Source organism: Rhodococcus ruber, assembly GCF_027270735.1.
Lineage (GTDB): Bacteria > Actinomycetota > Actinomycetes > Mycobacteriales > Mycobacteriaceae > Rhodococcoides > Rhodococcoides rubrum_A.
This window is the reverse complement of record NZ_JAPWIJ010000006.1, coordinates 170,011-227,116: the sequence shown is the minus strand read 5'-3', so window position 1 is coordinate 227,116 and position 57,106 is coordinate 170,011. Positions and strand designations below refer to the sequence as shown.

The 57,106-nt window shown below is 64.2% G+C and carries 55 protein-coding genes (1 of these 55 cut by a window edge); 32 read left to right on the top strand and 23 right to left on the bottom strand.

What is annotated here, in order from left to right:
- Positions 1–1,426, bottom strand: partial view of an FAD-binding oxidoreductase gene (locus O4220_RS15910; protein ID WP_269605839.1) — the 5' portion only. The gene continues 20 nt to the left of window position 1, outside the view; only the first 1,426 of its 1,446 coding nucleotides appear in the window; the start codon lies at positions 1,424–1,426; its stop codon lies off the left edge, out of view.
- A gap of 258 nt (positions 1,427–1,684) precedes the next feature.
- Here O4220_RS15910 and O4220_RS15905 point away from each other — a divergent pair, with 258 nt between their 5' ends.
- Positions 1,685–2,119, top strand: a complete 435-nt coding sequence (locus O4220_RS15905) for an SRPBCC family protein (RefSeq protein ID WP_269605838.1) — start codon at positions 1,685–1,687, stop codon at positions 2,117–2,119.
- Here O4220_RS15905 and O4220_RS15900 read toward each other — a convergent pair.
- The gene (locus tag O4220_RS15900) at positions 2,116–2,766 is read right to left on the bottom strand and encodes a hypothetical protein (RefSeq protein ID WP_269605836.1); all 651 of its coding nucleotides are present in this window, start codon (positions 2,764–2,766) and stop codon (positions 2,116–2,118) included. The genes O4220_RS15905 and O4220_RS15900 overlap by 4 nt on opposite strands.
- Before the next feature lie 57 nt (positions 2,767–2,823).
- Here O4220_RS15900 and O4220_RS15895 point away from each other — a divergent pair, with 57 nt between their 5' ends.
- From O4220_RS15895 to recR, 3 genes are all read left to right on the top strand, one after another.
- Positions 2,824–3,189 (top strand): hypothetical protein, encoded by a 366-nt coding sequence (locus O4220_RS15895; RefSeq protein ID WP_269605833.1) that lies wholly within the window; start codon positions 2,824–2,826, stop codon positions 3,187–3,189.
- A 155-nt stretch (positions 3,190–3,344) separates the two neighbouring features.
- Complete coding sequence (locus O4220_RS15890) at positions 3,345–3,683, top strand: YbaB/EbfC family nucleoid-associated protein (protein WP_317564856.1); 339 nt, start codon at positions 3,345–3,347, stop codon at positions 3,681–3,683.
- A 9-nt stretch (positions 3,684–3,692) separates the two neighbouring features.
- The gene (recR, locus tag O4220_RS15885) at positions 3,693–4,301 is read left to right on the top strand and encodes a recombination mediator RecR (protein ID WP_037175939.1); all 609 of its coding nucleotides are present in this window, start codon (positions 3,693–3,695) and stop codon (positions 4,299–4,301) included.
- A gap of 65 nt (positions 4,302–4,366) precedes the next feature.
- Here the strand turns inward: recR and O4220_RS15880 are convergent, their stop codons facing one another.
- The 3 genes from O4220_RS15880 to O4220_RS15870 all read right to left on the bottom strand — a co-directional run bounded on the left by O4220_RS15880 (position 4,367) and on the right by O4220_RS15870 (position 7,342).
- Positions 4,367–5,071: a type 1 glutamine amidotransferase gene (locus tag O4220_RS15880; RefSeq protein ID WP_269605827.1), complete on the bottom strand. Its 705-nt coding sequence runs from the start codon at positions 5,069–5,071 to the stop codon at positions 4,367–4,369.
- Positions 5,064–6,326, bottom strand: a complete 1,263-nt coding sequence (locus O4220_RS15875; RefSeq protein ID WP_269605824.1) for a Mur ligase family protein — start codon at positions 6,324–6,326, stop codon at positions 5,064–5,066. The genes O4220_RS15880 and O4220_RS15875 overlap by 8 nt, the downstream gene beginning before the upstream one ends.
- A gap of 119 nt (positions 6,327–6,445) precedes the next feature.
- Entirely contained in the window at positions 6,446–7,342 is an 897-nt protein-coding gene (locus O4220_RS15870) for an EamA family transporter (protein WP_269605822.1), read from the bottom strand.
- Positions 7,343–7,414: 72 nt separating this feature from the next.
- On the opposite strand from O4220_RS15870, the gene O4220_RS15865 reads away from it, so the two are divergent.
- Positions 7,415–8,326: a LysR family transcriptional regulator gene (locus tag O4220_RS15865; RefSeq protein WP_269605820.1), complete on the top strand. Its 912-nt coding sequence runs from the start codon at positions 7,415–7,417 to the stop codon at positions 8,324–8,326.
- Here the strand turns inward: O4220_RS15865 and O4220_RS15860 are convergent.
- The 6 genes from O4220_RS15860 to O4220_RS15835 all read right to left on the bottom strand — a co-directional run bounded on the left by O4220_RS15860 (position 8,295) and on the right by O4220_RS15835 (position 14,184).
- Positions 8,295–8,480 carry an SHOCT domain-containing protein gene (locus O4220_RS15860; protein WP_269605818.1) on the bottom strand — a complete coding sequence of 62 codons (186 nt, stop codon included), beginning with the start codon at positions 8,478–8,480 and terminating at the stop codon, positions 8,295–8,297. The genes O4220_RS15865 and O4220_RS15860 overlap by 32 nt on opposite strands.
- Before the next feature lie 134 nt (positions 8,481–8,614).
- Complete coding sequence (locus O4220_RS15855) at positions 8,615–9,616, bottom strand: ABC transporter ATP-binding protein (RefSeq protein ID WP_269605816.1); 1,002 nt, start codon at positions 9,614–9,616, stop codon at positions 8,615–8,617.
- Complete coding sequence (locus O4220_RS15850) at positions 9,613–10,719, bottom strand: ABC transporter ATP-binding protein (RefSeq protein WP_269605815.1); 1,107 nt, start codon at positions 10,717–10,719, stop codon at positions 9,613–9,615. The genes O4220_RS15855 and O4220_RS15850 overlap by 4 nt, the downstream gene beginning before the upstream one ends.
- Positions 10,716–11,654 (bottom strand): ABC transporter permease, encoded by a 939-nt coding sequence (locus tag O4220_RS15845; protein ID WP_269605814.1) that lies wholly within the window; start codon positions 11,652–11,654, stop codon positions 10,716–10,718. The genes O4220_RS15850 and O4220_RS15845 overlap by 4 nt, the downstream gene beginning before the upstream one ends.
- Positions 11,651–12,595, bottom strand: a complete 945-nt coding sequence (locus O4220_RS15840; protein WP_269605813.1) for an ABC transporter permease — start codon at positions 12,593–12,595, stop codon at positions 11,651–11,653. The genes O4220_RS15845 and O4220_RS15840 overlap by 4 nt, the downstream gene beginning before the upstream one ends.
- 35 nt (positions 12,596–12,630) lie before the next feature.
- A complete protein-coding gene (locus tag O4220_RS15835) occupies positions 12,631–14,184 on the bottom strand; it encodes an ABC transporter substrate-binding protein (RefSeq protein ID WP_269605811.1) in 1,554 nt (517 codons plus the stop codon).
- Positions 14,185–14,492: 308 nt separating this feature from the next.
- Here O4220_RS15835 and O4220_RS15830 point away from each other — a divergent pair, with 308 nt between their 5' ends.
- The 10 genes from O4220_RS15830 (at position 14,493) to O4220_RS15785 (ending at position 25,280) form a co-directional block, all read left to right on the top strand.
- On the top strand, positions 14,493–15,665 hold the full coding sequence (locus tag O4220_RS15830; RefSeq protein ID WP_269605809.1) for an acyl-CoA dehydrogenase family protein: 1,173 nt from the start codon (positions 14,493–14,495) through the stop codon (positions 15,663–15,665).
- Between the two features lie 51 nt (positions 15,666–15,716).
- Entirely contained in the window at positions 15,717–17,879 is a 2,163-nt protein-coding gene (locus O4220_RS15825) for an acetate--CoA ligase family protein (RefSeq protein ID WP_269605807.1), read from the top strand.
- A complete protein-coding gene (locus O4220_RS15820) occupies positions 17,876–18,805 on the top strand; it encodes an SDR family oxidoreductase (protein WP_269605805.1) in 930 nt (309 codons plus the stop codon). The genes O4220_RS15825 and O4220_RS15820 overlap by 4 nt, the downstream gene beginning before the upstream one ends.
- Positions 18,805–19,650: a MaoC/PaaZ C-terminal domain-containing protein gene (locus O4220_RS15815; protein ID WP_269605803.1), complete on the top strand. Its 846-nt coding sequence runs from the start codon at positions 18,805–18,807 to the stop codon at positions 19,648–19,650. Before O4220_RS15820 ends, O4220_RS15815 begins: the two co-directional genes overlap by 1 nt.
- Positions 19,647–20,456: an acyl-CoA thioesterase domain-containing protein gene (locus O4220_RS15810; RefSeq protein WP_269605802.1), complete on the top strand. Its 810-nt coding sequence runs from the start codon at positions 19,647–19,649 to the stop codon at positions 20,454–20,456. Before O4220_RS15815 ends, O4220_RS15810 begins: the two co-directional genes overlap by 4 nt.
- Before the next feature lie 52 nt (positions 20,457–20,508).
- Complete coding sequence (locus O4220_RS15805) at positions 20,509–20,973, top strand: Zn-ribbon domain-containing OB-fold protein (RefSeq protein WP_269605801.1); 465 nt, start codon at positions 20,509–20,511, stop codon at positions 20,971–20,973.
- On the top strand, positions 20,970–22,109 hold the full coding sequence (locus O4220_RS15800) for a thiolase C-terminal domain-containing protein (RefSeq protein ID WP_269605799.1): 1,140 nt from the start codon (positions 20,970–20,972) through the stop codon (positions 22,107–22,109). Before O4220_RS15805 ends, O4220_RS15800 begins: the two co-directional genes overlap by 4 nt.
- A gap of 93 nt (positions 22,110–22,202) precedes the next feature.
- Positions 22,203–22,808 (top strand): TetR/AcrR family transcriptional regulator, encoded by a 606-nt coding sequence (locus O4220_RS15795; RefSeq protein ID WP_094609279.1) that lies wholly within the window; start codon positions 22,203–22,205, stop codon positions 22,806–22,808.
- Between the two features lie 142 nt (positions 22,809–22,950).
- Positions 22,951–23,784 carry an MBL fold metallo-hydrolase gene (locus O4220_RS15790; RefSeq protein WP_269605795.1) on the top strand — a complete coding sequence of 278 codons (834 nt, stop codon included), beginning with the start codon at positions 22,951–22,953 and terminating at the stop codon, positions 23,782–23,784.
- Between the two features lie 68 nt (positions 23,785–23,852).
- Entirely contained in the window at positions 23,853–25,280 is a 1,428-nt protein-coding gene (locus O4220_RS15785; RefSeq protein ID WP_269605793.1) for an MFS transporter, read from the top strand.
- Positions 25,281–25,364: 84 nt separating this feature from the next.
- On the opposite strand, the gene leuA is transcribed toward O4220_RS15785, so the two are convergent.
- Both leuA and O4220_RS15775 read right to left on the bottom strand, forming a co-directional pair.
- Positions 25,365–27,176: a 2-isopropylmalate synthase gene (leuA, locus tag O4220_RS15780; protein ID WP_269605791.1), complete on the bottom strand. Its 1,812-nt coding sequence runs from the start codon at positions 27,174–27,176 to the stop codon at positions 25,365–25,367.
- A gap of 151 nt (positions 27,177–27,327) precedes the next feature.
- Positions 27,328–29,016, bottom strand: a complete 1,689-nt coding sequence (locus O4220_RS15775) for an FUSC family protein (RefSeq protein WP_269605789.1) — start codon at positions 29,014–29,016, stop codon at positions 27,328–27,330.
- A gap of 136 nt (positions 29,017–29,152) precedes the next feature.
- On the opposite strand from O4220_RS15775, the gene O4220_RS15770 reads away from it, so the two are divergent.
- Together O4220_RS15770 and O4220_RS15765 are read left to right on the top strand one after the other, a co-directional pair.
- On the top strand, positions 29,153–30,418 hold the full coding sequence (locus O4220_RS15770; protein WP_269605787.1) for an aspartate kinase: 1,266 nt from the start codon (positions 29,153–29,155) through the stop codon (positions 30,416–30,418).
- Between the two features lie 3 nt (positions 30,419–30,421).
- Positions 30,422–31,444 carry an aspartate-semialdehyde dehydrogenase gene (locus tag O4220_RS15765; RefSeq protein WP_269605785.1) on the top strand — a complete coding sequence of 341 codons (1,023 nt, stop codon included), beginning with the start codon at positions 30,422–30,424 and terminating at the stop codon, positions 31,442–31,444.
- 55 nt (positions 31,445–31,499) lie between these two features.
- Here the strand turns inward: O4220_RS15765 and O4220_RS15760 are convergent, their stop codons facing one another.
- On the bottom strand, positions 31,500–32,570 hold the full coding sequence (locus tag O4220_RS15760; RefSeq protein WP_269605783.1) for an ABC transporter ATP-binding protein: 1,071 nt from the start codon (positions 32,568–32,570) through the stop codon (positions 31,500–31,502).
- Positions 32,571–32,687: 117 nt separating this feature from the next.
- On the opposite strand from O4220_RS15760, the gene O4220_RS15755 reads away from it, so the two are divergent.
- The 3 genes from O4220_RS15755 to O4220_RS15745 all read left to right on the top strand — a co-directional run bounded on the left by O4220_RS15755 (position 32,688) and on the right by O4220_RS15745 (position 36,793).
- Positions 32,688–34,514 (top strand): multicopper oxidase family protein, encoded by a 1,827-nt coding sequence (locus O4220_RS15755; RefSeq protein ID WP_269605781.1) that lies wholly within the window; start codon positions 32,688–32,690, stop codon positions 34,512–34,514.
- Between the two features lie 149 nt (positions 34,515–34,663).
- A complete protein-coding gene (locus O4220_RS15750) occupies positions 34,664–35,065 on the top strand; it encodes a DUF6855 family protein (protein ID WP_269605779.1) in 402 nt (133 codons plus the stop codon).
- Between the two features lie 48 nt (positions 35,066–35,113).
- Positions 35,114–36,793 (top strand): HNH endonuclease signature motif containing protein, encoded by a 1,680-nt coding sequence (locus O4220_RS15745; RefSeq protein WP_269605777.1) that lies wholly within the window; start codon positions 35,114–35,116, stop codon positions 36,791–36,793.
- Between the two features lie 354 nt (positions 36,794–37,147).
- Here the strand turns inward: O4220_RS15745 and O4220_RS15740 are convergent, their stop codons facing one another.
- From O4220_RS15740 to O4220_RS15730, 3 genes are read right to left on the bottom strand one after another with little or no spacing between them, the layout of a single operon-like run.
- Positions 37,148–38,032 (bottom strand): polysaccharide deacetylase family protein, encoded by an 885-nt coding sequence (locus tag O4220_RS15740; protein WP_269605775.1) that lies wholly within the window; start codon positions 38,030–38,032, stop codon positions 37,148–37,150.
- Positions 38,033–38,081: 49 nt separating this feature from the next.
- On the bottom strand, positions 38,082–38,360 hold the full coding sequence (locus O4220_RS15735) for a hypothetical protein (protein ID WP_269605773.1): 279 nt from the start codon (positions 38,358–38,360) through the stop codon (positions 38,082–38,084).
- Positions 38,357–38,938 (bottom strand): CGNR zinc finger domain-containing protein, encoded by a 582-nt coding sequence (locus tag O4220_RS15730; RefSeq protein ID WP_269605771.1) that lies wholly within the window; start codon positions 38,936–38,938, stop codon positions 38,357–38,359. Before O4220_RS15730 ends, O4220_RS15735 begins: the two co-directional genes overlap by 4 nt.
- Before the next feature lie 79 nt (positions 38,939–39,017).
- Between O4220_RS15730 and O4220_RS15725 the strand changes: the two genes are divergently transcribed.
- On the top strand, positions 39,018–40,190 hold the full coding sequence (locus tag O4220_RS15725; protein ID WP_269605769.1) for an epoxide hydrolase family protein: 1,173 nt from the start codon (positions 39,018–39,020) through the stop codon (positions 40,188–40,190).
- Between the two features lie 42 nt (positions 40,191–40,232).
- Here O4220_RS15725 and O4220_RS15720 read toward each other — a convergent pair whose 3' ends face one another.
- Together O4220_RS15720 and O4220_RS15715 are read right to left on the bottom strand one after the other, a co-directional pair.
- Positions 40,233–40,544, bottom strand: coding sequence for a hypothetical protein (locus tag O4220_RS15720; protein ID WP_269605767.1), 312 nt, complete (start codon positions 40,542–40,544; stop codon positions 40,233–40,235).
- A 62-nt stretch (positions 40,545–40,606) separates the two neighbouring features.
- Complete coding sequence (locus O4220_RS15715) at positions 40,607–41,332, bottom strand: LpqN/LpqT family lipoprotein (RefSeq protein ID WP_269605765.1); 726 nt, start codon at positions 41,330–41,332, stop codon at positions 40,607–40,609.
- A 148-nt stretch (positions 41,333–41,480) separates the two neighbouring features.
- Here O4220_RS15715 and O4220_RS15710 point away from each other — a divergent pair, with 148 nt between their 5' ends.
- The 11 genes from O4220_RS15710 (at position 41,481) to O4220_RS15660 (ending at position 54,069) form a co-directional block, all read left to right on the top strand.
- The gene (locus O4220_RS15710; RefSeq protein ID WP_269605763.1) at positions 41,481–42,842 is read left to right on the top strand and encodes a neutral zinc metallopeptidase; all 1,362 of its coding nucleotides are present in this window, start codon (positions 41,481–41,483) and stop codon (positions 42,840–42,842) included.
- 55 nt (positions 42,843–42,897) lie between these two features.
- Positions 42,898–43,503, top strand: a complete 606-nt coding sequence (locus tag O4220_RS15705; RefSeq protein ID WP_420030402.1) for a TetR/AcrR family transcriptional regulator — start codon at positions 42,898–42,900, stop codon at positions 43,501–43,503.
- On the top strand, positions 43,500–45,017 hold the full coding sequence (locus tag O4220_RS15700) for a flavin-containing monooxygenase (RefSeq protein ID WP_269605761.1): 1,518 nt from the start codon (positions 43,500–43,502) through the stop codon (positions 45,015–45,017). The genes O4220_RS15705 and O4220_RS15700 overlap by 4 nt, the downstream gene beginning before the upstream one ends.
- Complete coding sequence (locus O4220_RS15695; RefSeq protein ID WP_269605760.1) at positions 45,014–46,705, top strand: GMC oxidoreductase; 1,692 nt, start codon at positions 45,014–45,016, stop codon at positions 46,703–46,705. Before O4220_RS15700 ends, O4220_RS15695 begins: the two co-directional genes overlap by 4 nt.
- Complete coding sequence (locus O4220_RS15690; RefSeq protein WP_269606314.1) at positions 46,705–47,340, top strand: acetoacetate decarboxylase family protein; 636 nt, start codon at positions 46,705–46,707, stop codon at positions 47,338–47,340. The genes O4220_RS15695 and O4220_RS15690 overlap by 1 nt, the downstream gene beginning before the upstream one ends.
- A gap of 185 nt (positions 47,341–47,525) precedes the next feature.
- Positions 47,526–49,055 carry a catalase gene (locus O4220_RS15685; RefSeq protein WP_032380010.1) on the top strand — a complete coding sequence of 510 codons (1,530 nt, stop codon included), beginning with the start codon at positions 47,526–47,528 and terminating at the stop codon, positions 49,053–49,055.
- A gap of 144 nt (positions 49,056–49,199) precedes the next feature.
- On the top strand, positions 49,200–49,673 hold the full coding sequence (locus O4220_RS15680) for a Dps family protein (protein WP_032380678.1): 474 nt from the start codon (positions 49,200–49,202) through the stop codon (positions 49,671–49,673).
- Positions 49,674–49,769: 96 nt separating this feature from the next.
- A complete protein-coding gene (locus O4220_RS15675; protein WP_269605759.1) occupies positions 49,770–50,462 on the top strand; it encodes an HAD family hydrolase in 693 nt (230 codons plus the stop codon).
- A complete protein-coding gene (locus tag O4220_RS15670) occupies positions 50,459–52,258 on the top strand; it encodes a glycoside hydrolase family 15 protein (protein ID WP_269605757.1) in 1,800 nt (599 codons plus the stop codon). The genes O4220_RS15675 and O4220_RS15670 overlap by 4 nt, the downstream gene beginning before the upstream one ends.
- A 29-nt stretch (positions 52,259–52,287) precedes the next feature.
- Entirely contained in the window at positions 52,288–53,088 is an 801-nt protein-coding gene (locus O4220_RS15665; protein WP_269605755.1) for an SDR family NAD(P)-dependent oxidoreductase, read from the top strand.
- A gap of 9 nt (positions 53,089–53,097) precedes the next feature.
- On the top strand, positions 53,098–54,069 hold the full coding sequence (locus O4220_RS15660; protein ID WP_032387954.1) for an LLM class F420-dependent oxidoreductase: 972 nt from the start codon (positions 53,098–53,100) through the stop codon (positions 54,067–54,069).
- Positions 54,070–54,119: 50 nt separating this feature from the next.
- Here O4220_RS15660 and O4220_RS15655 read toward each other — a convergent pair whose 3' ends face one another.
- From O4220_RS15655 to O4220_RS15640, 4 genes are all read right to left on the bottom strand, one after another.
- Positions 54,120–54,875: an ABC transporter permease gene (locus O4220_RS15655; protein WP_269605752.1), complete on the bottom strand. Its 756-nt coding sequence runs from the start codon at positions 54,873–54,875 to the stop codon at positions 54,120–54,122.
- The gene (locus O4220_RS15650; protein WP_269605750.1) at positions 54,872–55,618 is read right to left on the bottom strand and encodes an ABC transporter permease; all 747 of its coding nucleotides are present in this window, start codon (positions 55,616–55,618) and stop codon (positions 54,872–54,874) included. The genes O4220_RS15655 and O4220_RS15650 overlap by 4 nt, the downstream gene beginning before the upstream one ends.
- Positions 55,615–56,514 (bottom strand): ABC transporter ATP-binding protein, encoded by a 900-nt coding sequence (locus O4220_RS15645; protein ID WP_269605748.1) that lies wholly within the window; start codon positions 56,512–56,514, stop codon positions 55,615–55,617. Before O4220_RS15645 ends, O4220_RS15650 begins: the two co-directional genes overlap by 4 nt.
- Positions 56,515–56,600: 86 nt before the next feature.
- Complete coding sequence (locus O4220_RS15640) at positions 56,601–57,026, bottom strand: SRPBCC family protein (protein ID WP_269605746.1); 426 nt, start codon at positions 57,024–57,026, stop codon at positions 56,601–56,603.
- Positions 57,027–57,106: the final 80 nt, after the last annotated feature.

Below are 57,106 nucleotides of genomic sequence, written 5' to 3'. Positions count from 1 at the left end.
TCGAGTACAAATCCAACAATCGGGTTTCGGGATCATATTTCTTTTTCAGCTCGACGTATCTGTCGCCGCCGTACAGCACGGCGAATTCATCCTCGGTGTAGTAAGCGTCCGAGTACAGCGATTTATGCCCGTCGAAGTCGGTGACTTTCTTCTCGATGGCGCGGTTCGCTGCACCCTCGGGTTCGCCGGCGACTATCGGTACCGAGGACCAGAAGCCGATGTTGACGTAGGTGCGTTTGGGCTCGAGTGGGTACAGCGGCCACGGCCGAGCCGGATTGGCGCCGGGCGCCGCCGGCTCACGAAGTCGCAACGGGCACAACCACAACGGCTCGATCGGAATGTTGTCGAGGAACCACGACACGAATCCTGCGGTGTGTTCGATCGGAACTTCGACATCCTGTACGACGCGTTCGCGTGGCGGATTTCCCTTACGCTTCTCGAGTCGATCGGCGATGTCGTACTTGCGGTCGAGGCCGATCAGCTTCCAGTAGAAGCTGCTGCGTCGATACTTGCGCGGCCAGAAGCGTCGAATTGTCGGGTTCTGGGTTCCGAATGCGCGAGAGCACCAGAACCAGTCGGTGTCCCAGCGCCACAAGTAATCGTGAATGGTCAGCCGGTCGGTCTTCGGTGTGTCCGAATCGTGCTGGATCGAGCGGTAGAAGATGTCTGCGCCTGTGTAGTCGCTGACCGGCCCGGGTTCGTCGGTCTGAAGGCCGAGCGTGAGGTAGCTTTCGTCGGCGCTGAAGACCACGCCGTCGAGGTATTGGACCTCGATGCCGTCGTACTCGCGGTGGGTGACGATGGTATCCATCGTGGACTGAAGGGCCTCGAGGTCGTGGAACCGTAGGTGGCGCAACGCGACATACGGCAGCACGGGCTCGAGCTGGATCTTCAGCCGGGTCGAGTAACCGAGGGTTCCATAGGAATTGGGGAAGCCCCAGTAGAGGTCGGCATGTTCGCCCTCGGGCGTTGCGGTGACGATCTCGCCGCTGCCGGTGAGGACGTCGATCTCGAGTACCGACTCGTGCGGGAGCCCACTGCGAAAGGACGTCGACTCGATGCCCAGGCCGGTGACGGCTCCGCCGAGGGTGATCGTTTTGAGCTGCGGGACGACGAGGGGGGCGAGACCGTAGGGAAGCGTCGCGTCGACGAGGTCTTCGTAGGTGCACATGCCCGCGACGTCGGCTGTGCCTGCAGCGGGATCGACGGTGATGACCTTGCTCAGGCCGGACACGTCGAGTCCCGGGGTGTTCGATGTCGTCCTGGCCCGAAACAGGTTGGACGTCTTCTTCGCCAGACGCACCGTCGCATCGGTGGGGATCGCGCGATAGCTGCGAAGCAACTGCTCGACACCCGATCGGTGCGCTGCGTAACCGCTCTCCCTCGGTTCTGGCCGTCGTCCGAGAAGAGTATTCACTGAAGCCACGTACAGACGCTATATCTCGTACTGCTCGGTATCCACCGGCGTGGGCGTCCGACCGGTGAAACTTCACGCAACTGTTGCCGAAACGGGGCTGGGAATCATCATAATTCAGACAAAATGGTTGCAGCATGCATGTGTTTTGCCCGCTGAGAATTTTCTTTGTGAGGCACGCCACATGCCGTTCGACGCGATGCCGAAGGTGAGCGCTCGGCGAGGCAGGATGAATGCACATCCCGTTCGCTATAGAAGGAGAACGTTTCCGTGGCTCAGGTCAGCGCATCCAGTTCCGTCACCATCGCAACCACCCCGGATCGGGTGCTTGCTGCTCTCGCCGACTACGAGACGGTCCGCCCCCGCATCCTGCCTCAGCAGTACCGCGACTACGAGGTGGTCCAGGGCGGTCAGGGAGACGGAACGGTGGCGAAGTGGACCCTGCAGGCCACCGAGAAGCGGGTGCGCAACGTCGCCGCGACGGTCTCGGTCGCCGGATCGACCATCACCGAACGGGACGCCAACTCCTCCATGGTCACAACCTGGTCGGTAGCCCCGGACGACGGCGGTACGGCGGTTACCACGACGACGGAATGGAAGGGCGCGGGCGGAATCGGCGGGTTCTTCGAGAAGACGTTCGCCCCGCTCGGCCTGAAGAAGATCCAGGCCGCGACGCTGGAGAACCTGCGTCGTGAATTGGTCTAGGCCAGCTCGAAGTCGGGGGCCTGGATGAGCGCCAGGGTCCCGACCACCACGGTGCGCATCGACCACAGGAACATTCCGTCGGGTCCGCGGTCGATCGTGTCGTAGGCCCCGGGCAACGTGTCGAGGTCGGTACGTGCGGCAATCGCGTCGTCGTATTCACGATCGCGTCGGGCATCGTTGTAGACGATCTCTGCCAGTGCAATCGCGTGCTCGACGACGGTGATGACGGCCCACGTCGCCTGCTTGGGGGTGAGGTCGTAGCGCACTCGGTAGCGCGTCTGCACGACGTCGGCCATCCGAATCGCGTCGATGGAACTGGGAGTCAGACCGATCAGATACTCCGCGATGCCCGGGTTGGAGTGCACCAGCTTGCGCATCGCGGAGGCGAGTGTCAGCAGAGCGTCGTGCATCGATTCGTCGTCACCGGGAAGCGGCGGCGACCATCGGCGGAGAATTTCTTCCGCCACCAGGGCTTTGAGCGCGCACAGATCCTCGATGTTGTTGTAGATCGCGACGATCGAGACGCCCAGGCTCTGAGCCACCGACTTCACCGATACTTTCGGCAACGTGAGGGCAATTCCTGCTTCGGCCATGGTCTCGGCAGTGACGCGGCGCTTGCGAGGGGAGGGGCTCGCAGGCGGCGTCATGCCCCACAGGGTACGGGTGGTCAGAACTGACGGATCCTCAGGCACGGGGCGCGCGTCGTGTCCTTCTCTTCCGCACTACCCGCGACCGACGGGGATCGGACGCTGGTCGAACTGGCCAGGCAGACAATCGATTCGTCGACGGATGCGGGACCTGATGAGGACGGCATCCACACGATGGGTGCGGCGGTGAGAGTGGCGGACGGCCGAACCTTCGCCGGGCTTAGGTGCCCGTGCAGCAAGGATCGTCAGATCTTTGCCGACCTCTGTCCCCTGATGCGCGTGATCATCGATTCGCCCGACGGCCCGACAGCGTTCTCGCCGGCGAACTCCTCCCCGCCGGATAAGACCATCGCGCGGAGCAACGCTGATCCTCGTTACCGAGGGCGAACCGTCGTGCGGCATCGCCGGAAGGCACTGCGCTGAGTGTCCACTATTCGTCACCGCAGGCGCGATCCCGTGTCTGCCGCGAAATTGTGGACACTCAGGTCGGTATGTCGATTCGACGCGCAGTGAATCACAGCGATCCAAGGTGCGGCTACGCTGGTGTTCGCTTCGTACCCACGCGAGAGGACGGCACAGTGCAACCCGGTGAGCAGCCCGACATGGCATCGATCCTGCAGCAGGCCCAGCAGATGCAGCAGCAGCTGATGGCGGCGCAGGCCGAGATCGCGGAAACCGAAGTGACCGGCCAGGCGGGCGGCGGACTCGTAGTCGCCACGGTCAAGGGAACCGGTGAGGTGGTCGGACTGACCATCGACCCCAAGGTCGTCGACCCCGAAGACATCGAGACCCTCCAGGATCTGGTGATCGGTGCTATCGCTGATGCGTCGAAGGCAGCGCAGAACGTGGCGAGCGAGAAGCTGGGCCCCCTTGCCGGCGGTCTCGGCGGCGGCTCACTCGGACTACCCGGCTTCTAGGCGAGACGGGTGTACGAAGGTCCGGTACAGGATCTGATCGACGAGCTCGGCAAGTTCCCCGGGGTCGGTCCGAAAAGTGCTCAGCGCATAGCCTTTCACCTCCTGGGTGTCGAACCGCCTGAGGTGGACCGGCTGATGCGCGCACTGCAGCGAATCCGCGATGGTGTGCAGTTCTGCATCGTCTGTGGCACGGTCTCGGACAAGGAGTTGTGCCGAATCTGCTCGGACTCGCGCCGCGACCGATCCATGATCTGCGTAGTCGAAGAGCCCAAAGATGTTCAGGCCGTTGAACGTACGCGGGAGTTCAAAGGCCGCTACCACGTGCTCGGTGGGGCGCTCGATCCACTCAACGGCGTCGGCCCGGACCAGCTGCGAATCCGGGAGTTGTTGACCCGCGTGGGAACTCAGGACGACGGAGTGGACGTCACCGAGGTCATCATCGCCACCGACCCCAACACCGAGGGCGAAGCAACGGCCACGTACCTGGTGCGCATGATGCGAGACTTTCCCGGGCTGGCCATTACCCGCCTCGCCTCCGGCCTGCCCATGGGCGGAGACCTCGAATTTGCCGACGAACTGACGCTGGGCCGCGCTCTGACCGGACGTCGACGAATGTGAGTGCACACGGAAGTGGTGCGATCAGCTGCCGCCCAGGGCCTTTGATCGCACCACTGCCGCGGGCACTATCGCAGCCGTTCCTTGCGAAGTTGGGCCACCTCGGGCAGCTCGAGCGGAGCGAGAGTGGTGCCCAAGGCACGCTCCAGCAAGTAGTCCGCCAACTCCGGGTTTCGGGCGAGTACCGGCCCGTGCATGTACGTGCCGAGTACCGAACCCTGCACGACGCCTTCGCGTCCGTCGCCGACACCGTTCCCCACCCCGTGGGTGACCTTGGCCAATGGGGACGCGTCCAGGCCGAGAGTTGTTCCGCCGCGATGGTTCTCGAAGCCGGTGAGTTTCTGGGTCAGGCCCTCGAGCGCCGGTTCGGTGACGACCTCACCGATCGACCGCGTGGCCTGTGGTGCGGTGGTGACGTCGAACAGCGAGATGCCGTCGACACGTTCGCCGGCGGAGGTCTCGTACCAGTGGCCGAGTACCTGGATGGCGGCGCAGATCGCCAACACGGGCGCACCGCGAGCTGCGGCGTTCTGCAATCCCGGGTACCGAGTGAGGTGACGCGTCGCCAGGCGTTGAGCCGAATCCTCAGCTCCACCAAGGGTGTACACGTCGAGTGAATCGGGAACCGGATCGCTGAGGGTGATCTGCACGACCTCGGCGTCGATATCGCGCATGCGCAGCCGCTGTCGCAGAATGAGCGCGTTGCCGTTGTCGCCGTACGTGCCCATCACATCGGGCAGAACGAGGCCGATGCGAACGGTGGACTCAGACATCTTTCACCTCACGTGCCAGCGCGCGACCGAGATCACGGAACGCGGTGTAGTTGGCGAGTACCTCGACGCGTCCCGGCGGGCAGGAAGCAATGGCCTGCAACGGATCTGCGACGGTGGTGTGCTGCGAGCCCGCGTAGAGCAGTCGTACCCCGAGGTCGGTCGCGCGTTCACCGGCGGCGACCACGGCGACGTTCTCGAAGTGCTCGAAGCGGACGTCCCACAGCCACGACAGGTCTTCGCCGTCCGGTACTTGGCCGTTGACGGCGATGACGAGTCCGTCGCAGGTGGGGTCGATCATCGACAGCGCCTCCTGCCAGCCGGCGGGGTTCTTGGCGAGAAGCATTCGGACGGAATGTGATCCGTACTGGACGGTGGAGTAGCGCCCCGCGACCTCGTCGACGCTCGACGCGGCCGCGACGGCATCTTCTGCGCTCGCGCCCAGCGTCACTGCTGCGGCAACTGCTTGAGCTGCGTTGCCGCGGTTGGCTTTTCCGGGCAGCGCCAATTTCATCGGCAGGACGAGGCCGTCGGGACCGTAGAGATTCTCGTCGTCGAGCCACCAATCCGGCGTCGGACGCTTGAAGTCGCTGCCGGTGCTGTACCAGTGCTCGCCCTCCCACAGGATGGGCTCGCCCGTGCGGGGGCAGCTGACCGAGTCGCCTGCCCACCCGCCACCGGCGGCGACCCACACGACGTTCGGGGCGTCGAATGCGGCCGAGGTGACGAGGACGTCGTCACAGTTGGCGATGACTACGGTCTCCGGGTGCCGGGCCAAGCCGGCGCGTAGCTTGCGCTCGATCATGTTGATCTCGCCCACACGGTCGAGCTGATCGCGACTGAGGTTGAGCAACACGATGGCTGCCGGGTCCACCGCGTCGGACACATGCGGGACGTGCAGTTCGTCGACTTCGAGGGCTGCGAGCTCGGCATCGAAGTGCGCGTGCAGGGCCGCGACGATGCCCGCGTCCATGTTCGCGCCGTCCGCCTGGGTGGCGACGTCGCCGAGAGTGGCCAGAGCTGCGGCGGTCATTCTGGTGGTGGTGGATTTACCATTGGTGCCGGTGACGATGACGGTGCGTCGACCACGCCCGAGCCCGCCGAGGATGTTCGGGTCGATCTTGAGTGCGACGAGTCCGCCGATCATCGAGCCCTTACCCCGGCCTGCCTTGCGAGACGCCCAGGTCGCCAGCTCCGCCGCGCGCAGTGCCACACGGCCCCGTGCGCCGATACGCCTGCGCTCACCCACTTCAACCATCCGCCGAGTCTGGCACAGAAGAGCGTGCAGTTTCACGTCGGCGCTTGCTGCCCCTCGGTCATTCCGCAGGCTCCACTCCCGCTAACCCTGGGTCATTCCGCAGGCTCCACTCCCGCCCCTCACACCGGCACTTTCTCTCGCACTTCGGCGGGCCGGCGGACGACCATACCGCCGAGGCAGCCGCCGATCACGACGACGCCACCGATCAATGCCAGCACGGACGGGTTCTCGCCGAGGAAGATCCAGGCACCGGCGATGCCCACCACGGGAACCAGGAGTGAGAACGGTGCGACCAGTCCGGCAGGGTTGCGACTCATCAGAATGCTCCAGAGGCCGCTACCGATGATGGTGGCCGGAATCACGATGTAGGCCAATGCGACCAGACCGGGCCAGCCCGTCGGACCGAAAGACTCGGCGAGGGCGTGCCAACCGGTGCTCGGACCCTCGACGATCGCCGAGAGCGCCAGCATCGGCACCGGCGGGATGACAGTCATCCACAGCATCAGCGTCATCGGGGAATCGGACTTGGCGAGTCGATTTCCCAGGTTGCCGAAGGCCCAGCCGAGGCCGGCGAGGAGAGTGAGGATCACCGGCAGCAGGGTGGCGTTCTGGGCACGGTCCCAACCGATGAGCACCATGCCGACCACGGCGATCGCAATGCCGATGGCCTGCCTGCGGGAGACGTGTTCGCGCAGCAGAACCGCGCCGAGAACGACGGTGAACGGCGCGGACGACTGCAGCACGAGCGACGCCAATCCGGTGGGCATGCCTGCCGCCATCGCTGCGAACAGGAAGGCGAACTGAAGGAAGCCGAATCCGAATCCGTAGAGCAGCAACCACTTCACTGGGACGTTCGGACGTGGGACGAACAACACCACGGGGATTGCGATGACCAGGAACCGCAGCGCGGCGAAGAAGAAGGGTGGAAAGTGATCGAGCCCGACGCGGATGGCGAGGAAGTTCAGCCCCCACAGCACGGCGACGGTCAATCCGAGCAGGCGGTCGCGAGTGGTCATGCCGTCAATCGTGACGGGAGCAAATGATGAGCACAATCGAATATATCCGCATCAACAGTTAAGATTTTCTGCATGAACGTGGAGCGGCTCCGGATTCTCGCAGAGCTGGCCGACCGCGGAACCGTTGCATCGGTCGCCGAGGCCATGTCGATGACTCCGTCGGCAGTGTCTCAACAGCTCAAGTTGCTGGCTCGCGAGGCCGGAGTGACACTTCTCGAGCCCCACGGGCGTCGGCTGCGACTCACCGACGCCGGACGTGCACTGGTGCTCAGAACCGATGATGTTCTCGCTGCCCTGGCCCGCGCCGCAGCGGAGATGGACCGCTATCGAGCCTCCCCGCAGGGACGCGTCCGTGTGGCACTGTTCCCGTCCGGAGCCGCACTGCTCCTACCCGGAGTGTTGACCCGGCTCGCGGGCTCGGACGTCGACATCGACGCCCGCGACGAAGATCTGCCGGCATCCTCGGTGCCCGAACTACTCGCCGATTACGACGTGGTGCTCACCCACCGGGACGATCGGGCTCCGTCGACGGCCGGCCCGCGGATCGAGGTGACGACCCTGATGCGCGAACCCATCGACCTGGTGCTGCATCCCGATCATGCACTGGCGCAGCACGAAAAGGTGGACCTGAGAGAGCTGACCGACGAGCGGTGGATCAGCGTCCGCGGCGGATTCCCCGTGGACGATGTGCTGCTCTCTGTTGCCGCCGTCACCGGCGTCGAGCCACGAGTAGTTCAGCGTATCAACGACTTTCGAGTGACCGAAACTCTTGTTGCCGCCGGGCACGGAGTGGCGCTGATGCCGCGCTATGCCGTCGTGCATCCGGGCTTGGTGCGGCGAGAACTGTCCGGTGTGCGGGCCGGCCGCATCTACGAACTCGCGACGAGGCCCGGTGCGCGTCGACTACCGGCGATCGCCGCTGTGCTCGACGCGTTCCGAGCGGAAGCCGAGTTCAGGACAGCGCTTTGGCCTTCAGCGCCCTGAACTCGTCCTGATCGATGGTTCCGTTGTCCAGCAATGCCTTTGCATGTGCGATCTCTTCGGATGCGGATCGACCTGCGACGTGCTTGATGTAGTCCTCCTGCTGGTCCTTCGCGTGCTGCAGGGCAGCGACCTGACGCTTGGTCGTACTGTCCATGATTGTCCTGTACGTGCGCCGAGCTCCCGCGGTTCACGGCCGAGACCACGGCACGCAGTGACACGGTGGTGATCGATGTCGCGATGCCATGGTTGACACCCGGCCGATCAGTAGTCCTTCGCGGCGGCCCCAGCTTATTGCGGCTCCATGGAATCGACCAGGTGGCATGCGGACATCGAACCGTCTGCATGCTGATCGAGCATCGGCTCCACCTGTCGGCACAGGTCCACCGCGTACGGACATCTCGAGACGAAGGCGCACCCGGTAGGTGGATGGGCCGGATCGGGGGAGTCGCCCTCGAGGATCGTCCTGGGGCGTGCGCGTTGAATCGCCGGGTCGGGAACCGGGATGGCCGACAGTAGTGCTTTGGTGTAGGGGTGTGAGGGACGCCCGTACACTTTTGCAGCGGAGCCTATTTCGACGATTCGGCCCAGGTACATCACGGCAATTCGATCGCTGATGTGCCGAACAACGCTGAGGTTGTGAGAGATGAAGATGCACGTCAGATCGAATTCGTCGGTCAGGTGCACCAGGAGATTGATCACCTCGGACTGCGTCGACACATCGAGGGCAGAGACCGCCTCGTCCGCGATGATCATCTTGGGATCCAGGGCCAGGGCTCGAGCTATCGCCACTCTCTGGCGTTGCCCACCGGACATTTCGGCGGGGTAGCGAGCGGCGAAATCGCTGCGCAGACCGACCTTCGACAACAGATCGGCAACCTTCGCCTCGCACGTGGATCGATCGGCGTGATCGTATATCCGAAGCGGCTCGGCAATCGAGGTTCCCACCGTCTTACTGGGATCGAGGGAGGCGAACGGATCCTGAAAGATCATCTGGAGGTCTCGGCGTTTCCTGCGCATGGCTCTACGGCCGAGCGTCAGGAGATCGTCGCCGCCGTAGACGATCTTGCCGCTCTCGGGCTTCTCCAGCCGCAGGATGGACCTACCGAGAGTGGATTTGCCGGATCCCGACTCGCCTACGATTCCCAGCGTTTCGCCCTGTCTCACAGCAAGACTGATGTCTCGAACTGCCTGAACCGTCTCGCGTGGACGACCGAGGAGGTCACGCGAGCGTACGAACGACTTCGACAGCCCGACGACGTCCAACAACACGGGCTTTTCGATGGTGGTCACAGTTGACCCTTCCTTTCGGAGTCGACCATGGTCGTTCTCTCCGCTGACATGTCGGCCTGTGGAGAGGGAATGTCGGGCACCAGTGTCGTCACGGTGCCGTCGACGACGCGGATGCATCGGGTGCTTCGCTCGTCGTCCATCGCAACAAGCGGTGGGTGATCCGAATCGCACAGTCCTGGTACGGAATAGGTGCAGCGCGGGCTGAACCGGCATCCGGGGGGCATGTTGTCGGGCCTGGGCACCATTCCAGGAATCGCAATGAGGTCGTTCCCGGGTTCGATGCGTTGGGGCAGTGACTCGAGTAGGGCGGCAGTGTAGGGGTGCAGTGGTCGAGTGAAAAGGTTTTCCGCGTGGGCGATTTCGACCGGTTCACCCGCGTACATCACAGTGACCTCATCGCAGAAGTCGGCCACCACGCCCAGGTCGTGCGTCACGAGCAGGACGGCGGTGCCCATGTCTTCCTGGAGTCTGCGCAGCAGCTGGAGAATGCTGGCTTGGACCGTGACGTCGAGGGCGGTGGTGGGTTCGTCTGCGATGAGAAGTTTCGGATCGCATGCGATCGACATCGCGATCATCGCTCGCTGCCGCATTCCCCCGCTGAAGCTGTGTGGATAGTCCTTCGCCCGTCTGGCTGCAGCGGGTATTCCGACGAGGTCCAACACTTCCACCGCACGGTTCCACGCGTGCTTACGCGACGTGCCGAAGTGGGTTCGCACGGTCTCCGCGATTTGCTCGCCGACGGTGAAGACCGGATTCAGACTCGTCATCGGTTCCTGGAAGATCATCGCGATCTCGCGGCCGCGGATCGCGCGCATCTGTCGCTCGGATTTCTGCAGAAGGTCTGCACCGCAGAAATCGATGCGACCGTGCGTTGTTCGACTGTTGTGAACCGGCAACAAACGCAGAATCGACAACGCGGTCACGGTTTTGCCCGAGCCCGATTCTCCGACCAGAGCCCGTGTTCCGCCGCGCCCGAGATCGAGCTGTCCTCCGAGAACAACGGGGGTCCAGCCGTTTTCGGTGCGAAACTCGACCTGAAGATCCTGTATCGAGAGCAGGCTGTCGGTCTCGAGTCGTTCGTCCTTGATATCGAGCGCGGTCATGCCTTTCTCCGTTCCTGTCCGACGGCATCGCGAATGCCGTCACCGAGCATGTTCAGCGACAGAATCGTCAGCATGATGGCAAGCCCGGGTGGCACCACCATCCACGGACTCTGGAATCTGTTGTCGAATGCGCCGCGCAGCATCGAGCCCCAGCTCGCGGTCGGTGGTTGTACGCCGAGCCCGAGGAAGCTCAGCCCTGCCTCGGCGAGCAATGCCAAGGACAACATCAGGGTCAGCTGCACCAAGAGGGGAGACCGGACGTTGGGCAGTACGTGGACCAGAACCGTTCTCGACGTGGAACACCCGACCACCTTGCTCGCCTCGATGTAGGTCTCTTCCCGAACGTTCATCGCAGCTCCGCGGACAACGCGGAACAGTCGAGGAGCGGTGGCCGCTCCCACCGCGAGCATGGCGTTGGTCAACCCGGGTCCGAAGATCGCGATGATCGCGAGCGCGAGAACCAGAGCCGGCAGTGCGATGAGGGCGTCGGCCACGCGTCCGGCGATCCAGTCGAATTTGCCCCCGAGGTACCCGGCCAGCAGGCCGAGCGGCAAGCCGGTGACAGCGGCGAATCCGACTGCGATCAGCGGTGCGACCAGTGATATCTGTGTCGCGTAGATGAGTCGGCTGAGGGTGTCTCGTCCGAGCTGATCGGTTCCGAGCAGGTGGTTATCCGAGAACAGTGGGAGAAACGCCGAGGCCAACTTCTGGTAAGCGGGATCGTAGGGTGCGATCCACGGTGCAGCTACGGCCACTACCGCCAGCAGTCCGAGAAAGATCAGGCAGGCCACGTTGGTGCGGGACTTGAGGATTCGACGGACGAACACCCGTCCGGGAGACGGCGGTGCAGGATTGGAATGCACTGCGCCGATCGGTGCGCCCACAGTTCTGCGGACACCCGGTGCAACGCGCGGTACCGAACGACTGATGGTCATGCCTGCCTGACTTTCGGGTTGAAGTACGCGTAGGAGATGTCCACTGCCAGATTGATCAGCAATACGAACAACGTGATGACCACGACGAACGCTTGGATGACAGGGAAGTCTCGTTCGAGAATCGCCTTGAGCGCCACCGAACCCAATCCCGGCATTCCGAAGACCTGCTCGATGATCACCGCACCGCCGACGAGTGCTGCAGCCTGCAGCCCGAAGACGGTGACGACCGGTATGGCGGCGTTCTTGGCCGTGTGCTTGACGACCACCTTCCACCGGGGGAGTCCCTTGGCCGTTGCCGTTCGGATGTAATCCCGCTCGAGAACGTCGATCACTCCGGCACGAGCCTGGCGGGCGATCTCGGCGGCGGTGACGGTTCCCAGCGCGAAGGCGGGCAGAGCGAGATGGGCGAACCAGGCAACGAATCCGTCGCTGAGCGGGGAGTATCCGGTGGCGGGGAAGAGCCGGAGTTGCAGCGAGAAGAAGGTCACGAACAACAGGCCGAGCCAGAAACTCGGCATCGAGATGCCGAGTGTCGTCAGGCCGGTCAGTGTCCGGTCGATCCAGGTGCCTCTGCGTAGTCCGGCAAAGACGCCCGCGAGGACGCCGACGACCAGTGACCAGGACAGGGCAACGAAGGCCAGCGACAACGTGACCGGAAGTGCCTCGAGAATGGCGTCGATGTTGCGGTGGCTGCTCAGCAGCGAGGTGCCCAGGTCGCCGGTCAGCAGGTTACCGATCCAGCCGAAGTACTGCACCACGATGTTCTCGTCGAGGCCGAGTTGGCTCCTGGTGGCTGCGATCTGCTCGGCTGTGGCTGCATCCCCGGCGGCAACCACCGCGGCATCACCGGGGATCAGATGAATCATCGAAAAGCTCAATATCGTGACGATGAACAGGACTGGAATGGCTGCAAGAATTCGTTTGACCATGAAGATCAACACAATTCGATCACCTCTTCTTCGTACGCGGCGGACAGCTACTTGCTGACGTCGAGGGTTCGTAGGCCGGTTCCACCGGTCTTGTAGAACTCGTAGTTGGCGAGATTCCCTTGCGTCGCGACCGATGCGACGGAGTGGCAGAGGACGATCTGGGCGGGCCCCATGTCGAATGCCTCGGCGAGCAGATCGGCATACGCTGCCGAGCGTTGCTCGACGTCGGTGGAGCGGGCTGTTTCGGCGAACAGCTCGGCCATCTCGGGAGTCGAGAGGTTGCCGGGGTTGTCGCCACCGCCGGACATATAGGCGGACTGGACGTAGAGGCCGGGGTCGGTTCCGCCGCCGTACTGCCCGACCAGTGCGTCTGCATCGCCGGTGACGAAGCGCGCCCTCGCCTGGGTCGCATCCATCACCTCGATCCGCATGTCGATGCCGACGTCGGCGAGATTCTGTTGAACGACCTGCGCGTTGTTCTGGTAGATCGACAGGCTGGGAACGGCTGCGGTGAAGGTGAACCCGTTCGGCAGTCCGGCCTCGGCCAGTAGCTCTCGGGCGCGGTCGGGGTCGTAGGACGACCAACCGGAATCGTCCAACTCGTCGCTGTGCGCAAAGTACCCCTCGGGATACGGCTGAGCCCCGGGGATGCAATCGCCCGAATACAGCACCCTCGATATCGCTTCACGATCGATCGCGAGGTTCATCGCCTGACGTACTTGTTTCTTGGCGAATTCGCTCCGTTCGGTGTTCAGAGAAATTCGAGCCATGCTGGTACTCGCGCCGGAGGAGGTGAACACTTGAAGTCCGCCTGCCGCGGCTTCTTCCTTCTGCGGACCCACTACACCGGTCATCGTGGACTCGCCTGCCTGCAGTGAGTTCATCCGAGTAGCTGTATCGAGTTGGATGAGAAAGGTCAGATTGCTGAATCGGTACGCGTCGTCGTCCCAGTAGTCCGGTCGACGCTCGAAGTAGTACGCGGTTCCCGGGATGGAGCGGGTCATCGTGAATGCTCCGGCACCGACGGGGTTTTGATCGAGGTCCGGGTTGGCCAGTGCGGCCGGCGACACGAGCATTCCCGGACGAGAGGCGAGCAGCGTGGGGAGCGCTCCACCCGGTCCGACCAGATTGAGTCGAACGGTGCGTGAGTCGAGGACGTCCACCGAACCGATCGTCGTGGCGATCTGTCCCCTGATCGTCGATTGCGGGTCGGTCAGGATCCGATCGAAGTTGGCCTTGACCGCCGGTGCGTCGACAGGGGTTCCATCGGAAAATGTTGCATCCGAGCGCATTACGAGCGTGAACGTCTTACCGGACTCGTCGAGCGACCAGCTCTCGGCGAGCATCGGAATCGGGTTGCCGTCGGTGTCGACGTCGGTGATTCGATCGTAGATGACCGCGAGCAGTGGTAGGTCGTTTTCGGTGACTCCACGATGCGGGTCCAGGCTGCTGGGCACCACGATCTGTCCGTAGACGACTTCGGCCTCGCGATCCAAGGCATTCGGATCGAACGTTCGTTGGTCGATTCCCGCGCATCCGGTGCCGAGTAGGCAGACGGTGAGAATCGAGACTGCGACGGTGAACAGCGGCCTGGCCGGCATTGGCCCTCCAATTCGATGCAGCGGACCACGTCCCGGGCGGGTGGCGAAGCCGCAGCGTTCCCAGATCGACTGGGAGGGTGGGCCGTCGAGACTTCACTGGTGGTCGGTGCCTGTGTGATAGGCGATTTCTAGAAGGATGTTCTAAAACATCAGGACTGTCAAGGGTTCGGCCGAATTGGTATGAACCGGACATGGGGGTCTTGACAACCGAGGTCCGCGTCGGTCACGATTTGCTAGATTTCAGTTCTAGAATCACATTCTGGATGCGCTGCATGCGTCCTCGTCTCGGATCGAAAGGAAGTCAGGACATGGTCGATTTCGCCCTGAACGAAGAAGAAGAATTGATGCGCAAGTCGGTGCGTGCATTCCTGGAGAAGGAAGTTTTCCCCTTGGAGAACGAGGTCCTCAGGAACGAACGCGAGGGCCGACCCGGTTTGCCCGACGGCGAGATCAAAGCATTGCGGGAGAAAGCCAAGAAGTCGGGATTCTGGGGCATCAACACCCCGGAGGAATACGGTGGCGCGAATCTCGGCCCCGTCATGAGCGCGATCATCGCTGCTGAGGCCGGCCGCACTTTCGTACCGTTTTCCTTCGGTGGCTCGGCCGACAACATTCTCTACGGTGCCAACGAGGAGCAGAAGCAGAGATACCTGATCCCGACGATCGCAGGTGAGCGCCGATCATGCTTCGCCATCACCGAGCCCGGAGCCGGTTCCGATGCCCGCAGCATCAAAACTCGCGCGGTCAAGAACGGATCGGACTGGGTGATCAACGGCGAGAAGATCTTCATCACCGGCGGTAACGAGGCCGATTTCGTCATGGTCTTCGCGGTGACCGACAAGGAGAAGGGGGCCGACGGCGGCGTCACGTGCTTCATCGTCGACCGCGATATGGGGTGGACATCGACTCCTATCCCCACCATGGGCCAGTGGGGTCCTGCTGCGCTGTCGTTCGTGGACGTTCGGGTACCCGAGAGCAATGTTCTCGGCGAGGTCGGAAAGGGTTTCGACCTGGCCATGAGTTGGATCGGTCAGGGGCGATACATGATCCCGGCGCGGGCGATCGGCTCGGCCGAGCGGCTATTGGACATGGCGATCGAACATTCCAAGAATCGCGTTTCCATGGGTCATCCCATCGCCGAATATCAAGCCATTCAGTGGCAGATCGCGGACTCCCACGTGGAGATCGAGTCGACCAAGCTGCTGACGCTACGGGCCGCCTGGGCGGTGTCGCAGGGCGTCGACGCGCGCCATGTCTCGTCGGTCGCAAAGTTGCACGGCAGCATCATGGCCAACAACGTCGTCGACCGAGTACTGCAGATCCACGGCGGAATGGGCTACACGAAGGAACTCCCGATCGAGCGCTGGTACCGCGAACTGCGCCTGCTGCGCATCTTCGAGGGAACCGACGAGATCCAGCGTCGGACCATCGCTCGAAATCTGATCAAGGGATATGTCAATTCCGACGGCTTCGGACACTGACCACAGACATGCTGGCTCACAACTCGTAGTCACACGAAGACAGGATTCTTCATGACCAAAGCGACAGTTCAGGGCATGGACCTACGCACACTGTTCGAACCTCGGTCCATCGCGCTGATCGGAGCCACGGACAAGTCACCGTGGTCGCTCAACACCTACCAAAACATCAAGGACTCCGGATTCGGGGGAAGCGTCTACCTCGTCAATCCGACCAGTCCGATCGTGCACGGAGAGAGAACGTTCGACTCGATCGCAGGCCTGCCCGAGGTGGTGGATCTGATCTTCGTGATGGTTCCCACCACCGTGGTGCTACCGACCCTGCGTGCAGCGGTCGAATGCGGCGTGCGGTCTGCGGTCATCCTCACCGCGGGTTTCGGCGAGACCGGTCCCGCCGGGCAGCAGATGGAAGACGAGATCATCGATTTCGCACGATCGAGCGGCTTGACCGTCCTCGGGCCGAACGGAAACGGATTCATCAATGCCGCCGAGAACATCACGCCGTACGGTCTGCCGATAGGTCGACCGCTGATCGAAGGAACGGTCGGCTTCGTACTGCAGAGCGGTGCATTGGCGAGTTCGGTCCTGCAGTTCGCCCAGTCGAGGAACGTCGGGGTGAGCTTCCTGACCGCCATGGGCAACGAATCCCTGATGTCGGTCACCGATGTGATGAACTACCTGGTCGACGATCCCAACACTTCGGTCATCGCCTTGTTCTTGGAGTCCGTCCGTGATCCGGTCGAATTCCGCCGAATTGCTCTGCGCGCCTTGCGCGCCGGCAAACCGATCGTCGCGTTGAAAATCGGCCGCAGCGTTCTGGGTGCTCGCGCCGCCCTCGCTCACACAGGGGCTCTGGTCGGTGACAATGCCGTCATCGACGCGGCCTTCGAACAGATGGGTGTCATTCGAGTTCGTTCGCTCGAGGACCTGATCACTACCGCCGGTCTCATGGCGAGCCTCGGCGGTGGCCTGCCGGGTCCACGAATCGGAGTGGTGACGCCGTCCGGCGGAGCCTCCGAGATCATCGCCGATCGCGCGGAAGACGAAGGGCTGGTGTTGCCGGGGTTCTCGGAGGAGACCACCGTCAGACTCGGTGAGATCGTGCCTGCATTCGCGACGGTGCAGAACCCACTCGACGTGACCGGCTACGTTGTCATCGATCGCACGTTGATGCGGCGCTCGCTTGCCGTGGTGGCCCAGGATCCCAACGTGGACTTCGCAGTTCTGCTCTCGGAACTGCCTCGGGTACAGGCGGTCGATCCATCGCTGACGATGACCGCCTACGGCGAGTCCGCTCGCAACATTCGCGAGACCGCCGTACCGACCGTGGTGCTGAGCACCGTCCTGACCGACGTGACCGAGTACGGGCGCTCGGTAGCCGACGCAACCGAATTCCCGCATGTGGTCGGCGGGATCGAACACGGCTTGACCGCGCTGGGCAACGCAGTTCGGTGGTCTGCGCTTCGCGCCGCCGCGTCTGCGACACCGGAAGAGCTCGATCCCTTTGTGGCACCGGTGGACTTCGAGACCGAGCCGACCGGGATCTGGACCGAGTATCGATCCTCGGAATTGCTCTCTCACAACGGAATACCGGTGGTCCCTTCGAGTCTGGTCGGCTCGGTGGAGCAAGCGCAGGAGCGCGCAGCCGCATACGGGTATCCGGTGGTCCTCAAGGCGGTTGCCGACGGACTCGGCCACAAGAGCGACATCGGCGGCGTTCGTCTCGACTTACGATCGGCGGACGATGTGGCAGAGGCCTACAACTCGGTGCTCGCCACGCTCGCCGATGCAGGTGCCACCGGGGCTGCGGCGCTGATACAGCCGCAGCGACCGTCGAACGGCCTGGAGATGCTCGTCGGCGTGGTCCGCGATCCGGTGTGGGGCCTGACCCTGGCCGTCGGTCTGGGCGGTGTGTGGGTCGAGGTGTTGGCGGACGCGGCGATTCGGGTGCTACCGGTGAGCGTGGCAGACGTTCGAGATGCGATAGAAAGCCTGCGCGGAATCGCTCTTCTGCGCGGAACCCGAGGTTCCGAACCGGTGGATATCGACGCGCTCGCGACGTGCGTGGCCGAGATCGGCGACTTCGCCTATCGACTGGGAGATCGACTGCAGGCGTTGGAGATCAATCCACTGATGGTTCGCGGAGGCGAGTGCGAGGCGCTCGATGCGCTGATCACATGGTCGGAGACAGGTAGCGAGACGGAGGCAGTGTCATGACGGGAATATGCGACGGCCGCGTGGTCGTGGTGACCGGGGCCGGCCGCGGAATCGGCCGAGCTCACGCAATCGAGTTCGCGAGGGAAGGCGCGGCGGTCGTCGTGAACGACATCGGTGCGGAGGTCGATGGATCAGGAAGTGCCGAGGGTCCGGCAGGCGAGGTCGTCGAAACAATTCGTGCTGCCGGCGGGCAGGCTCGGGTGGACGGGTCCGATGTCTCCGACGACGACGGCGCACGACGTCTGATCGAGAGCACCATCGAGCATTACGGGGACCTGCACGTACTGGTGAACAATGCCGGGATCCTGCGCGATCGCATGATCACGAACATGACCGTCGCAGAATGGGACGATGTCATCAGAGTGCACCTACGGGGCACCTTCCTGACGCTGCATCACGCCTCGAATCATTGGAAGAGACAACACAAGTCCGGATCCGTAGTGGACGCCCGGGTGATCAACACGACGTCGTCGTCGGGGATCTACGGCAATATCGGACAAGGAAACTACGGTGCCGCCAAGGCTGGAATCGCCAGCCTGTCCATCATCGCATCGATGGAGTTGGCTCGGTACGGCGTGACGGTCAACGCCGTCGCGCCGGCAGCGCTGACCCGAATGACCGAAAATCTGAACGGCAACCTCTCACGCTCGGTCCCTGAGCCAGGAGAGTTCGATGCGGCGGCGCCGGAGAACATTTCCCCCCTGGTGGTTTGGCTGGGAAGTGAACAGTCGCGGAGCATCACCGGGCGGGTGTTCAACGTGCGGGGAGGTTGGGTCAGTGTTGCGGAGGGCTGGAAGTCCGGTCCGGAGATGGACAAAGGTGCCAAGTGGGCACCGGGTGAGCTCGGTGAGGTGATTCCTCGCCTCGTGTCGGAGGCGGCGGAAAATGCCGCCATGAACGGGCGCGTCCCCGAGCAGGTGCCCTGATGGCACTCGATCACGGCGTCATCGGGATACCGAGCGCACCGAGGCGCAAGGCCTGGACGTCGAAAGACGCGCTCCTGTACGCGGTAGGAGTGGGGGCAGGTCAGGACTCGGCGCAGGACGAACTGGCATTCACGACCGAAAATTCGGCCGACATCGAGCAATTGGTGCTTCCGACCTTCGCCGTGTTGGCCACGCAGGCCCCATCGGGCCGCACACTCGGTGATTTCGACCCGGCCAAGCTGGTCCACGCCGAACAAGCCTTCGAGCTCTTCGGAACCCTCCCGGTGGAGGGCTGTGTCGACGTCACGTCCACTGTGACCGCGATCGAGGACAAGGGGTCGGGGGCCCTGGTGGTCAGTGACGCCGAGGCCCTCGATGCGAAAACCGGTGCGGTACTGGCGACATCGCGATCGTCGGTGTTCATCACCGGGGAGGGCGGCAGTGGCCGTCGGGGCTCTCCGGCGTCGGCGGCACCGATGCCGGACACGGCTGCCGACTCCCAGGTGACGTACTCGACCCGCCCCGAACAGGCTTTGCTGTATCGACTGTCGGGCGACAGAAACCCGTTGCACTCCGACCCGAAGTTCGCCGCCAGGGCGGGTTTCGCACGCCCGATCCTGCACGGACTCTGCACCTACGGTGTCACCGGACGGGCGTTGCTGCACGAACTGTGCGGATCGGATCCCACGCGACTTCGATCGATGGCAGGCCGCTTCACCCACCCCGTGTACCCCGGTCAGGACGTGACGGTCTCCATCTGGGATACCGCCGACGGGATCCGCTTCCGAACCTCGCTCGAGGACGGCACGACGGTGATCGACCGCGGAACCGTGGCAATCCGATGATCGAGGCATCGGCACAGGCCGACGAAACGGTGTCGAGAGGATCCGAATCCCTCTCGGCGGGTGCGGCCTTCTTCGAATCCGTCGGCGGTGCATTCGTCCCCCGGGCTCATGCACGCAGTCCGTGGTCGGAGGATCTCGTTCACGGCCGACTGGTGTCGGGATTGATGGCACGTGAGGTCGAACGACGGCACCTGGGGGCAGATCTGCATCCCGCGCGGATGACCACCGATCTGTTCAGGCCGATCCCCATGTCGCCGTTGACGATCGACACCGTGATCCGCCGCGAGGGTAAGCGGTTGATGGTGGTGGAGGTGACCGTACGGTCGGGTGATGTGCCGGTCGCGCTGTCGACCGTGCAGATCCTGCGGTCCGGCCCGCCTGGTCCTGACGTCGCCTGGGTACCCGAGTACTACGCCGCTCCATCCCCGGAGGTGATCGGCCCACCGCCTCGGGTGGCACCGAAGCATTTCGGAGAGGTCCGACGCGTCGAACAGTCGGTCGGTGGTCGTCGCTTCTCCTGGTTTCGCGAGACGTGCGAGCTACTCGATGGCCACCGCGACACCCCGTTCGGGACGCTGGCCGCCGCGGCGGACTGGGTCAGTCCCTTCACGAACATGGGTACGGATCGATTGGCGTACATCAATGCAGACGTGACCCTCTATTGCAGCCGTCTCCCGGTGGGGCCGTGGATCGGCTTCGAGAACCTCGACCACGTCCAGAGCGGCGGTGTGGCGGTGTCGGCGTGCGCTTTGCACGACACTGTCGGTCGCATCGGAACGGCCGCGTCCGCGGCACTTCCCTATTGAGCACAATTCCTGCACCACAAGAGAATTCGACGACAGAATCGAGCGACCGATCATGACCGGAACGATCGAAGAAATCCGAGGCAAGACCGAGGGGCTCAGGCGTCCGCGCGCGAAGATGGCACCGTCACCCACCCCCGAGACGAGACCGTACTGGGATGCGGCGGCGGACGGGCGCTTGTCCGTCCAGCGCTGCCGGGCGTGCTCCCACGTGTACTTCTATCCGCGAGACTTCTGCCCGGTGTGCAGCTCGGACCTCGTGGAGTGGATCGACTGCTCGGGCCGTGCGACCTTGTATTCCTACGTGATCGAACACAGGCCCGGGCCGGGGTTCGAGAGCGACGGTCCGTACGTCGTGGCCGTCGTTCAGCTCGAGGAAGGGCCGCGCATGATGACCAACATCGTCGGCGTCGAACCGCTTCCGGAAAGCCTGCCACTGGATATGGAGTTGACCGTGCAGTTCGAGCCGCGCGGTGAGATGTGGGTGCCCGTGTTCGCGCCTGCGGGAGCATCGGCATGAGCGGCGGGGTGGTCATCGTCGGAGCGGCGGAAACCGACGACATCGGAACTCTGCCGAACCACTCGACGATGAGGCTGCACACCGAGGCTGCACGTAATGCGTTACAGGACTGCGGAATCGACAAGAGCGAGGTCGACGGTATCGCGGGCGTATCGATGCCGGGACCGATCTCGGTTGCCCACAGTCTGGGGATCGAACCACGCTGGGTGGATACCACCAGCGTCGGAGGAACGTCGTTCCTCACGCATGTTCGGCATGCAGTGGCGGCACTCGAAGCCGGGCACTGCTCTGTCGTGCTGATCACCCACGGTGAATCCGGTCGATCACAGGTCGGTGCGCCTCGTTACACCCCCGATCCGGCTTCGGTCGTCGGACAGTTCGAGGCTCCCTATGGAGTGACCGGGCCACCGAGTAGATTCACCGTCCCGTTCCTCCGGTTCATGAAGGAGACCGGAACGCAGGCGCGGCATCTCGCAGATGTGGCAGTCGCGCAACGGAAGTGGGCTGCGATGAATCCACGCGCGAAGTTTCGTGACCCGATAACGGTCGACGATGTGCACAATTCTCCGGTCATCGCCTGGCCGTTCCACCTCCTCGAGTGCTGCTTGGTCACCGACGGCGGTGGCGCTCTGGTGCTGACCACCGAGGAACGGGCGAAGGATCTCGACGTTGCGGCGGTTCGTGTTCTGGGCACCGGTGAGGGTTACGAAGCCCCGGGTATATCGATGATGGAGGATTTCACCACGTTCAAAGGATTCAAGAATTCGGCGGCCGATGCGTTCCGTGCGGCGCAGATGACGCCCGCCGATATCGACCATCTGATGATCTACGACGCGTTCGCTCACTTGCCCCTCTACGGCCTGGAGGACCTGGGTTTCGTCGGGAGGGGAGAAGCGGGCGAGTTCGTCCGGGCGGGTCACACGTCCCCAGGTGGCGCGCTGCCGATGAACACCAACGGCGGTGGGTTGTCGTACACCCATACAGGGATGTACGGCATGTTCGCCATCATGGAGTCGGTCCGCCAACTACGTGGAACGGCTCCGGCGCAGGTGGCCGGTGTAGAGACGAGCTTGGTTCAGGGCAACGGTGGAATGTTCGCGGCAGGCTCGACCCTGATCCTCGCTGCGGCGGCCTGACGGAGGCGCGCAGGTTTCGGCTTGACCCGGCTCCAATTCTAGAATTACGCTTTACCCTCGGGCGGGCGAAGGCGAAGAGGATTGGTGGGGATCATGACCGAACGGGCCGGTTCGACGACGTGGCAGTGGAGCAAGACCGGCGAGACCCAGCGCAAGCTTCTCGATGCGGCCCAAGAGGTGTTCGCCGAGGCGGGTTTCGTCAATGCCAGCATTTCCGACATCGTCGAGCGGGCCGGATCGAGTACGGGCAGTTTGTACCACCACTTCGGCGGCAAATCCGAGCTGTTCACCGCGCTGTGGGATCGGCACAACACGGCGCACCTCGAACAGGTCAGGGCCTCGGTCATAGCCGAGCGTAGGGGCGGAACCACTGATCCACTCGATCTGTTCTGTGTCGGCGCACGCGCTTTCCTCAACGGGAGTTGGCAGCGCCGCGAAGTTGCATTGGTCTTCGTGGACAACGACGGGCCACCCGGCTTCGAGAAGCTTCGTAGGGACAATCGCATCGAGTGGATCAGGCAGAACTCGGCGCTGCTCGGTCCGGGTGACGACAGTGCGCAGCGAATTACTGTCGGGGTGTTGACCGACATCATCGTCGAATCGTCTCGCGAGGTGATTCTGAACTGTCGCACGAAGAAACAAGCAGGTGCCGTTGCCGATATCATGTGCAACCTGATTCGGAAGATCGCCTCCGAATAGATCTCGACCTCACAGCCCGGTGCGCAATTTCATTGCACACCGGGCTTTTTGGGCCTTCAGGCTCGATTGTCGTCTCGGTTCCGGCCGTTCGCGGGTGAATTAGAGAGTAAGATTCTAGAAGTTGCTTCTAGAGAGGGCGCGTATGTCTGGATCGAGTGGCGCGATACCTGTACCTGGTGTCGCCGTTCGGGTTGCACCCCGGGTCGAACGACTGCTGGCTCCCAATGCCGGGGCGTGGACCTTCGAGGGCACCAACACATGGTTGATCGGTGCACCCGATGCCATGCAGTGTGCGGTGATCGATCCGGGGCCGGCAGACGCGGCGCACCTGGATTCGATCGTCGCCGCGGCCGGCCGTCGGACGGTGACGGAAATCGTGCTGACGCACGGGCACAACGACCACGCAGACGGGGCGCACGCGCTCGCCGAGCGAACGAAGGCGACGGTGCTGGCGCAGCGTGCGGTGTTCGGGCGAACCCCGATCGAGCACCTGCAGCGAATTGTGTTGGCCGGCAACGTCTCGGCTCGTGTCCTGGGTACGCCCGGGCACACCCGGGATTCGGTGTGCCTGAGTTTGCCGGACGACGACGTGGTGCTGACCGGCGACACCCTGCTGGGCGCCGGCTCGCCGGTCGTTCACCCGGCGTTGCTTGCGGACATGCTCGAGAGCCTGTGCATGCTGGCCGAGATCGGCCACGGTGGATCGGTGATCGGACTGCCAGGGCACGGTCCGGTGATCACAGATCTGGAGGCCGCGGCACTGCATCGAGTTGCCGCACGACGACGACGTATCGAACAGGTTGCAGCTCTTCGTGATTCAGGCACGACGGAGATCGAGGATCTGGTTGCCGCCATGTACCGGCACATCGAGGACCCGGACGTGTTGAAAGCTGCGCACTCGTCCGTCGAGTCCATGGTCGTTTTTCTCGACTCGGGACTCGGTTCGGCCGCAACGGATTCGGGGCGCAGACGATGACGGCTCGGTCCGATACGGAATGCACGACACCACGGCCGGAGGCCGAACCGCGATCCGAGCGTCAGGTGATGCACGACGCGTGGAGAACGCTGTCGGTGGTTGCGTTCGCCAGCATGGTGTCGGGGATGTCGGGCAGCGCACTCAACGTTGCCTTGCCGACGGTCGTTCGCCACTTCGACGCGAGCAGTGTGGCGGCCAGCTGGATCTTGCTCGCGTACCTGTTGACCAACACCGTGCTTCTCGTTGCGTTCGGACGAATGGCCGACATGTTCGGCCGTCGAACCATGTATCTCACCGGCCTCGGCCTGTACACCACCGGCAGCATCTTGTGCGGTCTTGCCCCGAATGCGTGGTGGCTTGTCGCTTTTCGCGTATTACAGGCGGCGGGAGGTGCCATGTTGCTCACCAACAGTGCCGCACTGGTGACCGCAGCATTTCCTCGTCACAGACTCGGGGAAGGGATGGGCATCTACCTCGCGTCGTTCTCCATCGCGCAGTTGTGCGGACCCACGTTGGGTGGCTTGATCGCGCAGCAAGCGGGATGGCGCTGGGTGTTCTGGTTCAACGTTCCGATCGGAATTCTCTGTCTCGTCTGGGGTGCCATCGCGCTGAAGTCTCCGCCCCGTGGTGGTGCGAAAGGCTATTCGCTCGACCTGCGAGGCAACGCAATGATTCTCGTCGCGTTGACCAGTGGTTTGGCTGCGCTGTCGCAAGCTACGTCGCTGGGCTGGTCGCACCCACTCGTGGTCGGCGGTCTGGCAGTGGCCGTGGTGGTGGTACCGCTGTTTCTGTGGTTCGAGCGCCGTGTTCCCAACCCGCTCATCGATGTCGCTCTGTTCAAACACTGGCCGTTCGGATTCGGCCTCCTGGCGTCGTTCATGAACTCTATTTCGCAGAGCGGGATAGTGCTGCTCTTCGCCCTGTACTTCCAAGCCGTGTCGGGAGTCAGCCCACTCGAAGCCGGGCTGATGGTGCTGCCCGTCGCCGTCGCAGCGCTTGTGGCATCACTCGGATCCGGGCCGTTGCAGCGCAAGATTTCTGCGTCGTCGCTGTCCGTCGCCGGAAACATCCTGACGGTGTTCGCACTGCTGATACTCCTGGTGTCGACAACAGGGCGGATGCATTCCGCCGTCGTGCTGTCGGGGCTCGCGCTCGCAGGATTCGGATCCGGTCTGTTCATGCCATCGAACGCCACGGCCCTCATGCGTGATCTCCCCGACGAACGTCTCGGCATCGCCAACGCCATGCGCCTGCTGCTGCAGACCAGCGGATTCGTCGTCGGGACAGCGGTGATCCTGTCGGTAGTGACCAGCGCGATGCCCCTCGAGCTGCGCAAATTCGTGTTCGCGGGAACCGTCAGTGACGTGTCGGAAACCGCGGTGGATCAGCTCCTCACCGGATACGGCCGCACCCTCGGCGCGATGATCGTCATCGCATCCCTCACGGTAGCGGTGTCCATCGCGGCCAGGCATTCCAGAACAGTCGAGCAGCGCTGAGGCGCGGAACCGGACGCTGTGAGACTCGCGCACAGCGAAAAGCCGCCCACTCTTGACGAATGGGCGGCTTTTCGGTGGTTTAGGTCAGCGCAGCGCGCGGTTCACGGCCGAGACCACTGCCCGCAGTGACGCCGTGGTGATCGATGTCGCGATTCCGACGCCCCAGACGGTGGTGGCGACGCCCGCAGGCGAGGTCACCGAGGCTTCGACGTAGGCCGCAGCCTGGGCGTCGTCGCCCGCGGACATGGCGTGCTCGGAGTAGTCCAGGACGCTGACGTCGTATCCGATGGTGGACAGCGCGTCGACGAAGGAGGCGAGTGGACCGTTGCCGGATCCGGAGATCTCCTGCTCGACGCCGTCCACCTTGACCGTCGCGGTGATCGTGTCGGTTCCGCCGTCCACCTCAGCAGCCTGTACCGACTGCTTGATGCGCTCGAGCGGACGGATCGGCGTCAGGTACTCCTCGGCGAAGACGTCCCACATCTCCTTCGGCGAGACCTCGCCGCCCTCACCGTCGGTGATGCGCTGCACGGCCTGGGAGAACTCGATCTGCAGGCGACGCGGCAGGTTCAGTCCGTGATCGGACTTCATGATGTACGCGACGCCACCCTTGCCCGACTGCGAGTTGACGCGAATGACGGCCTCGTAGGTGCGACCGACGTCCTTGGGATCGACGGGCAGGTACGGCACCTGCCAGGTGACGTCGCCGATGTCCGTACCCTGCTCGTCCGCAGTGACTTTCATTGCATCGAGGCCCTTGTTGATGGCGTCCTGGTGGCTGCCGGAGAAGGCGGTGTAGACCAGGTCACCGCCGTACGGGTGACGCTCGGCGACGGGAAGTTGGTTGCAGTACTCCACGGTTCGGCGCACTTCGTCGATGTTGGAGAAGTCGATCTGCGGATCGACGCCGCGGGTGAACAGGTTCAGCCCCAGCGTGACGAGGCAGACGTTGCCGGTGCGCTCGCCGTTGCCGAACAGGCAGCCCTCGATGCGATCGGCACCGGCCTGGTAGCCGAGTTCTGCTGCGGCAACACCGGTTCCGCGGTCGTTGTGCGGGTGCAGCGACAGCACGATGCTGTCGCGGCGGTCGAGGTTGCGGCTCATCCACTCGATCGAGTCGGCGTAGACATTCGGTGTCGCCATCTCGACGGTGGCGGGCAGGTTCAGGATCAGAGGCTTCTCGGGCGTGGGATCGATGATCGCGGTGACCGCGTCGCACACCTCTTTGGCGTAGGAAAGTTCTGTGCCGGTGTAGGACTCGGGGGAGTACTCGTAGCGCCAATCGGTATCGGGGAACTTGGCAGCTTCCTCGAGAACCTTGCGGGCACCGTCGGTGGCAATCTTCTTGATGACATCACGATCGGCGCGGAACACCACTCGGCGCTGCAGGATCGACGTCGAGTTGTAGAAGTGCACGATGACGCTCCGGGCACCCTCACAGGCGACGAAGGTGCGCTCGATCAGCTCGGGACGGCACTGCGTCAGAACCTGGATGGTGACGTCGTCGGGGATAGCGCCGTCCTCGATGATCTCGCGGACGAAATCGAAGTCGGTCTGACTGGCCGACGGGAAGCCGACCTCGATCTGCTTGTAACCCATCCGAACGAGCAGATCGAACATGCGGCGCTTGCGGGCCGGGCTCATCGGGTCGATCAGAGCCTGGTTGCCGTCGCGCAGATCCACTGCACACCACTGGGGCGTCCGGTCGATGATCTTGTCCGGCCACGTGCGGTCGGGGAGGGTGATGGCTTCCACTTCCTCGGCGAACGGCCGATAACGGAACGTGGGCATCGAGGAGTTCTTCTGGGTGTTCCAGGCGGGCTGGTCGCTGGGCGCGGGCCGCGAGGGCGGGGTGATGGTGCGAGATCCCGAGGTGAATGCGTCGGCTGGTGACATGGTCTTCGTCTCTCCGTACAGATCAAAACAATGTGTTCGACCGGCGCAACGAACCCCGCGACGGGAAGCCAGTCTGGTCTCAGACCCCGTCGCGGCTGTTAAGAAGGAGAGCTCGCAGCATGGGCTGAGTGTACTACCGCAGCCCGACCGCCTACCCCAGGGTTCGGGAGTCGACTTTTTCGGCGACGGTGTCGTGCCTGCGCTGCCACTGATCGATGTCGTTCAGTCGTCCGACATCGGCCGAGGTCCAACACTGTGCGAGCAGTTCGTATCCGAGGTGATCGACCTCCGCATGGCGGGCCCACACGCGATGCGCCCAGCGGCGATCGTTGTGCGCCGCTTCGGCTCCCGCGAGCGCTGCACCGACCAGCTCGAACTGTACGTCCCTTCGCAGCGTCAGACTGGCTGCGGCCGTGACCTTCTCGGTTCGCAGTGTGGTCAACAATCGGGCGGTCAGGTCCAGAACCCGCCGATCCGACCACAGCAGTGCGCGTCGAAATGCGCCCGGCAACAACAACCACAGGGCCGCGAACGCGAGAGCAACCCCCACCGCGGTTTCGACCACCCGATCCACCACGATGCCGCCGAGCGGAGCTCCCGGATGCGAGAGGGTGCCCATCAACAACGCGAGCGGGGTGATGAACGTGACGGCGAGGCCGTAGTTGCGTGCCACGCTGATCTCGATCGCGAACTGCAGCACCATCAGCACCACGATCACGGCGAGACCGGTCAGCGGCGAGAGATAGATTGCGGAGAACAACACCACTCCGGCCAGCGTGCCTCCGAGTCGCTGCATTCCGCGGTACGACCCGTGGACGCGATCCGGCCCCTGCTGGAGCACCAGGACCGCGCCGAGGATCGCCCAATCCGGCCTGCTCAGGCCCAGCGCCACACTTATCCCGCCCGCGGCTGCCGCCGCGCAGAACACCCGGATCGCCGTGGACGCGGCGTGTGAATCTCGATGCAACGACCGCTTCAATCGATATCCGATGCCCGGACGAGCCAGCGGCAGCTGATCTCGTGGCGATTCCGCCTCGTTCTCGGGGTCCGGCACGGTACCGGCGCGGGCCGACGTGGCGGCCGCAAATGCGAGATGGGCGTCGAACAGGGTCTGTACCAGCGCGGGGCGCGGGGTCGAGCGCACCGATCCGGCCTCGTACACCGCGGCCCATGCCGCATGCAGACGGGAGGCGGCGGTGTGCCGATCGGCGACGGGGGCCGCCTGCGAATTCGTGTACTTCTCGATCGCGACCACCGCCGCACCGACCGCCGCCCGTTCGGGTCCCCTGGGATCCCGCACCACCCCGGACATCGCGACCACCAGCGCCGACGCGACGCCGACAGCCGCACAGACGGCGCCACGAGTCGCGCTGATGTCGGCGGCAGGGAGGTACGACGCCACCGCGCACACCAGTACGAAGAAGAAGGCCCCCGGCGGGCCGAGACGAAGCGCTGCCACGACGTAGACCGCGACGAGAGCGAGAACCGACAGCACGGCCACCGGAATCATCCGTGCCCACCCGGCCTCGTCGAAGTCGAGGGCGAGCTGCCCGGCCGTCGCGCCGAGCCACACCGAGGCCACCAGCGCGGCGCCTGCGATCAGTACTACCCACCAGCGCGATCGATAGGGGCGGCCCTCGCCGTAGATCACCGCGAAACTGCCCGAGACCACCAGTAGCGCCTCGGTGTGGAAGCCGAGCAGCCACGCCAGGATCGCCGGAACACCGAACGCCAGCGCCGAACGAAGACCACCCGGCCAGCGACGGCCGACAGCGGGCAGCCCGAAGAGCACCCGCAGACCTCGGGCCGGCGGTGGTGGGAGATGTTCTGGAACGGTCACTCGAACATGTTAAGGCAGGCGAGAGGCCCTAAAGTCCCAGCTCGGAGCTACCCGGCCCACTGCTCGGGGCATTCGCTCGGTAAGGTGACCCGCGGACAATCGAACGATTGTCGGCTATCCAGCGGAGGTAAAACGCGTGGCTCTCATCGTCCAGAAGTACGGTGGATCGTCGGTGGGGACCGCCGAACGTATCCGACGCGTCGCTGAACGAATCGTCGAGACCAAGAAGGCGGGCAACGACGTTGTCGTCGTCGTATCGGCCATGGGCGATACGACCGACGAACTGCTCGACCTGGCCCAGCAGGTGTGCCCGGCCCCGCCGGCGCGCGAGATGGACATGCTGCTCACCTCGGGTGAACGCATCTCCAACGCGCTTGTCGCGATGGCCATCCACTCGCTCGGTGCCGAGGCGCGGTCGTTCACCGGTTCCCAGGCAGGCGTCGTCACCACCAGCGTGCACGGCAACGCCAAGATCATCGACGTCACCCCCGGCCGCGTGCGCAGCGCGCTCGACGAAGGTTCGATCGTTCTGGTCGCCGGATTCCAGGGCGTCAGCCAGGACAGCAAGGACGTCACCACGCTCGGTCGTGGTGGCTCCGACACCACCGCCGTCGCGCTCGCCGCGGCATTGAACGCCGATGTCTGCGAGATCTACACCGACGTCGACGGCATCTTCACCGCCGACCCGCGCATCGTCCCCAACGCTCGACACCTCGAGACCGTCTCGTTCGAGGAGATGCTCGAAATGGCGGCTTGCGGCGCAAAGGTCCTGATGCTGCGCTGCGTCGAATATGCCCGTCGCTACAACGTTCCCGTACACGTGCGCTCGTCGTACACCACGAAACCCGGAACGATCGTCTCCGGATCTATGGAGGACATTCCAGTGGAAGAAGCAATTCTCACCGGCGTCGCACACGATCGCAGCGAGGCGAAGGTCACCGTCGTCGGTCTGCCCGACACCCCCGGCTATGCCGCCAAGGTCTTTCGCGCCGTCGCCGATTCCGAGATCAACATCGACATGGTGTTGCAGAACGTCTCCAAGATCGACACCGGCAAGACCGACATCACCTTCACCTGCCCCAAGGCCGACGGCCCGACGGCAGTGGAGAAGCTCACCAAGCTGCAGGGTGAGATCGGCTTCGCGCAGGTGCTCTACGACGACCACATCGGCAAGGTCTCGCTCGTCGGTGCCGGTATGAAGAGCCACCCCGGCGTCACTGCGACGTTCTGTGAGGCACTCGCCGACGCAGGCATCAACATCGATCTCATCAGCACCTCCGAGATCCGTATCTCGGTGCTGTGCAGCGACACCCAGCTCGACGACGCCGTACGCGCGCTGCACGCAGCCTTCGATCTGGGCGGCGACGAAGAAGCCGTAGTACACGCGGGAACAGGACGATAGAAGATGACCACAGTTGCAGTAGTCGGAGCCACCGGCCAGGTCGGTGCCGTCATGCGAACCCTGTTGGAGGAGCGCAACTTTCCCGCCGACACCGTTCGATTCTTCGCCTCCGCACGCTCGGCGGGCAAGAAGCTGCCGTTCCGCGGCGAGGAGATCATTGTCGAGGATGCCTCCACCGCCGACCTCACTGGCATCGACATCGCGCTGTTCTCGGCCGGTGCCACGCTCTCGCGTGAGCAGGCACCGCGCTTCGCGGCAGCCGGCGCGGTCGTCATCGACAACTCGTCCGCGTTCCGCAAGGACGCCGACGTGCCGTTGGTGGTCAGTGAAGTGAACCCCGAGGCGGCGAAGAACCCGCCCCGCGGCATCATCGCCAACCCCAACTGCACCACCATGGCGGCCATGCCGGTGCTCAAGGTGCTGCACGACGAAGCCGGCTTGCAGCGACTGATCGTCTCGAGCTACCAGGCCGTCTCCGGTAGCGGCCTCGCCGGCGTCGAGGAACTCGCCACCCAGGCGCGCGCCGTCATCGGCGACGTCGAAAAGCTGGTGCACGACGGTTCGTCGGTCGATTTCCCGGCCCCGAACAAGTACGTCGCGCCCATCGCCTTCAATGTCCTGCCCCTGGCCGGAGCATTGGTGGACGACGGATCGGGCGAGACCGACGAGGACCAGAAGCTGCGCAACGAATCGCGCAAGATCCTCGGGCTGCCCGACCTGCTGGTGAGCGGAACCTGCGTGCGCGTGCCGGTGTTCACCGGGCACTCGCTGTCGATCAACGCCGAGTTCGGTTCACCGTTGTCGGTCGAGCGGGCCCGCGAACTGCTGGCATCCGCACCGGGTGTCTCGCTGGTCGACGTCCCGACCCCGCTCGACGCCGCAGGCAAGGACGAATCCCTCGTCGGCCGCATCCGTCAGGATCCGGGCGTTCCCGAGGGCCGCGGACTGGCCCTGTTCGTCTCGGGCGACAACCTGCGCAAGGGTGCCGCGCTCAACACCATTCAGATCGCCGAGCTGCTGGTCTGAGGTCGTGCGTGTTGTGCGTAGCCGGAGCGACGCACAACACGCACGACGGGGGTGATCAGTTCAGGCGAAGGCCTTCGGTGGAGGCGTCGAAGATGTGTGCGTGCGCGTCGTCGATGCGGACGTGGACGCGGTCGCCCTTCTCGGGTGGGCTGCGCCAATCGGCCGGAGCGACAATGGTTTCGGACTTCCCATTGATGTCCGCTCGTCCGAACACGAATGCCTCGGAACCGAGCTCTTCGACAACGTCGATCTCGAGGGCAATTCCGCTGTCGGCAATCTCGATGTGCTCGGGCCGAATGCCGAACATCACCTCGGTCGCAGAACCGAGGGTCTGACGCGGCACCGGAATCACCTGATCGGCCAGACGGACACCGCCGTCGGTGACCGGGGCGCGGAACAGGTTCATCGACGGTGAGCCCATGAACCCGGCGACGAACGCATTGACCGGGGTCCGGTACAGCTCGCGCGGTGTGGCGCACTGTTGCAGCACACCACCTTTGAGCACGGCGACGCGATCGCCCATCGTCATGGCCTCGACCTGATCGTGGGTGACATAGACCGTCGTCGTACCGAGCCGGCGCTGCAACTGCGCGATCTGCGTGCGCGTCTGGACCCTCAGTTTGGCGTCGAGGTTGCTCAGCGGCTCGTCCATCAGGAACACCTGCGGCTGCCGAACGATGGCGCGGCCCATGGCAACTCGCTGCCGCTGGCCGCCGGAGAGGGCCTTCGGCTTGCGGTCGAGGTACGGCTCCAGGTCGAGCAGCTTCGCGGCCTCCTCGACGCGAGTACGAATGTCTTCCTTGTTAGCCTTCGCCAGCTTGAGCGCGAACCCCATGTTCTCGGCGACGGTCATGTGCGGGTACAGCGCGTAGTTCTGGAACACCATCGCGATGTCGCGATCCTTGGGTTCGGAATTGGTGACGTCCTTGCCGCCGATGAGGATGCGACCGGAATTGACCTCTTCGAGCCCGGCGAGCATCCGGAGCGACGTCGATTTGCCGCAGCCGGAGGGGCCGACCAGGACGAGGAACTCACCGTCCTCGATGTGCAGGTCGAGCTCGTTCACCGCAGGGGTGTCGGAGCCGGGAAAAAGCCTGGTCGTGCGCTCGAACGAGATTGTTGCCATGACGAAATAGATCCCTCCACCGGCAGGAACGTGCCGGACGATCCGAGTGTGGGGTGACGGCGGGAGCCGACCAGCACATAGTATGGGCCCAATCACAACCAGGAGGAAGGTGGCCGGGTGAGCGGCGCTGTATCCAGACGAACCGCCCTACGCGGGCTGGCGGCCGCCGCAGTGGCCGCGGGTGCAGCAGCACTACCGGTGGCCTCGACGACGCGTCGAGCACTGGCCGACGACTTCCTCCGTGGGCAGAGCCCGCTGCTGTTCCATTCGCCGCCGCTGACGCCGTTCCGCGACGAACTGCCGCGATTGCCGCTCATCAGCGGAACCGAGGTGAGCTTGGACGCGCACAGCGCCACCCACGCATTCCACGCCGATCTGCGACCCGGTCCTACGTTCGGCTACGGCCAGTGCGACTACCTCGGGCCCACCATCGAGTCTCAGCAAGGCCAGCCCTGGACGCTGAAGTACTCGAACACCACCGCGGGGAATCCGCTCGCCGCCGACATCGACACCTCGCTGCATGGCATGACCGAGATGGATCGCACGATGACGCCGACGTCGCTGCACCTGCACGGTGCCATCACCGAGCCGGCGAGCGACGGGCACTCCGAGATGCTGGTGCGCCCGGGTGAGTCGATGACGCACAACTTCTCGGGTCTGAACGACTCCGCCGGACTCTGGTACCACGACCACGCCATGTCGATGACGCGCATCAACGTCTACGCGGGCCTGCTCGGGATGAACCTCGTCCGTGATCGGTGGGACACCGGCACATCCGACAACGCCCTGGGTCTACCCTCGGGCGAATTCGAGTTGCCGTTGGTTCTGCAGGAAAAGATCATGAACCCGGACGGCAGCATGAGTATCCGCTCCAACATCACTGTGCCGCAGGGCAAGTGGGAAGGCGGCGGTACCGGAGACGTGGGGGTCGTCAACGGCAAGATCTGGCCGACGATGGAAGTCGCCCGCGGCATGTACCGGCTGCGACTGGTCAACGCCGGGTCGTACAGTGTGTGGAACCTGTTCTTCACCAACAGACTTCGCTTCTGGGTCATCGGTAACGACGGTGGATTGCTCGACGCCCCGGTGGAAACCACCAGCATCCGACTCGCGCCGGCCGAACGCGCCGACATCCTCGTCGACTTCGGTGCAGTAGAGCCGGGCGCACTGATCGAGCTGCTCAACGACGAGCCGCCGCCGGCGCAGGCCGCGTCGCTCGGAGCCGTCCCGATGCCGATGTTCTGCCAGTTCCGCGTCGTGTCCGCGGCGGGGTTCCGGGGCGGTATGCCGTCGTTGCTGCGCGGAGGAAAGGGGCAGCCGGATCTGTTGCCCGCGTTGCCGACCCCCACCTTCACCCGCACCGTCACCGTGAACCAGCCCTCCGGTGGGTTGAACCTGGACATGACGCTGATGAACCTGAACAACCTGCGGTACTCGGACCCGGATATCGAGATGCCGAAGCAGGGCACCGTGGAGATGTGGAACATCGTCAACACGACGGTCGAGCCGCACCCGATTCACTTGCACCTGGCGCACTTTCGGACGCTGGGACGTATCCCCATCGACCTCGCGGCGTACCAACGCGACTTTCCCAGGCCGACGTTCGGCACCAAATGGGCTCCGCCGGTGGAGAAGTTCCTCACCGGGCCCTCTGTGCCGCCGGCCACCTGGGAAGCCGGGTGGAAGGACACCGTCAACACGTACCCGGGCACCGTCACCCAGATCCTGGTCCGATTCCCGACGGCCGACGAACTCGGCTTCGATCCCGACGCCACCTTCGCAGGCCCTGCCGCGCATCACGGAGGTGGTGATATGAGCGGCCACGATATGGGCGGTCATGACATGGGCGGGTCGAGCGAGCTGCAGGGGTACATGTGGCACTGCCACATGCTCGACCACGAGGACCACGAAATGATGCTGCGGTACCGCACTGTCGCTCCGTGACCCACGTACCCGAGCCTGTCCGGGGGTCGGGCGCTGGTTGCGTTCACCGTCCGGTCGGCCCACACTGACCGTGCCGTGTAAGGCAATCACCGTGCTCGGTCGATCTTTCTGCCCATCGGCCGACTGCGACAACCGAACGGACCCAAGCCATGACCAGCGGAACGAAATCCGACCCTTGGGCCCTCACCACCGCCCCCGGCACCTCGGCGTACAGCATGTACCGCGATCCCGACCACGAGCCACCTGCCCTCGTGTGCCAGGTGGGGTCGACGACCTTGCGATACCGCATCGAGGCAATCGAAGACCTGCACGGTTGGCTCACCGAACGCGCCGACTGGGTATTGCTCGGTGCTGCGGACGAAAAGAAGCCGGCTGCTCCTGACACGGTCGAAGCGTGGGGGCGTTCGCCCGACAATCCGGTCGGCGGTTGGTACGGACTCAGGAACGGATACCGCGGCAGGTTCGGGATGTACCTGCCGCCAGTACTCGAAGAGCTGGGCCTTGCCGAACTGACCCACAATGCGCGGAACAACAGCATGCGCGCGCTGTAGCGGAGTCATCGAAAAAGTCTGTCGGTGGGTGGGTATAGCTTTCGTGGGGTGAAGACATGGGGGGATGTGTTCGGGCTCGGGAACCAGGAATTGGTCTCCGAGCTCGCTGACGTGACCTCCCTCGAAAATGCACTCGCCGCAACCAGATTGACGTTGCTTGCCGAGATCGACCGACGCGGATTGGCGATGAAACTCGGGCACTCGTCCGTCACCCGTTGGTACGCCCGATCGGTCCGGATCACCGACGGATCAGCGGCCCGCCAGAACGCACTGGGATACTGGTTGCACGATCACCACACTGTGCTCGCTGCCCTCGCCGATGGTCGGATCCACGCCGCACACGCGTCGGCGATCGCCGAGGGTTACGACGTCGTGCTGGTGGCCGACCCGACGTTGGGCGAGGATCGACGCGCGGCCGTCGTCGCCGAACTCCTCGAGACTGCGCTGCGCAGCACCGCCGGTCAGGTCACCTCGCGTGCACAGGCCTTGGCGCATTCCGCGGCGGACGATGCTCGTGCTCGTCACGAGAAGGCGGAGAAGGAACGACGCGACCGGGAACGTGAAGACGCCAGCCGATCTCGCGATGCAGCCAGGGCCGGCGACGACGGCTGTGACCGTGATGTACGTGGCGGTGATGCAGGTGGCGGTGAGGAAGGTGGCGACGCCGGTCCCGAACCTGCTGGGCCGCAACCGCATCCGCCGGGACCACCGCCGGTACCGGTGTCGGAGAACCCGGACCTGAACCGATTCGACGTGCATCCCCTTGCCAACGGCCGCTACCAGGTCGGCGGTGACGTCGACCGACTATTGGCCGAGAAACTTCTCACCGCCCTGTCGCAGTTGACGGCACCGCGGCCAGGTCCCGGTGGCGTACGCGACCCACGCAGCCCGTCGAAGCGCCGCGCCGATGCACTCGATCAGATCCTCGACCGGCACCTTCGCGGCAGCAGCCGCGGGACGGCGGGCGGGTCGCGGGCGTCGGTGCACCTGATCGTTCCGCTACGAGACTTGCTCGCCGACGGCGGCAAGGAGCAAACCGGAAGCGCAACAACGGATTCGACGGGAACCGGTGCAGTCGCCGAGAGTGCTTCGAGCGGCGGCGCCGACCGCCACGGCGTCGATACCGGCGACGACTCTGCGCGTCACGAAAACAACGACAACAGCGGTGGCACTGGCGCGCGTCCTGATGGCGCTGCCCGAGGCGATACCGACGCTCGCGGCGGAGCACCAACCGGTGGTGATTCTGCCGGTAGCGACAGCGCGTGGCAGAAATCTGTCCCCGAGCCGGGCGACGCCGACTGGCCGTTCCACTTCGAGTGGACCGGCCCGATCAGTCGTTCCCTCGCCGAGCTCGTCGCCTGCGACGCCGACCTGACCCCGGTCATCGTCGACGACCACGGCGTTCCGCTCGCGCTCGGGCGCACCACCAGACTCGCCAGCGACGATCAACGCATCGCCCTGACCATCCGCGATACCTGCTGCGTGATGTGTGGCCGCCCCGCGCAGTGGTGCCAGGCCCACCACGTGAAGTTCTGGGAAGACGGCGGCGCAACCGATCTGAACAACCTCGCGTTGGTGTGCGGGGAATGCCACCGCCTCGTCCACCACGGCGACTGGCAACTGATCATGGGCGAGGACGGACACCCGTACGCCATCCCACCCGAATCCGTCGACCCCAGAGGACAACCCATCCCCACCTACCACCGACGAAAGCGACGCGCAGCCTGATTACACCGGTCGCTCCACTCGACCGCCCAGGCAATTCCCATGCGAGCCCTTCGCCGGCCGTGTGGCCATCGGCCTGGGCTTCGTCGTGCGGCCTCCCCGTGAGCACGGTGCTGTCGATGAGCACGGACGGGCCAGGAATCGCTTGTGCCTGCGGTTCTCTCGCTCACCCGAGCGCCATCGCCGGGCTGTCTTCCGCGGGGCACGACCGGAATGCATGGTCACTCGGGCCAATGCCGCGTCGACCAGAGAACTGAGCACCTCGCCAATCGGTGGCCGCTCACGGGACTAGGTCGCTCGCCGGAGCAGCGGTGGACAGTCCGTCGTATACCCGTCGCTCAGGGGTCGACGACAGACCTAGGGCGGAGGTACCAGCCCTCGATAGTGCGCCGCGATGTCGCCCGGAGTGGTGAACCAGACGCCGTCACCGTTGGCGGTCATATGCTTCAGAGCCGCGCGGAACCGTCGGAGACGATAGGGCTGTCCGGTGAGGAAGGTGTGCAGGGAGATCGCCAGCACTACCGGTTGGCGGATCGAGTTTTCCTTCAGTTCGTCGAAGCTGTCGATGATGTTGTGCTCGAACGTTTCTGCGGTCTGATGGTGATGGACGAACACCGGCAGATCGTTGACCTCGTGCGGGTACGGGACGCTCAGCAATGGGACGCCGCGGGTCTCCAGCCACACGGGTTGATCGTCGATCGGCCAATCCAAGGTGTACTCGTAACCACGTTCGGCGAGCAGGTCTTCGGTCACGCGGCTGGGGTTGGCCCCAGGGCTCATCCACCCGCGAGGCGGCGAGCCTTCGTGACGCGCGATAGCGATGGTCACCTCGTCGATCGAGCGGCGCTCGGCGTCCTCGGCCAGGTCGTTCGGTTGGACGGCATTGGTTCTGCCGTGCCCGACGATCTCGGCATCGAGCCCACGGAAAGCGTCGACCAGCCGTGGGGCATGCTCGTACACCTCGGTGTTCACGAGGAGGGTCGGGCGAAATCCGTTCTGCTGCAACGTCTCTGCGATCCGAAAACCACCCACGCGGTTCCCGTACTCACGCCAGCCCCAGTTGTAGGTGTTGGGCTGATCCATCGCGGGCGTGTATCCGAGGCCGGGTTCGCCGTCGTCGTAGGGAAAGTGTTCGCAGTTGACGGCGATGTACACGGCGAGGCGCGCGCCACCCGGCCACTCGAATTGTGGCCGATCGACGATGGGGGAGAAGTCGAAGCGTCCGTGGGAGGCGAGAGGCATAGCGACAGAATTGCCCGCGGCTCGTCGGCGCAAACTGCTGCGATACCCATCAACTCCTGTGAATCGAAGCCTCGACCACGTGTGCGATGTCCGGATTCCGCAGCTCGAACACCTCGAACAGTCCGATTGCCGCTAGCTGGGGTGCAAGATCTTCCAGCGTTGCCAACAGTTCTCGGTGGGCCTCGGTGCCCGGTTCGGCGTCATCGAGGGCTCGCGCGTTGGCCACGAACGCCGCGACGGTGCCTTTGCGAATCTCGAGTCCATCGAACGACGCTCTCTCTGCCCCGTCGGGCAGAACATCCTCGGGACGTACCGCATGGCTGCTCACTGTTCTCGGCTCTTCCTGTGTTCGCGCTGCTGATTGGCAACGAACCGCGCCTTTTTCTGACGGTTCCCGCACGTGTTCATGTCGCACCACTTGCGGCTACGGCTCTGGCTGGTGTCGAAGAACGCGGCTCGGCAGGTGGGCGATGCGCACAGTGCCAACTTTCCGTCCCGCTCGCCGGCGATGATGCTGATGGCGTCGGCAGCGATGACCCCCAGGGCGTCCTCGACGGCTGACTCCGAGTTCAACGTCCATCGGCTTGTGCCCTCTGACGTCAGGACCAACGACGCGTTGCCGCGGACGCTGTGGTCGTTGACGACCCGGATGGCCGACGTGGGCAGAGCCTCGTGGCCCGCTGCCGCCGTCGCGGCGAGGTGTATCGCCTCTCGCAGTTCCAGGGCCAGGTCCAGTTGGGCCGCGGTGCAGGTGTCCACGGAGAGCCCGTTCAGTGCCAACCAGTCGACGAACCGATGCGGCACCGGGATTCGCTCCACCGGGTCGCCGCGTCGCTCGGTCAATGTCCCGGTGAACGCGGTGGACAGCACGCTACCGGGGCGAAACTCGGGGAACTCGGCAGCCATGGGAACCAGCTTAGCCGGTTGCGCAGAGGTCACCTCGAGATGTAGAACTGGCTGAGCCGGTTCCAATCAAGGAGACCCCATGACGACACTCAACTCCACGCAGGTGCATGCATTCGAGTTCCGGGCGTCCGACGCGGACCTCGACGATCTACGTGCGCGATTGAAGGCTGCACGCCTTCCGGAAGCAGAGACGGTGTCGTCCGGCGTGAGCCGATGGGAGCAAGGCGTCCCTCTGGCCGACCTCGCGGAGGTCGTCGACCACTGGCGCACCGGCTACGACTGGCGGAAGTTCGAGCGACGCCTCGACGCGATCGGACAGTTCCGCACGGTCATCGACGGTCTGGGAATCCACTTCTTGCACTGCCCGTCCACGCGCATGGATGCCGTTCCGCTGATCATGACGCACGGCTGGCCGGGCAGCATCGCGGAGTTCGTCGATACAGCGGGCGCTCTTGCGAATCCCGATGATCCAGGCTCGCCTGCGTTCCACGTCGTAATTCCCTCGCTGCCGGGGTTCGGCTTCAGCGACAAGCCGAGCACGACCGGATGGGGAACCGAGAAGATCGCGGCCGCGTGGGTCGAGTTGATGCACAGGCTGGGTTACGACCGGTTTCTGGCCCACGGAGGCGACTGGGGAGGCGTGATCACCACGATCCTCGGTGGCCGGTTTCCGGGGAAGGTCCTCGGCATTCACACGACGCTCGCGCAGGCACCACCGGGGATGACGACGGAACTGCTCACGGCCGACGAGCGCAGGTGGACCGAGGACTCCGAGAATTTCCGTCGGAATCACTGTGCGTACGCGAAACAACAGGCGACCCGGCCGCAAACGATCGGGTACTCACTCGTCGACTCCCCGGTGGGTTTGCTCGCCTGGATCCTCGACAAGTTCGCCGAGTGGACGGATACCGTGGACAGCCCGTTCGGTGTGATCTCCAGGGACCGGCTGCTGGACAACGTGACCCTGTACTGGCTCACGCGCTCCGGAGCGTCGTCGGCTCGGATCTACTACGAGAGCCACAACTCCCTCGACCCGGACCTTCGGGTCGATGTTCCCGCGGCGATCACCACGTATCCGCGCGATATCGAGAAGAATCCTCGGCCGTGGGCTCAGGAGCGCTTCCGGCCGATCGTTCGATGGAAGGCTCCCGAGAGTGGGGGGCACTTTCCTTCGCTGGAAGATCCCACCCACTTCGTCAGGGATCTGCAAGAGGGCTTCGCCGCCGTACTTTCGGCCGCGGGTATTCGATGAAACAAGCTACCGAGCAATGATATTCGGCAGTAGACGATCGTGTCAGGGAAGCCGCCGAGCTTGTGCTCGTGCGTAGTCCTCGGGGTGGTTCTTCTTCTGATTCACGCGGACGGGGTAGAGCAGCAGCCAGAACGCGAAGAAGCACACGGCACGGATGATCACCCACACGAACCACACCGGCCACACGACGAGCAGCCCCAGCTGAAGTATCTGTTTCAGCACCACGGGTGTGCCGTTCGCCAGCGCCAGCCAGCGCAGTGGATTCAGCTTGCGGAGAAAGCGTTTGGGCTCCGAATACGGCTCGTCGGGTCCGATGCTCAGTGGTGAGACAGTGCTCGGCGGTGCTGTGGACATTGGCAAACCTGTCTCACGGTGATCGGAGCATTCCAGCTCCGATCACCGTGCTCGGCAACGAATTACGGGGTGATGACGGTCTGGTCGTCCACCTGGGTGGTGGCGTCGACCAGTAGGTCGAACTGATCGACGCTGCCGTCGACGTTGATCTGCAGGATGTAGTAGCCGTCCTGCCCGGTGATGATCGCGGTCTTCTGCGCCGACACCAGTTCGGCCCCTGTCTCGTCGACGTAGGTTCCGGCGATTTGGTAGGCCGGGAAGCCCGACAGTGTCGAGACCGCACCCTCACCGGATGGAGTGAACTGAGGAAGGTTCATCAATTCGCCCGGGGCATAGTCGATGATGGCCTGAGGATCGACGTCGCCTTCGAGCTTGGAGACGATGGCGATCATGCTCGGGGTACGTTCGTCGGCGGCGACCTCCGGGTAGATGATCGCGCCGTAGGCCCACTCGGGGGTCTGTTCGGCCGCGTCCACCCAGCCCTCCGGGATGGCCAGGTTGATGGTGGGCGCGGTGGGATCGTCACGGGTGACGGGGATTTCGGTCAGGCCCGCGTCGACGATGTAGTCGGCGATGGTGGGGTTGGGGCCGGCGGGGGCTTCGGTGGTGGTGGCGGGTGCCAGCTTCTTCACCGTTGTGGTCGCGGCTGCCTCCGTGGTCGTGGTTGCGGCTGCCGAGGTTGTGGCCGTTGCGGTGTCGGAGCTACTGCTGCATCCGGCGGCGGTGAGCCCGAGTATCACCACGGCAGCGCATGCGGCCCCACGAACACCAGTAGTAGAGAGTGTCATCGGTCCTCTTTCGTTCGGATACAGCATTCAGGTGGCTACAGCAGGGATCGAACCGACCGGATCGTAGAACCGTGACATTGGAAACGGATTGGAAAACTGGGTGCACTTCCAATCGATTTCCAATCCTCGCTGGTTAGCGTCTGCAGCTATGAGGTCAGTAGTGAAGACGGTCGCCGCGGTCGGGGTAGTAGCGTTGACCTTGTCCGCGTGTGGTGGCTCGGCACAATCCGGCACCAGCACAACGGAATCGACGCCACAGGCCGTCGCCGGCGACGCGCCCGCAACCGCCGGGATGGTGGGCGATGCGTCCGATCCGGTGAACGAAATTGTCGCGGCTGCGATCGATGATCTGCAGTCGTATTGGGCCGAGCAATTCCCCGCTGTGTACGGCAGCGACTATTCGCCCGTCAGCGGTGGCTTCTATGCAGTGGTGCCGTCTTCGGGTGACTTGCCTCCGTGCGCGTCATCGGCGGACGACATCGCAGGCAACGCCTTCTACTGCCCGAGTGCGGATGTCGTGGCCTGGGACAGTGAAGGCTTGCTCCCCGATCTTCGGCAACGATTCGGCGACTTCGTGATTCCCGTCGTGATGGCTCACGAGTGGGGGCACGCGATCCAGGCCAGGGCCAACTTCGAGGGCATGACCGTCACCAGTGAAATTCAGGCCGACTGCTTCGCCGGCGCGTGGGCGGCTCATGCGGTGTCCGACGCCACCGCCTTCGATCCGTCGCAGGCCGAGCTCGACAGTGCTCTGGCCGGGTTCCTGTATCTACGTGACGAGCCGGGCAGTTCGGCCGAGAGCGATTCCGCGCACGGCAGCGGCTTCGACCGCGTCAGTTCGTTTCAGACCGGGTTCGACGGCGGCCCGATGGACTGCAAACCTTACGTCGACGGCTCGCCTCCCGTTCTGCAGTTGCCGTTCACCAGCCAGTCCGACGCCGATCGGGGCGGCGACGCTCCGCTCGAGCAGATCATCGACGGTGTTCCGAAAGATCTCGAGGACTACTGGAGCGTGCTCTTCCCGGAGTTGACGGGCCGGCCGTGGGAGCCACTGAAGCCGGTCGTCGCATTCGACCCGTCCGATGCTCCCGAGTGCGGCGGTCAATCTGCTTCGGGTTACGTGCTCTTCTACTGCGTACCCGACGACTATGTGGGGTTCGATGCCGTCGATGCGATGCCGCGGTTCTACGAGCAGGGTGGGGATTTTGCCGTCGCGGCGCTCATCGCAACCCAGTACGGATTGGCGGGGATGGCACACGCTGGGATCGACGCCGACACCCAGGACACGTCCTTGCAGGGCGATTGCTTTGCCGGGAGTTGGGCGGCCAGCGTCTTGCTGCAGAACCGTCCCACCAGCGGATACACCCTCTCGCCCGGGGATCTGGACGAGGCGATCGCGTCGCTGCTGCTCTTTCGCGGCGACGGTGACGAATCACGGCAGGGGAGCGGGTTCCTGCGCGTCGAGGCGTTCCGGCACGGAGTGATGGACGGCGCTCAGGCCTGCATCTGACGACCCGCCGGCAAACTTAAAGTCAGGCTGGACTGTTTGTTGTTTTGGCGCTACTGTGCAAAGTGTGACTACTGACACAGGGTTGAACGGCACCGAGCCGGCAGCGCGTCGAACGCAGGCCGAGCGCACCGCGGAAACCCGCGCGAAGTTGCTCGACGCCGCGATCGACTGCCTCGTCGAACTGGGCTTCGCCAAGACCAGCACCCAGGAAATCGCTCGGCGCGCCGGAGTTTCTCGGGGGGCGCAGCTACACCACTTCCCGTCCAAGGAGTCGTTGGTGATCGCGGCGGTCGAGCACCTGGTCGACCGCAGGCTCTCGGAAATCCTGGAGGCCGAACCCGATCCGGCGCGAGGACCCGAGATTCTCGCCGACGCGTTTTCCGGGCCCCTGTTCTACGCCGCCCTCGAACTCTGGGTGGCGGCCCGTACCGATCCGGCACTGCACGAGGCGATGGTTCCCCTGGAACGACGCGTCGCCGAGGCGATTCAGGGTGGAGCCCAGATCGTCATGGGTAGCACGATGTCGCCCGAATCCATCGAGCTCAGTGTCGAACTCGCCCGCGGCCTGGCCGTCTCGGCGCTGTTCCGTACTCCCGAGGCCGACGCGCAACTGCGTGAGCGGCTCCTTCCGATCTGGTCCGACAAGGTGATGACGTCATGAATCTCGAGCAGCGTGTGGACATCCTCGTCGTCGGAGCCGGGTTCGCCGGTCTGGCGGCAGTGGCGAAGATCCTCACCGCAGACCCGGCCGCCGACGTCACCGTTATCGAGCGTGCGTCCGATGTGGGCGGCACGTGGCGAGACAACACGTACCCGGGGTGCGCGTGCGATGTGCCCACCTCGCTGTACTCGTTCTCGTTCGCTCCCAGCCCCGAGTGGAGTCACACCTTCGCGCGCCAGCCGGAGCTGTTCTCCTACCTCAAATCTGTGGTGCAGCGTCTGGGCCTGCAGCGCAAGATCATCACCGACTGCGAATTGCAGAGCGGTACGTGGGATTCGAGCACCTCGCGGTGGTCGGTACAGACGTCGAAGGGCGCAACGAGCGCGCGGGTTCTGGTTGCCGCCACCGGAGCGCTGTCCACTCCGAAGATTCCGGACGTGCCCGGCATCGACGCGTTCTCCGGCACGGTGTTCCATTCCGCCACCTGGAATCACGAGCACGACCTCACCGGTGAACGCGTCGCCGTCATCGGCACCGGAGCGTCTGCGGTGCAGTTCGTCCCGGAGATCGTCGACCGCGCGCAGCGGCTCACCGTCTTTCAGCGCACCCCCGCCTGGGTCATCCCGCGACTCGATCGCACCATCGGCCGGTTCGAAAGAACGCTGTACGAGAAGGTTCCAGCGGCCCATCGCGCAGTACGCGGCATCATCTACGGCTATCGCGAGGCGTATGTGACGGTTCTGGCGGACAACCCGTGGATGCTGCCCGCGGTGAAGGTATTCGCCAAAGCCAACCTGAAGCGGCAGGTCAAGAACCCTGCGACGCGGGCCGCTCTGACCCCCGACTACGCCCCCGGCTGTAAAAGGCTTCTACTGTCCAATGATTGGCTCCGGACGCTCGACCGCCCGGACGTCGATCTCGTGACGTCCGGCCTGGCGTCGGTGACCGAGAACGGCGTGGTCGACGCCTCGGGTCGCAATTACGAGGTTGATACGATCATCTTCGCGACGGGGTTCACTCCCACCGAGCCGCCGGTGTCGCATCTGTTGCGCGGCAACGACGGCCGCACCCTCGCGGAGCGTTGGGGCGGTAGCCCGCAGGCGCATCTCGGTACCACCGTCGCCGGGTTCCCGAACCTGTTCCTGATGTACGGCCCCAACACCAACCTCGGGCACAGCTCCATCGTGTACATGCTCGAGTCGCAGGCCAACTACGTGGTCTCGGCCCTCGCCGAGATGAAGGCGCGGTCTGCAGCCGCGGTCGAGGTCGACGAATCGGCTCAGCGGCAGCACAATTCGTGGGTCGACTCCGCGCTCGACGGCACCGTGTGGAATGCCGGCGGCTGCTCGAGCTGGTACCTCGACGCCAACGGTCGCAACTCCACGATGTGGCCTACCTACACATTCCGGTTCCGAAACAAGACGCGAGAGTTCGATGTCTCGAACTATCGGATCGTCCCCGGTACTCCCGAACCAGACACTCTCGAATCAGACAACGAGGTGGTATCCGCATGAGCGACTACGACGTATTGATCATCGGCTCCGGTTTCGGCGGCAGCGTTGCCGCGCTGCGGGCCGTCGAGAAGGGATACCGGGTGGCAGTTCTCGAATCGGGTCGCCGATTCGAGGACGACGAGCTGCCCAAGACCAGCTGGCGGTTGCGTAAATACCTGTGGGCTCCGGCGTTGGGTTGCTATGGAGTGCAACGTATCCACCTGCTGCCCGATGTGCTGGTGATGGCCGGAGCCGGCGTGGGCGGCGGCTCGCTGAACTATGCGAACACGCTCTATCAGCCACCGGCGAAGTTCTTCGAGGACCCGCAGTGGGGTTCGATCACCGACTGGCAGCGCGAGCTGAATCCGTACTACGACCAGGCGCGCCGGATGCTCGGCGTCGAGACCAACCCCACCATCACCGCCTCGGACAAGGTGATGAAGGAAGTGGCCGAGGACATGGGAGTGGGGGACACGTTCACCTCGACGCCGGTGGGCGTCTACTTCGGTGACCGCGGCAAAACTGCGCCCGACCCGTTCTTCGGTGGTGCCGGGCCCGAGCGCACCGGCTGCACCGAATGCGGATCGTGCATGACGGGCTGCCGCGTCGGCGCGAAGAACACCCTCGTCAAGAACTACCTCTATCTGGCCGAACATGCCGGCGCGCACGTTCTTCCGCTGACCACGGTCGTCGACGTGCGACCGAACGGCGCAGGCTACGACGTGGTGACGCGTCGGACCGGCGGGAAGCTGCGCCGCAAGGAGAAGACGATCACCGCCGATCAGGTCATCTTCTCGGCCGGCACCTACGGCACGCAGAAGCTGATGCTCGCAGCCAAGGAGAAGGGTTCGCTACCGCGATTGTCGGACAGGATCGGCTCGTTGGTGCGCACCAACTCCGAGGCGGTCCTCGCCGCGACCGCCCGCGGCCGTGAGGTCGACTACCACGAGGGTGTGGCGATCACGTCGTCGTTCCATCCCGACGATCACACTCACATCGAGCCGGTGCGATACGGCAAGGGCAGCAACGCGATCGGACTGTTGCAGACCGTGCTGAGCGACGGCGGGGGCAAGATGCCCCGAGTGCTCAAGACCCTCGGGGTCGCCCTGCGTCATCCCGGCGCCGCGGTGCGGAGCCTGTCGGTCCACCGGTGGTCGGAGCGAACCGTCATCGCATTGGTGATGCAGACCGACGACAACTCGCTCGAACTCGGATCGAAGAAGGGCCCGTTCGGTCGGCGGCTCACCAGTAGGCCCGGTGCGGGCGATCCACCGCCGCAGTGGATTCCGCAGGGGCACACTGCCATCAGGTTGCTGGCCGACAAGATCGGCGGCGACCCGGGGGGGTCGATCGCGGAGATCGTCAACATTCCGATGACCGCGCACTTCCTCGGTGGCTGCGCCATCGGTGACTCACCGAAGACCGGTGTGATCGACGGCTATCAGCGTGTGTACGGCTACGACGGATTGCACGTGCTCGACGGCTCGGCCGTCAGCGCCAACCTCGGTGTCAATCCGTCCCTGACCATCACCGCTCAGGCCGAACGCGCAATGGCGTTGTGGCCCAACAAGGGTGAGCCCGACAAGCGCCCCGTGGCGGGTAGCGAGTACCAGGAAGTTGTACCCACACAGCCGGTCCGCCCGGTGGTACCGGTGTCTGCGCCGGGCGCGCTGCGGCTTCCACTGACCGTGGTGGGGAGGGATTCGTGATGTGGAGCGTGCCCGAGTCCGAGACCGAGCGCACCGACTGGCCGGTCAGCCCTGCAGCACCATGGCCGGCCAACGTCCGGGCCACGATCTGGTGGCATCGAGCACGGTCGTCGGAGTTCGGTCCGTCCGGAGCCGCAACCCTACCGATCACGATGGCCATGGTGGTCGATTACGTGACGTCACCCGTCGGCCCTTATCGCGAGATACTGGCCAGCCCGGTGCTGCGCCGGGATGTGGGGAGAATCCCGCGGATGGCGGTTCCGTTCATCGCCGTGGATTCCGCCACCTCCGTGCACGGCGGTAGAACCAACTGGCACCTGCCCAAGGTGCTGGCCGACTTCGACGGCGATGTTCTGGCTAAGGCCGGAGTGAGCAGTGGCGAATGGTCGGTGCACACCGATTCTCGCGGCTACGGACCGCAGTTTCCGATGCTCGGGTCCATCGGATTCGCGCAACCGGTCGACGGCGGCTCGGCCGTCGGTATCGCTCGTCTGAGGGGTAAGGCCAGGTTGGCCCGGGTGCGGGTGGAAGCGACGGGACCGACGTTGAGCCGCTGGATGCCGTCGGGCACCTATTTCGGTCTGCAGATCGTGTCGGGGTCGATGCGAACCGGTGAAGCGCAGTTGGTGCCCTGAATGGCGTTCTTTTCTTGACTTAGTCCAGATTGATGGCATGCTGGGGCGTGGAGACGTCGTCGTATCCGGGTTTATGCCGCAGCCGTGCGAGGCATTCTCTCCAAGGAAGCGGTCCAGCGTCCGGCCGTTCAGTGCATCCCCGGGACAGCCCTCCCGGTTTTACTCCAGCCATCAGGAGGCTTCGTATGACCAAGCCGATCAATAAGCCCACCACCAGCAACTCGGGTATTCCCGTACCCAGCGACGACCAGTCGCTCACCGCCGGAACGCAGGGTCCGATCCTCCTGCACGATCACTACCTGATCGAGAAGATGGCGCAGTTCAACCGTGAGCGGGTCCCGGAGCGCGTTGTGCACGCCAAGGGCGCAGGCGCGTTCGGTGAACTCGAGATCACCGGCGACATCAGCAAGTACACCAAGGCGAAGGCGTTGCAGCCCGGTGCCAAGACCGAGATGCTGGCGCGCTTCTCCACCGTCGCGGGCGAGCAGGGTAGCCCCGACACCTGGCGCGATCCGCGTGGCTTCTCGCTGAAGTTCTACACCGAAGAAGGCAACTGGGATCTGGTCGGGAACAACACCCCGATCTTCTTCGTCAAGGATCCGATCAAGTTCCAGGACTTCATCCGCAGCCAGAAGCGCATGCCCGATTCCGGCCTGCGTGACAACAACATGCAGTGGGACTTCTGGACCCTCTCGCCCGAGTCGGCACACCAGGTGACCTGGCTCATGGGTGACCGCGGCATCCCGAAGTCGTTCCGCCACATGGACGGATTCGGTTCGCACACCTACCAGCTGATTGCCGAGGACGGCACGAAGACCTGGGTGAAGTTCCACTTCAAGACCGATCAGGGCATCGATTTCCTGACGCAGGACAAGGCGGACGAGGTCGCGGGTACGTCCCCCGACCACCACCGTCAGGACCTCTTCGGATCCATCAAGAACGGCGACTTTCCCAGCTGGACCCTCAAGGTGCAGCTCATGCCGTACGACGATGCCGAGAACTACAAGTACAACCCGTTCGACCTCACCAAGGTCTGGTCGCAGAAGGACTACCCGTTGATCGAGGTCGGCAAGATGACCTTGAACCGCAACCCGGAGAACTTCTTCGCTCAGATCGAGCAGAGCTCGTTCGAGCCGTCCAACACCGTGCCCGGCATCGGCTTCAGCCCCGACAAGATGCTGCTCGGACGCGTGTTCTCCTACGCCGACGCGCACCGATACCGCATCGGAGCGAACTACGCGCAGCTGCCGGTCAACGCCCCGAAGTCCGAGGTCAACTCGTACTCCAAAGACGGCAACATGCGGTACTCGTTCAACTCCCCGGAGACGCCCGTCTACGCCCCGAACTCCTTCGGCGGCCCATCGGCTGACACGAACAAGTACGGCGACGACGGAGCGTGGGATTTCGAGCCTCGTTTCGTGCGCACCGGCTACATCGAGCACCCCGAGGACGGCGACTTCGTGCAAGCGGGAGCCCTGGTCCGAGAGGTCATGGACGACGCCCAGCGCGAGCGTCTCGTCGGGAACATCGTCGGACACGTTCTCAACGGAGTCAGCGAGCCCGTTCTGAGCCGAGTGTTCGAGTACTGGACCAATGTCGACCCCGAGCTCGGCAAGAAGGTCGAGGAAGGTGTTCGGTCGCAGCAGAACGAGACCGCGCCGACCACCGGTGCCGGCGCAATCGACGATCCGTCCGACGAGGCCGCCAAGGTCTGATCCGACCGACCCTGGGATCGGCGTCACAGCGATGATGGCGTCGATCCGGAACAACGTGAGTCCACGTGCCGTTGTGTAGTACAGACGAAAGAACAATAATGGTGTGCGATGCATACCGTCGTCCAACGGCAGGGAGGCCACATCATGACGAACCCCATCACCAGCACTCTCGACGCAGGCCAGCAGAAGATTGCGGGCGACGCGCTTCAGGGAACCGTGGTCGATCTCATCGACCTCTCGCTCATCGCGAAGCAGGCTCACTGGAACGTGATCGGTAAGAACTTCCGGTCCGTGCACCTCGAGCTCGACGAATTGGTCACTGCTGCACGTGAGTTCACCGATCAGGCGGCCGAGCGGGCGACGGCCATCGGAGTGAGCCCCGACGGTCGTGCAGCTACCGTCTCCTCGACAGCGGGCACCAAGGGCTTCGGTGCCGGATGGACTCAGGACAGCGAGGTCGTGCCGGCCGTTGTCGACAACATCGCTGCCGTCGTCGAGCGTCTTCGCGGACGCATCGCCGATACCGGCGAGGCCGATCCGGTGACGCAGGACCTGCTCATCGGCATCACCGCGCGCCTCGAGCAGTTGCACTGGATGTGGCAGGCGCAGGCCAGCTGACGTTTTTCCACCCGACAGGCCCCTCGCGCACAGCGGGGGGCCTGTTGTTCTGTGCGTCGACTGTTTGCGTGTATCGACCATGGGTATCCAACGGTCATGCCTGTTTCCAAGCCGACGGTCGACGCGGTTCTGCTCGACATCGACGGCACGCTCGTCGATTCCAATTACGTACACGTGGACGCATGGTCCCGCGCATTCCGTGACGCCGGGCGCGAAGTGCCGTCGTGGCGCGTGCATCGGAGCATCGGGATGGACGGGTCGAAGCTGCTGGAGACGCTCGTCGGGTCGTCCGAGAGTGCGGTGGCGCAAGAAGCGAAGAAGCTACACGGGGAGTACTACGCGGCAGCCTCCGTGGATCTCGAGGTCCTGCCGGGAGCACGAGAGATGCTGGCAGACTTGGATACCCGTGGACTCACCGTCGTGTTGGCGACGTCGGCCCCCGAGAGCGAGCTCTCGACACTGCGTGATCTGCTCGACGTCGAGGACTCGGTTGCCGTCGTGACGTCCGGTGAGGATGCCGAGGTGGCCAAGCCCGAGCCCGACATCGTCGCGGTGGCCCTCGAGCGTGCCGGTGTTCGAGCGGAGCGTGCGTTGATGGTCGGCGACAGCGTGTGGGACATCGAATCGGCCGGACGAGCGGGAGTACGCGCCATCGGTGTGTTGAGCGGTGGCATCTCGCGTGGCGAATTGCTCGACGCGGGAGCCGTGGCAGTGTTCGACGACCCCGCCGATCTGCTGGCGAACATCGAGAACAGTCCCATCTACTCTGATGAAAAGGCAAGTGCTTGAGCGAGTTCCGCAAGCCGCACCCCAGGGTCGACGGTTACGTCCCCATCGAGAGCTACGGTGCGATCGGCGACGGTCGGACCGTGGCGATGATCGCCGACGACGGCCGCATCGATTGGTTTCCGGTTCCGAATCTCGATTCACCGCCTCCGTTCGCGGCGCTGCTCGACGCGCCACACGGCGGCTACATCGAACTCGCGCCGCGAGACGAGTTCACCGTCGAGCGTGAATTCGTCCCCGGCACCAACGTATTGAGTTCCACGTTTCGTACTGCCGCCGGCACCGTGCGGATCACCGACTCGCTCAACACCGGTGTCGCCGGGCGGTTGCCCTGGGTGGAGTTGGCTCGTCGCGTCGAGGGTCTCGACGGCAGCGTCGAGCTGGCGTGGGCGGTCGCGCCGGGCACCATGCTCGGGATCGCCTCGCCGTGGGCGTACGACACCGAACACGGCACTGTCCTGCGTGTCGACGGATTGACCTTGGCGGTAAGGACATTGGGCATCGAGGACGTGCAGCTCGCGGACCGCGACATCAGCGGTGTCTTCACCACCCGCCCGGGCTCTCGGCACGTACTCGGCGTGGTGGGAACCGAGAACGAACCGTTGCCGCTGCCGGATCCGCAGCACCTCGACGAGGGAATCGACCGGACCATCGCCAATTGGCGTGTGTGGTCCGACGAGTTCTCGTACGAGGGGCCGTGGTCGGAACATGTTGCCCGCAGTGCACTGGCACTGAAGTTGTTGCTGCACAGCCCGTCCGGTGCCATTGCTGCCGCCGCGACAACCTCACTGCCCGAGAATCGCACCGGTGGCAAGAACTGGGATTATCGCTACTCGTGGGTTCGCGATGCTGCGTACACCATTCGCGCCTTGCAACGTTTCGGGCTTCGTGAGGAAATCCATGCGGCGGTGGCGTGGCTGCTGAAAGTCATCCGATCCAACGATCCCTTGGTCAACGTCTTCTACACCCTCGGCGGCGAATTGCCCGGCGGGACCGAGCAGCCCGACGTGCCCGGCTGGCGAGGCATCGGGCCGGTGGTGAACGGTAACGCCGCAGCAGATCAACTGCAGCTGATGATCTTCGGGGATCTGTTCTCGATCATCCGGCAGTACGTGGACGCGGGGAACATCCTCGATGCGCAGACCGGTCGACTGCTGGCCACCATCGCGGACGAGGCATGCGATTCGTGGCAGCGCAAGGACGCCGGTATCTGGGAGCTCGAGGACGAGCAGCACTACACCAGCTCCAAGCTCGGTTGCTGGCAGGCGCTGGACTGCGCCGTGCACCTGGCCGAAGCCGGCGAGATCCCCGGCATACCGGATCGGTGGAAAGCCGAGAAAGAATGCATTCGGCGCTACATCGAAACCGAGTGCTGGTCGGACGAGCGGCAGGCGTACCTCGCGTACCCGGGTGCCGACGGGCTCGACGCGTCGGTACTGCTGGCCGCCGAGATGGATTTCGATCGTGGAGAACGACTCTCGTCGACCATCGATGCACTCGTCGACGAGCTCGGTGCCGGGCCGCTGATGTACCGCTACAGCGGAGTCGCCCAGGAAGAGGTGACCTTCGTGGCCTGCGCCTTCTGGCGGGTGTCGGCCCTGTCGTGCGTCGGCCGAGACGACGAGGCCACAGCTCTGATGGACCAACTGGTGGAGCTGTCCAACGACGTCGGGTTGTACAGCGAAATGATCGATGCTTCGGATGGGTCGTTTCTGGGTAACTTCCCACAGGGCTTGAGCCACCTGGCCCTGGTGAACGCGGCGCTGACCATTGCGCGCTCGCACGACGCCACAGCCTGACAGCACTCTCTTGGACAAGGTGGGATTTCATGGATTTGGGAATCGACGGTAGGGCAGCACTGGTGACCGGAGCAGACTCCGGCATCGGCTGGCACACCGCGAAAATGCTGCTGGCCGAGGGTGTTCGGGTCGTGATCAGCGACAAGGATCAGACCTCGCTCGACGACGCAGCAGCGCAGCTCGAAGCGCCCGATGGGCAGTTGTTCACGTTCGCTGCGGACGTGACCGATACCGACGCCGTCGAAAACTTGGCGGCGCAGACACAGCGTGCCGTGGGCGACATCGACATCCTCGTCCAGTCGTCGGGGGTGACGGGCGCGCAAGGACTGTTTCACGAGATCGACGAGGAGGGGTGGAGTTCCACCCTCGACATCGACCTGATGGGTCCCGTCCGGCTACTGAGGGCGTTTCTGCCGGCGCTACGCCGTGGTGGTTGGGGGCGCATCGTGTTGCTGACCTCCGAGGACGCCGTACAGCCGTACGACGACGAATTACCTTACTGCGCAGCCAAAGCCGGCGTGTTGGCCCTCGCCAAGGGTCTCTCGCGCAGCTATGCGTCGGAGGGGTTGCTGGTCAATGCAGTCTCTCCCGCCTTCATTCACACCCCGATGACCGACGCGATGATGGACAAGCGCGCCGAGGAGAAGGGCACCGACCGCGACGGTGCCATCGAGAGCTTCCTCGACGAGGAGCGTCCGTACATGGAGCTGGGACGGCGAGGTGAGCCCGAGGAAGTCGCCGCGGTGATCACGTTCCTGTGCTCGGATCGCGCGTCCTTCGTCAACGGATCCAACTACCGAGTCGACGCCGGTTCCGTCGCAACGATTTAGGAGAACATCATGACCAATTTCGGATACACGTTGATGACCGAGCAGAGTGGCCCGAAGGAGCTGGTGAAGTACGCCGTCGGAGCCGAGAAAGTCGGCTTCGACTTCGAGGTCAGCAGCGACCACTACTCACCGTGGCTCTCGTCCATGGGGCACTCGCCCTACGCATGGACGACGCTGGGCGCGGTGGCTCAGGCCACCGAACGCGTCGAGCTGATGACGTACGTGACGTGCCCGATCATCAGGTACCACCCGGCCGTCGTCGCACAGAAGGCCGCCACGTTGCAGATCCTTGCCGACGGACGCTTCACCCTCGGCCTCGGCAGCGGGGAGAACCTCAACGAGCACGTCGTGGGCGAGGGATGGCCGTCCATCGACAAACGGCAGGACATGTTCGTCGAGGCACTGGAGATCATCAGGGCATTGCACGCCGGTGGCTTGGTGACCTACGAGGGCAAGCACTTTCGCGTCGATTCGGCTCGGATCTGGGACCTGCCCGAGGGTGGCGTGCCGATCGGTATCGCCGCCGGCGGTGAGAAAGCAGTGGCGCGATTCGCCGAGTACGGCGATCACCTCATCGCCACCGAGCCGGACGCCGATCTCGTCAAGGCGTGGTCCGACAACCACGACGGCCCCGCACGGTCCATCGGACAGATCCCCATCTCCTGGGATCCCGACAAGGACGCCGCCATCGATCGCGCACACGATCGATTCCGCTGGTTCGCCGGCGGCTGGGCCGTCAACGCCGATCTTCCGACGACGGCGGGATTCGCCGGAGCCACCAAGTTCGTGCGCAAAGAGGATGTGGCCGACACGATCCCGTGTGGACCGGACCTGGACGCCATCGTCGAGGCCGTGAAGCCGTACTGGGAGGCCGGTTACACCGACATAGCACTGGTGCAGGTGGGTGACGAGACCCAGGAGCGTTTCCTTGCCGAGGCCGCAGGCCCGCTGTTGGAGAAGCTGCGCGCGGCGTCCAGCTGAGCACAAGCGACGAGACCCCGATCGAGACCGTCGATCGGGGTCTCGAGCTGTCACTGAACGTGAATGTCCTTGCGGTCGAGTGCCCTGCCGGTCAGTGCGACAACTACGACAGTGAGCAGTGCCGTGGCCGTCAGGACCGACAGCGCGGCTCCGGTGGTCAGCGAACCCGAGTCACCGAAAGTTCCGGAGGCCAGTTGGGTTGCGCGAGTCGCCAGTGCATAGGGCAACACGAAAATTGCCCCGGTCACCTCGGCGGTGAGGAGGAACACCGATATCCCGGCCCCGACGAGAGCGATGGCGATCGGCACCGCGAACGATCTGATCGCCATCGACAGACCGCATTGCAGAGCCGCCACCGGTAGCGAGCCCACCACGACGAGTGCACTGGTCGCGAAGAGCTCGGACGGAAGCATGCCGTCGAGCGAGAAGACCACCTTGCCGAGAACGACGACGGCTGCCAGCATGACGATGTTCATGACCGCGGTCAGCGTTGCCACCACAGCCGTCTTGGCGATCACGATGCGCAACGACGGAACCGGCCCACTCATCAGGGCATTCCAGTTCCCTCCTCGGTGTTCGGATTTCCACGCCAGCGAGGCCAGTACGGCAACGCCGAGTGCGAGTGGGAACAGGCCGTAGAACACGACTGTGCGCAACCACAACGTGCGCCATCCCTCTGCCAACTCTGCGCCCGAGGCGATCGTGTTGAACGTTCCGACCCCGGCGACGATCAACGGGAGGAGAACGACGACCGCCCATGCCTGCGAGCGCCTGAACTTGATCATTTCGGCCGAGAACGCATTCATGCTCGTACCTCCTGTCGATCGAGTCGAACGGTCATGAGCCAGAACAACACTGCCCCGACAACTCCGAGGGCGACGATGCTGGCGTAGGACGGGTTGAGTGTCACCACCTGCTCGCCTCGGTAGTCGGCGGCAGACGCCAAGGAGTAATACCCCCACGGCGTCAGGTGTGCTGTCCAGGACGGGAATCCGGAGGCGCAGATCGCGATGACGGTACCCACGATGCCGATTCCCAGCGCGACCAGTTGGTTGTCCACTCGCGCCGAGATCAGCAGGTGCAGAGCGAGTACCACCAGGTTGGCCGTCACCGCCGCCGCCGTGTAGCCCAGCCACAGACCGGCAGGCAACGGTTGGGTCACTCCGATGGCGGTCCCCAGAAACACACCTGCTGCACTGGCCGCCACCGTCGCGCCGCCGACGACGAGGCCCGTGGAGACGAGCTTCGCCCGAACGAGTGCTCCGCGGTCGGCTCCAGTGGTCTGGTTCAGCATCCAGCCGTTGGACTGGTGCTCGACTTCCACTGTGCGGCTTGCCATCACTGCGATCAGCAGTGGCGACGCGATGGGGACGGCAAGGGACAGACCGGCCAGTGGCAGTGCCCAGGAGACCGCGGTCGAATCGTTCGACGTCGCCGCGGTGAGAGCGCCGACGAAGGTCAACCCTACGATCGCTGCGACCAACAACGCGGCGATCGCGCCGATGTGCAGGTGCCTGAGTTTGGCGATTTCGTTTCGTACCGTAGTCACAATCGGCCGCCCTTCGTCAGATTCATGAACACGTCTTCGAGTGACTGATCGTCGCGCCGAACGCCGTAGACACCTGCGTTGGCACCGACGAGTTCTGCCACCACCTGTGCGGTGGTACCTCGATCGTCGATGCCGGACAGTCTCAACGTATTGCCGTATCTCGGAATTGGCTGTTGTAGAACAGAACTGGCGCGTTCGGCGTCGATGACATCGATGAGCACGTCGGGCGTGGAGGCGGCAAACAGTTCGTCTCGGGTGCCTTGGAAAATCAGGCGACCCTGGCTCAGGATTCCGAGCATGTTCGCCGTCTTGTCGATCTCGCCGAGCAAATGGCTCGAGACCATTACTGTCACACCGTGTTCGGCGAGATGGCGGAGCAGGCCGCGGATCTCTTCGATGCCGGCCGGGTCCAGGCCATTGGTGGGCTCGTCCAGGATCAGCAGTTGTGGTTCGCGCGCGAGTGCCATCGCGATGCCCAGTCGCTGTTTCATTCCCAGCGAGTAGTTCTTCACCTTCTTGTCGAGGTGTTCCTGCAGACGGACGGTGGCCACTGCCTGCTCGATCTGTTCGGCGTGCAGTCCGAGCGAGCGTTGCACGATACGAAGATTCTCCGCACCCGTGAGATGTCCGTATCCGGGTGGAGATTCGATGAGCGATCCGATGTGGGAGAGCAATTCGCGGCGGGTACCGTGATTCATCGGCCTCCCCAGGATCTCCACCTCACCCGAAGTCGGTCGAATCAGGGACAGCAGCATTTTCATGGTCGTCGATTTGCCCGAACCGTTCGGACCGAGAAAGCCGTAGACGCAGCCCTCAGGAATGCGAAGGTTCACGTCGTCGACGACGGTATGCGTGTCGTAGCGCTTGCCGAGGCTGTGAGTTCTGACGATGTCCATGTCTCGACTCTGGCGCGTCGATCATGGAGAGTCGTCGCACGAGAGTATCGAGATCGTCATACTCGGGGATGACGCCGCACGTACCTCTACGGTGCCAGGCGCGACAGATTCTTCGAGATGCTCGACGTCAGTACCTTGCCGACGATCGCAGCGAGTCCGGGGACGGGCGCGTCGAATCCGATCGTGTAGTCGAGCTCGGTGCCGCCGTCGGAGGTCGGTGTCAGTTTCTGGACGCCCCAGTGGCCGCGTAGCGGGCCACCCTTGGTGATGCGGTACTCGATCAGCGAGTTCGGCTCGGACGTGATGGTGGTTTCCTCGAACGCGGGCATCGGCCCGAGCTTGAGGCTGCGGGTAGAGCCGACTCCGTTGCGCGATGTATCGCCGTCGCGCACGCGGTCGATCTTCGCCATGAACAGCGGCCCCAGGTTCTCGTGTTCGGACAGCGCCGCGAACACGACCTCGGGTGGAGAAACGAACCGGTGGGTGACGTGGACGCGGGTCGGTGTCGGCATGCCTCACAGTAGCGTCGATCAGGCAAAGAAAAGGGACCCACTCGATCGAATCGAGTGGGTCCCTTTCGGTGGTCCAACTG

Excerpts from the sequence above, each read along its gene's own strand:
- O4220_RS15700 (WP_269605761.1), top strand. The coding sequence starts at position 43,500 with ATGAATCTCGAGCAGCGTGTGGACATCCTCGTCGTCGGAGCCGGGTTC.
- leuA (WP_269605791.1), bottom strand. The coding sequence starts at position 27,176 with ATGTCACCAGCCGACGCATTCACCTCGGGATCTCGCACCATCACCCCG.
- O4220_RS15865 (WP_269605820.1), top strand. The coding sequence starts at position 7,415 with ATGAACGTGGAGCGGCTCCGGATTCTCGCAGAGCTGGCCGACCGCGGA.
- O4220_RS15695 (WP_269605760.1), top strand. The coding sequence starts at position 45,014 with ATGAGCGACTACGACGTATTGATCATCGGCTCCGGTTTCGGCGGCAGC.
- O4220_RS15820 (WP_269605805.1), top strand. The coding sequence starts at position 17,876 with ATGACGGGAATATGCGACGGCCGCGTGGTCGTGGTGACCGGGGCCGGC.
- O4220_RS15845 (WP_269605814.1), bottom strand. The coding sequence starts at position 11,654 with ATGACCATCAGTCGTTCGGTACCGCGCGTTGCACCGGGTGTCCGCAGA.
- O4220_RS15640 (WP_269605746.1), bottom strand. The coding sequence starts at position 57,026 with ATGCCGACACCGACCCGCGTCCACGTCACCCACCGGTTCGTTTCTCCA.
- O4220_RS15690 (WP_269606314.1), top strand. The coding sequence starts at position 46,705 with ATGTGGAGCGTGCCCGAGTCCGAGACCGAGCGCACCGACTGGCCGGTC.
- O4220_RS15825 (WP_269605807.1), top strand. The coding sequence starts at position 15,717 with ATGACCAAAGCGACAGTTCAGGGCATGGACCTACGCACACTGTTCGAA.
- O4220_RS15860 (WP_269605818.1), bottom strand. The coding sequence starts at position 8,480 with ATGGACAGTACGACCAAGCGTCAGGTCGCTGCCCTGCAGCACGCGAAG.
- O4220_RS15645 (WP_269605748.1), bottom strand. The coding sequence starts at position 56,514 with ATGGACATCGTCAGAACTCACAGCCTCGGCAAGCGCTACGACACGCAT.
- O4220_RS15800 (WP_269605799.1), top strand. The coding sequence starts at position 20,970 with ATGAGCGGCGGGGTGGTCATCGTCGGAGCGGCGGAAACCGACGACATC.
- O4220_RS15655 (WP_269605752.1), bottom strand. The coding sequence starts at position 54,875 with ATGAATGCGTTCTCGGCCGAAATGATCAAGTTCAGGCGCTCGCAGGCA.
- O4220_RS15730 (WP_269605771.1), bottom strand. The coding sequence starts at position 38,938 with ATGGCTGCCGAGTTCCCCGAGTTTCGCCCCGGTAGCGTGCTGTCCACC.
- O4220_RS15675 (WP_269605759.1), top strand. The coding sequence starts at position 49,770 with ATGCCTGTTTCCAAGCCGACGGTCGACGCGGTTCTGCTCGACATCGAC.
- O4220_RS15880 (WP_269605827.1), bottom strand. The coding sequence starts at position 5,071 with ATGTCTGAGTCCACCGTTCGCATCGGCCTCGTTCTGCCCGATGTGATG.
- O4220_RS15765 (WP_269605785.1), top strand. The coding sequence starts at position 30,422 with ATGACCACAGTTGCAGTAGTCGGAGCCACCGGCCAGGTCGGTGCCGTC.
- O4220_RS15740 (WP_269605775.1), bottom strand. The coding sequence starts at position 38,032 with ATGCCTCTCGCCTCCCACGGACGCTTCGACTTCTCCCCCATCGTCGAT.
- O4220_RS15680 (WP_032380678.1), top strand. The coding sequence starts at position 49,200 with ATGACGAACCCCATCACCAGCACTCTCGACGCAGGCCAGCAGAAGATT.
- O4220_RS15805 (WP_269605801.1), top strand. The coding sequence starts at position 20,509 with ATGACCGGAACGATCGAAGAAATCCGAGGCAAGACCGAGGGGCTCAGG.
- O4220_RS15685 (WP_032380010.1), top strand. The coding sequence starts at position 47,526 with ATGACCAAGCCGATCAATAAGCCCACCACCAGCAACTCGGGTATTCCC.
- O4220_RS15835 (WP_269605811.1), bottom strand. The coding sequence starts at position 14,184 with ATGCCGGCCAGGCCGCTGTTCACCGTCGCAGTCTCGATTCTCACCGTC.
- O4220_RS15810 (WP_269605802.1), top strand. The coding sequence starts at position 19,647 with ATGATCGAGGCATCGGCACAGGCCGACGAAACGGTGTCGAGAGGATCC.
- O4220_RS15785 (WP_269605793.1), top strand. The coding sequence starts at position 23,853 with ATGCACGACGCGTGGAGAACGCTGTCGGTGGTTGCGTTCGCCAGCATG.
- O4220_RS15660 (WP_032387954.1), top strand. The coding sequence starts at position 53,098 with ATGACCAATTTCGGATACACGTTGATGACCGAGCAGAGTGGCCCGAAG.
- O4220_RS15665 (WP_269605755.1), top strand. The coding sequence starts at position 52,288 with ATGGATTTGGGAATCGACGGTAGGGCAGCACTGGTGACCGGAGCAGAC.
- O4220_RS15760 (WP_269605783.1), bottom strand. The coding sequence starts at position 32,570 with ATGGCAACAATCTCGTTCGAGCGCACGACCAGGCTTTTTCCCGGCTCC.
- O4220_RS15725 (WP_269605769.1), top strand. The coding sequence starts at position 39,018 with ATGACGACACTCAACTCCACGCAGGTGCATGCATTCGAGTTCCGGGCG.
- O4220_RS15900 (WP_269605836.1), bottom strand. The coding sequence starts at position 2,766 with ATGACGCCGCCTGCGAGCCCCTCCCCTCGCAAGCGCCGCGTCACTGCC.
- O4220_RS15830 (WP_269605809.1), top strand. The coding sequence starts at position 14,493 with ATGGTCGATTTCGCCCTGAACGAAGAAGAAGAATTGATGCGCAAGTCG.
- O4220_RS15715 (WP_269605765.1), bottom strand. The coding sequence starts at position 41,332 with ATGACACTCTCTACTACTGGTGTTCGTGGGGCCGCATGCGCTGCCGTG.
- O4220_RS15875 (WP_269605824.1), bottom strand. The coding sequence starts at position 6,326 with ATGGTTGAAGTGGGTGAGCGCAGGCGTATCGGCGCACGGGGCCGTGTG.
- O4220_RS15850 (WP_269605815.1), bottom strand. The coding sequence starts at position 10,719 with ATGACCGCGCTCGATATCAAGGACGAACGACTCGAGACCGACAGCCTG.
- O4220_RS15815 (WP_269605803.1), top strand. The coding sequence starts at position 18,805 with ATGGCACTCGATCACGGCGTCATCGGGATACCGAGCGCACCGAGGCGC.
- O4220_RS15750 (WP_269605779.1), top strand. The coding sequence starts at position 34,664 with ATGACCAGCGGAACGAAATCCGACCCTTGGGCCCTCACCACCGCCCCC.
- O4220_RS15870 (WP_269605822.1), bottom strand. The coding sequence starts at position 7,342 with ATGACCACTCGCGACCGCCTGCTCGGATTGACCGTCGCCGTGCTGTGG.
- O4220_RS15795 (WP_094609279.1), top strand. The coding sequence starts at position 22,203 with ATGACCGAACGGGCCGGTTCGACGACGTGGCAGTGGAGCAAGACCGGC.
- O4220_RS15710 (WP_269605763.1), top strand. The coding sequence starts at position 41,481 with ATGAGGTCAGTAGTGAAGACGGTCGCCGCGGTCGGGGTAGTAGCGTTG.
- O4220_RS15790 (WP_269605795.1), top strand. The coding sequence starts at position 22,951 with ATGTCTGGATCGAGTGGCGCGATACCTGTACCTGGTGTCGCCGTTCGG.
- O4220_RS15720 (WP_269605767.1), bottom strand. The coding sequence starts at position 40,544 with ATGTCCACAGCACCGCCGAGCACTGTCTCACCACTGAGCATCGGACCC.